Source organism: Clostridium lentum, assembly GCF_014287815.1.
In the GTDB taxonomy this organism is placed as follows: Bacteria; Bacillota; Clostridia; order Clostridiales; family Clostridiaceae; genus Clostridium; species Clostridium lentum.
Window position 1 is genome coordinate 1 of the sequence record NZ_JACOOQ010000012.1, and the last position, 57,671, is coordinate 57,671.

45 protein-coding genes, 7 tRNA genes, 2 rRNA genes and 1 other annotated feature (1 of these 55 running past the window's edge) are annotated in these 57,671 nt (G+C 28.9%); of the genes, 45 read left to right on the plus strand and 9 right to left on the minus strand.

The annotated features are described in order from the left end of the window. From H8R92_RS07945 to H8R92_RS08010, 14 genes are all read left to right on the plus strand, one after another. Nucleotides 1–81, plus strand: a 23S ribosomal RNA gene (locus H8R92_RS07945); the annotation flags it as partial. 125 nt (nt 82–206) lie between these two features. Next, nucleotides 207–323 (plus strand): 5S ribosomal RNA (gene rrf / locus H8R92_RS07950). Nucleotides 324–331: 8 nt separating this feature from the next. Continuing rightward, nucleotides 332–408 (plus strand) — tRNA-Ile (locus H8R92_RS07955). 3 nt (nt 409–411) lie between these two features. Next, nucleotides 412–487: transfer RNA gene (locus H8R92_RS07960), tRNA-Ala, on the plus strand. 106 nt (nt 488–593) lie between these two features. Then, on the plus strand, nt 594–1,097 hold the full coding sequence (locus H8R92_RS07965) for an HDIG domain-containing metalloprotein (RefSeq protein ID WP_022211223.1): 504 nt from the start codon (nt 594–596) through the stop codon (nt 1,095–1,097). Nucleotides 1,098–1,112: 15 nt separating this feature from the next. Beyond that, nucleotides 1,113–1,622 carry a transcription repressor NadR gene (locus tag H8R92_RS07970; protein WP_022211224.1) on the plus strand — a complete coding sequence of 170 codons (510 nt, stop codon included), beginning with the start codon at nt 1,113–1,115 and terminating at the stop codon, nt 1,620–1,622. An 18-nt stretch (nt 1,623–1,640) separates the two neighbouring features. Beyond that, nucleotides 1,641–3,053: an NAD(P)/FAD-dependent oxidoreductase gene (locus tag H8R92_RS07975; RefSeq protein WP_022211225.1), complete on the plus strand. Its 1,413-nt coding sequence runs from the start codon at nt 1,641–1,643 to the stop codon at nt 3,051–3,053. Nucleotides 3,054–3,064: 11 nt separating this feature from the next. Next, the gene (locus tag H8R92_RS07980; protein ID WP_022211226.1) at nt 3,065–3,298 is read left to right on the plus strand and encodes a DUF1667 domain-containing protein; all 234 of its coding nucleotides are present in this window, start codon (nt 3,065–3,067) and stop codon (nt 3,296–3,298) included. Between the two features lie 69 nt (nt 3,299–3,367). Beyond that, nucleotides 3,368–3,566 (plus strand) — a binding site (T-box leader). 57 nt (nt 3,567–3,623) lie between these two features. Beyond that, nucleotides 3,624–4,901: a serine--tRNA ligase gene (serS, locus tag H8R92_RS07985; RefSeq protein ID WP_022211227.1), complete on the plus strand. Its 1,278-nt coding sequence runs from the start codon at nt 3,624–3,626 to the stop codon at nt 4,899–4,901. A 355-nt stretch (nt 4,902–5,256) separates the two neighbouring features. Further along, a complete protein-coding gene (locus H8R92_RS07990) occupies nt 5,257–6,099 on the plus strand; it encodes a Rossmann-like and DUF2520 domain-containing protein (protein ID WP_186835154.1) in 843 nt (280 codons plus the stop codon). 2 nt (nt 6,100–6,101) lie between these two features. Then, nucleotides 6,102–6,929, plus strand: a complete 828-nt coding sequence (gene panB, locus H8R92_RS07995; protein WP_022211229.1) for a 3-methyl-2-oxobutanoate hydroxymethyltransferase — start codon at nt 6,102–6,104, stop codon at nt 6,927–6,929. 14 nt (nt 6,930–6,943) lie between these two features. Beyond that, on the plus strand, nt 6,944–7,789 hold the full coding sequence (gene panC / locus H8R92_RS08000) for a pantoate--beta-alanine ligase (RefSeq protein ID WP_186835155.1): 846 nt from the start codon (nt 6,944–6,946) through the stop codon (nt 7,787–7,789). Nucleotides 7,790–7,806: 17 nt separating this feature from the next. Continuing rightward, nucleotides 7,807–8,193, plus strand: a complete 387-nt coding sequence (gene panD / locus H8R92_RS08005; RefSeq protein WP_022211231.1) for an aspartate 1-decarboxylase — start codon at nt 7,807–7,809, stop codon at nt 8,191–8,193. A 156-nt stretch (nt 8,194–8,349) separates the two neighbouring features. Further along, nucleotides 8,350–8,440 (plus strand) — tRNA-Ser (locus tag H8R92_RS08010). Nucleotides 8,441–8,638: 198 nt separating this feature from the next. Here the strand turns inward: H8R92_RS08010 and H8R92_RS08015 are convergent. Then, entirely contained in the window at nt 8,639–9,586 is a 948-nt protein-coding gene (locus H8R92_RS08015) for a methyl-accepting chemotaxis protein (protein ID WP_186835156.1), read from the minus strand. A gap of 235 nt (nt 9,587–9,821) precedes the next feature. On the opposite strand from H8R92_RS08015, the gene H8R92_RS08020 reads away from it, so the two are divergent. The 6 genes from H8R92_RS08020 to addA all read left to right on the plus strand — a co-directional run bounded on the left by H8R92_RS08020 (nt 9,822) and on the right by addA (nt 18,922). Then, nucleotides 9,822–9,912 (plus strand) — tRNA-Ser (locus H8R92_RS08020). A gap of 32 nt (nt 9,913–9,944) precedes the next feature. Then, nucleotides 9,945–10,035: transfer RNA gene (locus H8R92_RS08025), tRNA-Ser, on the plus strand. A 128-nt stretch (nt 10,036–10,163) separates the two neighbouring features. Next, on the plus strand, nt 10,164–11,102 hold the full coding sequence (locus H8R92_RS08030; protein WP_186835157.1) for an ROK family protein: 939 nt from the start codon (nt 10,164–10,166) through the stop codon (nt 11,100–11,102). A 124-nt stretch (nt 11,103–11,226) separates the two neighbouring features. Further along, nucleotides 11,227–11,751 carry a GNAT family N-acetyltransferase gene (locus H8R92_RS08035; protein ID WP_022211234.1) on the plus strand — a complete coding sequence of 175 codons (525 nt, stop codon included), beginning with the start codon at nt 11,227–11,229 and terminating at the stop codon, nt 11,749–11,751. Nucleotides 11,752–11,754: 3 nt separating this feature from the next. Beyond that, complete coding sequence (addB, locus tag H8R92_RS08040; RefSeq protein ID WP_186835158.1) at nt 11,755–15,192, plus strand: helicase-exonuclease AddAB subunit AddB; 3,438 nt, start codon at nt 11,755–11,757, stop codon at nt 15,190–15,192. Continuing rightward, on the plus strand, nt 15,179–18,922 hold the full coding sequence (gene addA / locus H8R92_RS08045) for a helicase-exonuclease AddAB subunit AddA (protein WP_186835159.1): 3,744 nt from the start codon (nt 15,179–15,181) through the stop codon (nt 18,920–18,922). The genes addB and addA overlap by 14 nt, the downstream gene beginning before the upstream one ends. A gap of 18 nt (nt 18,923–18,940) precedes the next feature. On the opposite strand, the gene H8R92_RS08050 is transcribed toward addA, so the two are convergent. Further along, nucleotides 18,941–20,290 carry a CCA tRNA nucleotidyltransferase gene (locus H8R92_RS08050; RefSeq protein ID WP_186835160.1) on the minus strand — a complete coding sequence of 450 codons (1,350 nt, stop codon included), beginning with the start codon at nt 20,288–20,290 and terminating at the stop codon, nt 18,941–18,943. An 87-nt stretch (nt 20,291–20,377) separates the two neighbouring features. Further along, a complete protein-coding gene (locus H8R92_RS08055; RefSeq protein ID WP_186835161.1) occupies nt 20,378–21,574 on the minus strand; it encodes a L,D-transpeptidase in 1,197 nt (398 codons plus the stop codon). Nucleotides 21,575–21,742: 168 nt separating this feature from the next. On the opposite strand from H8R92_RS08055, the gene H8R92_RS08060 reads away from it, so the two are divergent. The 3 genes from H8R92_RS08060 (at nt 21,743) to H8R92_RS08070 (ending at nt 23,927) form a co-directional block, all read left to right on the plus strand. Further along, entirely contained in the window at nt 21,743–22,426 is a 684-nt protein-coding gene (locus tag H8R92_RS08060; protein WP_243166636.1) for a sensor histidine kinase, read from the plus strand. A gap of 199 nt (nt 22,427–22,625) precedes the next feature. Next, nucleotides 22,626–22,700 (plus strand) — tRNA-Arg (locus H8R92_RS08065). 96 nt (nt 22,701–22,796) lie between these two features. Then, nucleotides 22,797–23,927, plus strand: a complete 1,131-nt coding sequence (locus H8R92_RS08070; RefSeq protein WP_186835162.1) for a Card1-like endonuclease domain-containing protein — start codon at nt 22,797–22,799, stop codon at nt 23,925–23,927. A gap of 92 nt (nt 23,928–24,019) precedes the next feature. On the opposite strand, the gene H8R92_RS08075 is transcribed toward H8R92_RS08070, so the two are convergent. The 3 genes from H8R92_RS08075 to trhA all read right to left on the minus strand — a co-directional run bounded on the left by H8R92_RS08075 (nt 24,020) and on the right by trhA (nt 27,393). Then, nucleotides 24,020–24,919 carry a phosphatidylserine decarboxylase gene (locus H8R92_RS08075; RefSeq protein WP_022211241.1) on the minus strand — a complete coding sequence of 300 codons (900 nt, stop codon included), beginning with the start codon at nt 24,917–24,919 and terminating at the stop codon, nt 24,020–24,022. 117 nt (nt 24,920–25,036) lie between these two features. Continuing rightward, a complete protein-coding gene (locus tag H8R92_RS08080; RefSeq protein WP_022211242.1) occupies nt 25,037–26,626 on the minus strand; it encodes an ABC-F family ATP-binding cassette domain-containing protein in 1,590 nt (529 codons plus the stop codon). 119 nt (nt 26,627–26,745) lie between these two features. Further along, nucleotides 26,746–27,393, minus strand: coding sequence for a PAQR family membrane homeostasis protein TrhA (gene trhA, locus H8R92_RS08085; RefSeq protein WP_186835163.1), 648 nt, complete (start codon nt 27,391–27,393; stop codon nt 26,746–26,748). A 214-nt stretch (nt 27,394–27,607) separates the two neighbouring features. Between trhA and H8R92_RS08090 the strand changes: the two genes are divergently transcribed. The 3 genes from H8R92_RS08090 (at nt 27,608) to H8R92_RS08100 (ending at nt 30,140) form a co-directional block, all read left to right on the plus strand. Next, entirely contained in the window at nt 27,608–28,186 is a 579-nt protein-coding gene (locus H8R92_RS08090) for a DUF1836 domain-containing protein (RefSeq protein WP_186835164.1), read from the plus strand. 14 nt (nt 28,187–28,200) lie between these two features. Further along, entirely contained in the window at nt 28,201–29,895 is a 1,695-nt protein-coding gene (locus H8R92_RS08095; RefSeq protein ID WP_186835165.1) for an ABC-ATPase domain-containing protein, read from the plus strand. Between the two features lie 170 nt (nt 29,896–30,065). Continuing rightward, a tRNA-Glu gene (locus H8R92_RS08100) sits at nt 30,066–30,140 on the plus strand. 36 nt (nt 30,141–30,176) lie between these two features. On the opposite strand, the gene H8R92_RS08105 is transcribed toward H8R92_RS08100, so the two are convergent. Continuing rightward, nucleotides 30,177–31,547, minus strand: a complete 1,371-nt coding sequence (locus H8R92_RS08105) for a YjiH family protein (protein ID WP_022211246.1) — start codon at nt 31,545–31,547, stop codon at nt 30,177–30,179. A 272-nt stretch (nt 31,548–31,819) separates the two neighbouring features. On the opposite strand from H8R92_RS08105, the gene proB reads away from it, so the two are divergent. The 13 genes from proB (at nt 31,820) to H8R92_RS08170 (ending at nt 48,404) form a co-directional block, all read left to right on the plus strand. Further along, nucleotides 31,820–32,626, plus strand: coding sequence for a glutamate 5-kinase (proB, locus tag H8R92_RS08110; RefSeq protein ID WP_186835166.1), 807 nt, complete (start codon nt 31,820–31,822; stop codon nt 32,624–32,626). Between the two features lie 11 nt (nt 32,627–32,637). After that, entirely contained in the window at nt 32,638–33,882 is a 1,245-nt protein-coding gene (locus H8R92_RS08115) for a glutamate-5-semialdehyde dehydrogenase (RefSeq protein ID WP_186835167.1), read from the plus strand. Nucleotides 33,883–34,124: 242 nt separating this feature from the next. Then, nucleotides 34,125–34,571: a GNAT family N-acetyltransferase gene (locus H8R92_RS08120; protein ID WP_186835168.1), complete on the plus strand. Its 447-nt coding sequence runs from the start codon at nt 34,125–34,127 to the stop codon at nt 34,569–34,571. A 153-nt stretch (nt 34,572–34,724) separates the two neighbouring features. Continuing rightward, complete coding sequence (locus tag H8R92_RS08125) at nt 34,725–35,294, plus strand: SanA/YdcF family protein (RefSeq protein WP_207722818.1); 570 nt, start codon at nt 34,725–34,727, stop codon at nt 35,292–35,294. 477 nt (nt 35,295–35,771) lie between these two features. Then, nucleotides 35,772–36,821: a glutamine-hydrolyzing carbamoyl-phosphate synthase small subunit gene (gene carA / locus H8R92_RS08130; protein WP_186835169.1), complete on the plus strand. Its 1,050-nt coding sequence runs from the start codon at nt 35,772–35,774 to the stop codon at nt 36,819–36,821. Between the two features lie 12 nt (nt 36,822–36,833). Further along, entirely contained in the window at nt 36,834–40,040 is a 3,207-nt protein-coding gene (carB, locus tag H8R92_RS08135) for a carbamoyl-phosphate synthase large subunit (protein ID WP_186835170.1), read from the plus strand. Nucleotides 40,041–40,314: 274 nt separating this feature from the next. Beyond that, nucleotides 40,315–41,088 carry a glutamate racemase gene (gene murI, locus H8R92_RS08140; RefSeq protein ID WP_022211253.1) on the plus strand — a complete coding sequence of 258 codons (774 nt, stop codon included), beginning with the start codon at nt 40,315–40,317 and terminating at the stop codon, nt 41,086–41,088. Nucleotides 41,089–41,226: 138 nt separating this feature from the next. Continuing rightward, on the plus strand, nt 41,227–41,499 hold the full coding sequence (locus tag H8R92_RS08145) for an STAS-like domain-containing protein (protein ID WP_022211254.1): 273 nt from the start codon (nt 41,227–41,229) through the stop codon (nt 41,497–41,499). 237 nt (nt 41,500–41,736) lie between these two features. Continuing rightward, complete coding sequence (locus H8R92_RS08150) at nt 41,737–42,261, plus strand: peptidylprolyl isomerase (RefSeq protein ID WP_022211255.1); 525 nt, start codon at nt 41,737–41,739, stop codon at nt 42,259–42,261. Nucleotides 42,262–42,339: 78 nt separating this feature from the next. Next, the gene (locus tag H8R92_RS08155) at nt 42,340–42,705 is read left to right on the plus strand and encodes a DUF3783 domain-containing protein (protein ID WP_022211256.1); all 366 of its coding nucleotides are present in this window, start codon (nt 42,340–42,342) and stop codon (nt 42,703–42,705) included. Between the two features lie 4 nt (nt 42,706–42,709). Continuing rightward, complete coding sequence (locus H8R92_RS08160) at nt 42,710–43,381, plus strand: helix-turn-helix domain-containing protein (protein ID WP_022211257.1); 672 nt, start codon at nt 42,710–42,712, stop codon at nt 43,379–43,381. Nucleotides 43,382–43,445: 64 nt separating this feature from the next. Further along, nucleotides 43,446–47,021, plus strand: coding sequence for a S8 family peptidase (locus H8R92_RS08165; protein WP_022211258.1), 3,576 nt, complete (start codon nt 43,446–43,448; stop codon nt 47,019–47,021). A 45-nt stretch (nt 47,022–47,066) separates the two neighbouring features. After that, nucleotides 47,067–48,404, plus strand: coding sequence for a peptidoglycan-binding domain-containing protein (locus tag H8R92_RS08170; protein WP_022211259.1), 1,338 nt, complete (start codon nt 47,067–47,069; stop codon nt 48,402–48,404). Nucleotides 48,405–48,443: 39 nt separating this feature from the next. Here the strand turns inward: H8R92_RS08170 and H8R92_RS08175 are convergent, their stop codons facing one another. Then, the gene (locus tag H8R92_RS08175) at nt 48,444–49,502 is read right to left on the minus strand and encodes a YkvI family membrane protein (protein WP_186835171.1); all 1,059 of its coding nucleotides are present in this window, start codon (nt 49,500–49,502) and stop codon (nt 48,444–48,446) included. A gap of 163 nt (nt 49,503–49,665) precedes the next feature. Here H8R92_RS08175 and H8R92_RS08180 point away from each other — a divergent pair, with 163 nt between their 5' ends. Both H8R92_RS08180 and mnmL read left to right on the plus strand, forming a co-directional pair. Then, on the plus strand, nt 49,666–50,751 hold the full coding sequence (locus tag H8R92_RS08180; RefSeq protein ID WP_186835172.1) for a hypothetical protein: 1,086 nt from the start codon (nt 49,666–49,668) through the stop codon (nt 50,749–50,751). 105 nt (nt 50,752–50,856) lie between these two features. Next, nucleotides 50,857–51,780: a tRNA modification radical SAM protein MnmL/YtqA gene (gene mnmL, locus H8R92_RS08185; RefSeq protein ID WP_022211262.1), complete on the plus strand. Its 924-nt coding sequence runs from the start codon at nt 50,857–50,859 to the stop codon at nt 51,778–51,780. Between the two features lie 138 nt (nt 51,781–51,918). Here the strand turns inward: mnmL and H8R92_RS08190 are convergent, their stop codons facing one another. After that, the gene (locus tag H8R92_RS08190; protein ID WP_186835173.1) at nt 51,919–53,094 is read right to left on the minus strand and encodes a class I SAM-dependent rRNA methyltransferase; all 1,176 of its coding nucleotides are present in this window, start codon (nt 53,092–53,094) and stop codon (nt 51,919–51,921) included. A gap of 347 nt (nt 53,095–53,441) precedes the next feature. Here H8R92_RS08190 and H8R92_RS08195 point away from each other — a divergent pair, with 347 nt between their 5' ends. The 4 genes from H8R92_RS08195 to H8R92_RS08210 form a co-directional block, all read left to right on the plus strand. Continuing rightward, nucleotides 53,442–55,151, plus strand: a complete 1,710-nt coding sequence (locus H8R92_RS08195) for a peptide ABC transporter substrate-binding protein (protein WP_186835174.1) — start codon at nt 53,442–53,444, stop codon at nt 55,149–55,151. A 74-nt stretch (nt 55,152–55,225) separates the two neighbouring features. Beyond that, nucleotides 55,226–56,179, plus strand: a complete 954-nt coding sequence (locus H8R92_RS08200; protein ID WP_186835175.1) for an ABC transporter permease — start codon at nt 55,226–55,228, stop codon at nt 56,177–56,179. 12 nt (nt 56,180–56,191) lie between these two features. Continuing rightward, entirely contained in the window at nt 56,192–57,109 is a 918-nt protein-coding gene (locus H8R92_RS08205) for an ABC transporter permease (RefSeq protein ID WP_186835176.1), read from the plus strand. Between the two features lie 12 nt (nt 57,110–57,121). After that, nucleotides 57,122–57,671, plus strand: partial view of an ABC transporter ATP-binding protein gene (locus H8R92_RS08210; protein ID WP_022211267.1) — the 5' portion only. Its footprint extends 497 nt past the window's final position; 550 of the gene's 1,047 nt are visible here — the first part of the coding sequence; it begins with the start codon at nt 57,122–57,124; its stop codon lies off the right edge, out of view.

Genomic DNA, 57,671 nt, shown 5'->3' on the forward strand with positions numbered 1-57,671 from the left:
AACACGAGGTTGATAGGTCAGAGGTGTAAGTGTGGTAACATATTTAGCTGACTGATACTAATAGGTCGAGGGCTTGACCAATAAAAATAGATTATCATTTATATGCAATTTTCAGAGAACAAGCTTCTTTGAAAAAGAAAACTCGCTCTGAAGAGTCGAGGAGTACAAGATTCTTAGCCAAATCGAAGATTTGGAGAATCATAGCATCTGGTGATGATGGCGTAGAGGAAACACTCCTTCCCATTCCGAACAGGAAAGTTAAGCTCTACAGCGTCGATGGTACTGCACGGGGAACTGTGTGGAAGAGTAGAACGTTGCCAGGTTCCAACTAGGATCTTTAGCTCAGTTGGTTAGAGCAACCGGCTCATAACCGGTAGGTCCGGGGTTCGAGTCCCTGAAGGTCCACCATACGGGGGTATAGCTCAGTTGGGAGAGCACCTGCCTTGCACGCAGGGGGTCAAGAGTTCGAATCTCTTTATCTCCACCATAAAAGTTACGATTTATATCGTAACTTTTTTTGTTATATAAATATTTATTTAGTAAATATTTAATGTTATTATTAAATTAAAAGCAAACATAAAGAGGAAATATATATGTTATATAGAGTTAAACAATTTTTATGGGCAATAGGGTCTAACTTTAAGGAAATAGATTATAAATATGTAGATAAATTTTTAGACTCTAAAGAAAAAGAATTATTTAATAAATTAAAACATAATGAGAAGCATCATAGTATAAGGGTATGTAAAGATGCAATAAATATATCAAAAGAAAAAAATATTAAAATAGATGATAAAATAATTGGGAAGATTTCATTACTTCATGATATAGGTAAAGGAGAACATAGTTTAAATATATTTGAAAAATCTATATTAGTTATTTTAAATAAGATAACTAATGGAAAGTTACGAAGATTAGATAATATAAAAAATATAGATATCTATTATAATCATGGAGAAAAGGGAGCAACATTATTAAAAGAATATAATAAATATGATAAGGAATTTTTAGAAGCAATAGAATTTCATCATAATGATAAATTTTCTGGTAATAATAAATTGCTAGATATAATAAGAGAAAGTGATAATAAGAACTAGTTTTGAGGTGGAGCAATGACAGCTAACGAAAGAAGAGAGGAAATAATAAGGAATCTAGTTAAAGAAAAGAAAGCTATAAAAGGCTCTGAATTAGCAATATATTTTAATGTTACGAGGCAAGTAATAGTAAAAGATATAGCAATCTTAAGGGCAGCAGGTAAAAATATTATAGCAACGCCTGATGGATATATGATAAATGATAATTTAGATAATAGAATAAAGTCAGTTATAGCAGTAAATCATACTGAAGATGAAATGGAAAATGAATTAGAGATAATTGTAAAGTATGGTGGAATAATAGAAGATGTAATTGTTGAACATCCTTTATATGGAGAAATAAGAGGTATATTAAAAATAAAGAATCTTAATGATTTAAATAAATTTACAGGCTATTTTGAAAAAATAGATGCAAAACCACTATCAGCATTAACTAATGGAGTTCACCTTCATACCATATCAGCAGATTCAGAAGAAAATATGGAACTTATAAAGAGTGAATTAAGTGAAAAGGGATTTATTTTATAGAATAGGGGAAATTAAAATATGGATTATGATGTTTTAGTATTAGGAGGAGGAATCATAGGTTGTGCTGCAGCATATGAATTATCCAAATATAATTTAAATATAGCAGTAATAGAAAAGGAATATGATATAGCAGATGATATATCTTTTGTTAATACTGCTATAGTTTATGATGGATCAGAGACATCTAATAATGTTATGTCAGGCCTAGAGTATATTGGAAACACTTTATTAGAGAATTTATGTAGTAGATTTAATGTTCCTTTTAAAAGAATTGGAGCATTGAGAGTAGTAAATGATGATAATGGCGTACTTAAGCTAAAAGAAATGTATGATAGAGCTGTTAAGAGAGGTATTGATGATATATGCCTAATTAATGGTGATGAAGTTAAAAAGATAGAGCCTAATATAAATACTGATATAAAAAAAGGACTATACTCAAAAAATGTTGCAATTGTAGCACCATATGATTTGGCTATTGCTTATGCAGAAGTAGCATCAGAAAATGGTGTTAACTTTAGATTAGAAGAAGAAGTTTTAAATATAGAAAAAATAAATAAGGGATTTAGAGTAGCTACCAATAGAAATAAATTCACTTGTAAAGTAGTTATAAATACTATTGCAGATGAAATATATATAAATGAAAAAGGTGTTGTCAAAGAAAAGATTTCTGAAGCGGAAGAAGATAGCTTTAAGAATATGTCATATATATTAGTTGATGATAAATATAAAAATAAATTAAATAATGTTGTAACACAGACCTTTGATAAGGATACTTTTGTTGTTTCTACACCAGTTATTAATGGAGGTTCTTTAATTGGTGTAAAAAGTAGTGAAAAAACTAGTTTAGAAGATAATCTAAGCTATGTTGGAGTAATGCTGAAGGACTTAAATAAGAGTATTATAAATAATTTATTTAGAGAGAGCTATGATAAGGATTCAATAGTTGTAGATGATAGTGAGATAGATAAAGGATATATAAGTATAATAGGAACTCATTATGGTAAGATAACATTAGCACCAGCTTTAGCAAAGATGATATGTGATACTCTTACTAATAATTTAAATTGTACATTAAAGAAAAATTTCATTGATAAAAGAAGAGATTTTTATAGATTAAGACAAATGAATAGAGAAGAATTAAATGAAGCTATTAAGGTTGATGGAAGATATGGAAAGATAATATGCAACTGCAACAATGTAAGTGAAGGTGAAATTGTGGATTGTATCAGAAGACCTTTGGGTGCTAGAACTGTAAAAGGTGTAAAAAGAAGAACTGGTGCAGGTTTTGGTAATTGTCATGGTTCATATTGCAATGAAAAGATAATAAGCATATTAGCAAGAGAATTAGATAAAAAGATAACTGATATAGTAGATGATTCAAAAAATTCAAAAATAATATATAGTAGAATAAAAGAGTTTAAAGATATATAGAAGGGGAAAGTATGGATAATAAAGAGATATTCACTTCAGTAGTCAGAGTAAAAGGTAGTGAAAGATATAAGGTTATTCCGGTGAAAAGTAGTGCAGAAGTAGAAAAAAGCAAATGGATACAGTTATCAAAAGTCATCAGTAGGCTTTATGTAAGTGTTCCTATTAAAAAGGGAAGTATAATATGTAAAAATATATTGAATACAGGCTTAGATATAATTTGTACAAAAGATATTTTATCAAAATAAAGTTAATATATGGAAATATATTGACAGAACATATATTATTATAATATATTAAAGATAATAATATATTAAATTAAACCGTTGAAAAGGCTAGTAATAAAATAAGTAATTTCAGAGAGTTAGTGGTTGGTGAGAACTAATATGATTATTTTATGAATCCACCTTGGAGGGACTGTGATGAGCAGTACGGCATTGTCGTTAAAATATATGAGTGGATAATAAGTTACTTATTATCAATTAGGGTGGTAACACGGAGTCTTTCGTCCCTTTATAGGGAGTAGAAGGCTCTTTTTTTATTAAAAAATTTATTATAAATATGGAGGATATTATGCTAGATTTAAAATTTGTAAGAGAAAATCCAGAGATAGTTAAAGAAAACATTAAAAATAAGTTTCAAGATCAAAAGCTTCCTTTAGTTGATGAAGTAATCGCATTAGATGTTGAAAATAGAAAAGCACAACAAGAAGCTGATGCTTTAAGATCAAACAGAAAGACACTTTCAAAACAAATTGGAGCATTAATGGCTCAAGGAAAAAGAGAAGAGGCTGAAGAATTAAAGAATAAAGTTAATGCTCAAGCTACTGCTCTTGCAGAATTAGAAATTAAAGAAACTGAACTTCAAGAAAAAATAAGAAAAATTATGTTAGTTCTTCCTAACATCATAGATCCAAGTGTTCCAATAGGAAAAGATGATAGTGAAAATGTAGAAGTTGAAAAGTTTGGTGAACCAGTAGTTCCAGAATTTGAAATACCTTATCACACAGAAATAATGGAAAAATTAAATGGTATAGATTTAGATAGTGCTAGAAAAGTAGCTGGTAATGGATTTTATTATTTAATGGGAGATATTGCTAGATTACAATCAGGAATACTTTCTTATGCAAGAGATTTCATGATTGATAGAGGATTTACATATTGTATACCTCCATTTATGATTCGTAGCGAAGTTGTTACAGGTGTTATGAGCTTTGCTGAAATGGAATCAATGATGTATAAAATAGAAGGTGAAGATTTATATTTAATAGGAACTAGTGAACATTCTATGATTGGTAAGTTCATTGATACTATAATAAAAGAAGAAAATCTTCCTCAAACTTTAACTAGTTATTCACCATGTTTCAGAAAAGAAAAGGGTGCTCATGGAATTGAAGAAAGAGGAGTTTATAGAATTCATCAATTTGAAAAACAAGAAATGATAGTTGTTTGTAAGCCAGAAGAAAGTAAAGAATGGTTTGATAAGTTATGGAAGAATACAGTAGATTTATTCCGTTCATTAGATATCCCAGTTAGAACATTAGAATGTTGTTCAGGAGATTTAGCAGATCTTAAGGTTAAATCTATAGACGTAGAAGCATGGTCTCCAAGACAAAAGAAATACTTTGAAGTTGGAAGTTGTTCTAATTTAGGTGATGCACAAGCTAGAAGATTGAAGATTCGTGTAAATGGAGAAAAAGGAAAGTACTTTGCACATACTTTAAATAACACAGTTGTTGCTCCACCAAGAATGTTAATTTCATTTTTAGAAAATAACTTAAATGAAGATGGATCAATAAATATTCCAGAAGCATTAAGACCTTACATGGGTGGAAAAGAAGTAATAAGATAATAAAAGTAATATAAAGAGGGATGTAGCATTAAGAATAAATACTACAATATATTGTTTAATTTTTATTTTTTAAAACAATATATTGTGTATAAAAGCTTTAGTGCGACAGCCCCCTTTTTTATGCATAAAAGAAATTAAAGTTAGTTATACCAGTGGATTTTATATTTAATAAAATAGAAATTAAGTATCATACAATAAATATTGACAAATTTTAGAAATATGATAGATTTAATACGGGTGGTATTTTAATTAAACCGCACCTTATATATTTGAAAATTTAAAGATTAAAAGAAATAGCTCATATCAATTTTGAATGAGACTAATTACTATCATGCTCTTTTAGGGGGTGATAATTATGAAATTTGGATTTATTGGAGCAGGAAAGGTTGGCTTTTCCTTAGGAAAATATCTAAAAGAAAATAATATAGACTTAAATGGGTACTATAGTAAGAGCAAGCATTCAGCTAAAGAAGCTGCAATCTTTACAGGTACCAAAAAATATGACAACTTAGAAATGTTAATTGAAGATAGTGATGCTATATTTATTACAACACCTGATAGTGAAATACAAGGAGTTTGGAATAAAATTAATAGGTTATCAATCAAAGATAAATTGATATGTCATTGTAGTGGCTCTATTTCTTCAGAAATCTTTTCAAATATAAATAATCATGGTGCCTATGGTTATTCTATTCACCCAATGTTTGCTATTTCAGACAAATATAATTCTTACAAAAATTTATCTCAAGCATTTATTACAATTGAAGGACACAATAAACATATTGAATATTTTAAGCATCTTTTTTCTAGTTTAGGAAATGATGTAGCGATTATTTCAAAGGAAAATAAATCACTTTATCATGCTGCATCAGTAACAGTTAGCAATCTTATATTAGGGTTAATTAACAATGCACTTAATTATCTTGAAGATTGTGGATTTACAAAAGAAACAGCTATGAAAGCACTTTATCCATTAATAGAATTTAATTTAAAGAACATTAAGGAGAAAGGGGTTATTGATAGCTTAACAGGACCAGTAGAAAGAGGTGATTTAGTTACTGTTATTAATCATTTAAATGTTTTGAGAGAAGAGGATAAGGAATTATATAGATTATTATCAAGAAATATATTAAAAATAGCAAAAGTAAAAAACTTAAATAGGGATTATAAAAATTTAGAAGAATATTTGGGAGAATGATTATGAAAAATACAGTAGTTACTTTTAAAGAAGCTAAACAAAAAAATGAGAAACTTTCTATGCTTACGGCATATGATTATTCAACAGCAAAAATAATTGATGAAGCAGAGATAAATGGAATTTTAGTAGGGGATTCTTTAGGAATGGTTTGTTTAGGGTATGAAGATACCTTATCAGTTACAATGGAAGATATGATACATCATACTAGTGCAGTAACTAGAGGTGCTAAAAATACTTTAGTGATTGCAGATATGCCTTTTATGTCTTATCAGACATGCGTTTATGATGCTGTAGTTAATGCAGGAAGACTAATTAAAGAAGGACGAGCACAAGCAGTTAAATTAGAAGGTGGAATTGAAGTTTGTGACAAAATAGAAGCAATAGTAAAAGCATCAATACCTGTTATGGGGCATATTGGATTAACGCCACAATCAGTTAATGCATTTGGTGGATTTAAAGTTCAAGGAAAGGATGAAGAAGCAGCTAAAAAACTTATTGAGGAAGCTTTAGCAATAGAAAAGGCAGGAGCTTTTGCAGTTGTATTAGAATGTGTTCCAGCTAAATTAGCAGCAATAATAAGTGAAAAATTATCCATTCCAACAATAGGAATAGGAGCAGGAGTAAATTGTGATGGTCAAATCCTTGTTTATCAAGATATGTTAGGATTATTTAGCGATTTTACACCTAAGTTTGTTAAAAAATATGAAAATTTAGGTGAAAAAATGAATATAGCATTTAGAAAATATATTGAAGAGGTTAAAGATGGAGTTTTTCCAGCAGAAGAACATTCTTTTAAAATAAGTGATGAAGTAATTGAAAAGTTATATTAAAAGGGGAAGAAAAAATGAGAATTGTAGGAAAAATAAATGATGTAAGAAACCAAGTAAAGGAATGGAAGAAGCAAGGGTTAACAGTGGGCTTTGTTCCAACTATGGGATATTTACATGAAGGTCATGAAAGCCTTATAAAAAGGGCTTATGAAGAAAATGATAAAGTAGTTGTAAGTATATTTGTAAATCCTATGCAATTTGGACCAAAAGAAGATTTAGCAAGCTATCCAAGGGATTTAAAAAGAGATAGTGAAGTATGTGAAAAGGCTGGTGCTGATCTTATATTCCATCCTGAAAATGAGGAAATGTATTTTAATGATTTTTCTACATTTGTAGATATGAATGGATTAACAAAAGGGTTATGTGGTAAAAGCAGGCCTATACATTTTAGGGGAGTATGTACTGTTGTAACTAAGTTATTTAATATAGTTGCTTCAGATAGAGCATATTTTGGAGAAAAGGATGCACAACAATTAGCTGTAATTAAAAGGATGGTTAGAGATTTAAATATTGATATTGAAATAATAGGATGTCCTATTATAAGGGAAGAGGATGGTCTAGCTAAAAGTTCAAGAAATACTTATTTATCATTAGAGGAAAGAAAAGCAGCTACTATTTTAAATAAGTCATTAAAGTTAGCTAAGGAAAAAATTCAAAGTGGGGAAAGAAATGCAGTTAATATAATTGAAGTTATAGAAAATAATATTAAATCTGAAAAATTAGCTAAAATTGATTATATAGAAATAGTAGACAGTAATTCATTAGAAGAAGTTAAAGAAATAAGCAAATCTATATTAGTTGCAATAGCAGTATTTATAGGTAAAACAAGATTAATAGATAATTTCACATATGAATTATAGCAAGGGGAGAAAAAACAATGAAAGTGAATATGTTAAAGGGTAAGATACACAGAGCAACAGTAGTACAAGCTGAATTAAACTACGTGGGAAGTATTACAGTTGATAAGGATTTATTAGATGCAGCTGGAATATATGAGTATGAAAAGGTGCATATTGTAGATATAGATAATGGGGCTAGATTTGAGACATACACTATAGCAGGTGAAAGAGGAACAGGAATGATTTGTTTAAATGGAGCAGCTGCAAGATGTGTACAAGTTGGAGATAAAATAATATTAATGGCTTATTGTGATTTAGATACAGAAGAGGTAAAGAATCATAAACCAAAGGTTGTCTTTGTAAATGAAGAAAATAAAATTAGTAGAATTACTAATTATGAAAAACATGGACAACTTTCTGAATAATAAAATATTAAAATATCTTTAGACAATATGATGAATTTAGAATAATGTTTTTATTCTAAATTCATCATTTTTTATGTATAAAATTAATTAAAAAAATTTTTTTGAAAAAGTGTTGACATAATATATTACATGCTGATATAATAAAAAACGTTCCGAGGAGAGATGGTCGAGTTGGTTTAAGGCACCGGTCTTGAAAACCGGCGTGCGTGTGAGCGTACCGTGGGTTCGAATCCCACTCTCTCCGCCAAAGCAATTAACTGAAGTTAATTGCTTTTTTTAATGTATGAGAAGCTAGGGTCTATACATTAATGCTAGTAGTTATGTTAATTTTTTCAGTGTAAGCCTTTAGAATAGGAAAATTAATATAACATACTATTTATATTCAAATAATTACAAAAAAGATAAAAGTAGCTATTATAGCTGCTTTTATCTTTTAATATTATATTTATTTTAAAGAAGAGTTTACATCTTTAATAATTTTGTTTAATTGTTTCTCTAATATTTCTGATTTATTTATATTTGAAACTAAGCTTTCATTGATATTCTTTATTTTAGAGCTTACGGAAATACCTATTTCATTAGATTTATTTAAATTAATAGATTGCTCATTAAGTGTTGAAATAAGTCTATGTACATTAGAATCTGTTAATAGAATATTTTCTAGAGATTCATCTAAAGTTTTAGAAGCATTAATTGTTATATTAACACCTTTTTCAACTACATCATTGCTTGTTTCAGAATTTTTAAGAACAGCATCTGTTTCAGTTTTAATTCCACTAATTAAATTAGATATATCTGTAGTGTTTTGTTTAGTAATTTCAGCAAGCTTTCTTATTTCATCAGCAACAACAGCAAATCCTTTTCCATGTTCACCAGCTCTAGCAGCTTCAATGGCAGCATTTAAAGCAAGAAGGTTAGTTTGGTTGGCAATATTGTTAATTATATTAGTAATATTGCTTATTTCATTGTAACTATTCACCAATTCTTTAATACTTTTATATGTTTCTTCATTTTGCTTTTGAAGAGTTTCAATTATTGTTACGATATCAGAAATAGCATTTTTGCTATCCTTTGATTTATCAACAGCAATATTAGTACTTTCTAAAAGAGAAGTTGTATTAATATTGATAGTTTCAGCTAGGTTACTCATAGTATTACCTAATGATTCTATTTCATTAATTTGTTTATTAGCAGTATTTACTATATTTTGTAATGCTAAGTGTTCTCTATTAATTTCATTATGTTTATCAATAGTTTCAGATAATGATTTTGTTGTTGCTTTTATAACTTCAATAACAGTATCTGATTTTGAAGGAGTTTCTTTTATTTGAGCTTCCGTAGTAATTTTAACAGTATCTGTTGTAGGGGCTGTTTTTTTCCTTGAAAATAACATAATATACCTCCAGTAATATTTATTTAAATTATTATATTGAACGTCTTATATTAAATAATCGGAGAAAAATACATTAAAGTTTATAATTATAAGAAATTTAATTTTATTAATAGTAAATTAAGGAAGGAAAAAAGGGATAAAAGCTCAGTAAAAATCACATTTTAAAAAAAAGAAAAAAATTTAAAAAAAAGTGTTGACACTTATATGGAGTGGCTGATATAATAATCATTGTCGAGGAGAGATGGTCGAGTTGGTTTAAGGCACCGGTCTTGAAAACCGGCGTGCGTGTGAGCGTACCGTGGGTTCGAATCCCACTCTCTCCGCCACATAACTTTAAAATTAAAGTATGAAGGCACATGGAGAAATACTCAAGTGGCTGAAGAGGCGCCCCTGCTAAGGGCGTAGGTCGGGCAACTGGCGCCCGGGTTCAAATCCCGGTTTCTCCGCCATAAGACATCTAATATTATTTAGATGTCTTTTTTGTTGTTTAAGAATACGCAAGTTTATAATTGTAAATATTAACAGTAAATGTTATACTTTTCATGTGGTGCTATCAGGTGAAAAGGAGAGATTTATTATGTCAAAAAAATATGTTGTAGGTTTAGATTTAGGTGGAACTAAGATATACACAGCTTTAGTAGACTTAGATGGAACTATAATAAAAGAAAAAGTTGTAGAAACGTTAGCTTTTGAAGGCGAAGAAGCTGTTATTAATAGAATGATGGATACAATTGACTATGTAATAGAGGGAATTGATAAAGAATTAATAAAGGCTATAGGAATTGGTGCTCCAGGTGCTTTAGATTTAAAAGAAGGAATTGTAATGGAATCGCCAAATCTTCCATTTGAAAACTTCGAATTAGTAGGAAAAATAAGAGCAAAATATGATTTACCAACTTACTTAGATAACGATGCAAATGTTGCAACATTAGGAGAGTATAGATTTGGAGCTGGAAAAGGTACTGAAAATATGATTTATATGACTGTAAGTACTGGTATTGGTGGAGGTGCTATACTTAATGGTAAAATATTTAGAGGAAGTACAGGAAATGCTTTAGAAATCGGTCATACTACAATATCTCAAGAAAGAACAAGATGTGGATGTGGAAATTTAGGGTGTGCAGAAAGCTTAGCATCAGGAACTGCCATAGGAAAAAGAGCTAAAGAAGCTGTTAACTCAAATGCGGAAACATCATTAAAAAATTATGATGATGTAACATCAAAAGAAGTATTTATAGAAGCTGCTAAAGGTGATAGGGTAGCAAAGGAAATTTTAAATACGTCATTAACTTATTTAGGAATTACAGTAGCTAATGTTATTACAAGCTTTGATCCAGAAAAAGTTGTTATTGGTGGAGGCGTAATAAATGGTGGAGACATTGTTTTAGAAGCTATTAAAGAAGAAGTAGCTAAAAGATGTATGAAAGTATTTGTTGATTCATGCTCAATAGAAAAAGCCAAATTAGGTGGACAAGCAGGAGTTTTAGGAGCTGCAGCTTTAGCTATAATGGAATAGATATAATTATATAAAAAAATTGCTTTAAGACAATTAATAACTGTTTTAGAGCAATTTTTTTGTACATAATTATCATAACGAGTATTATTAAATGAGGAAAAGAGAGCTATGAGGGGATGTTAAAATGATATATGGTAAAGGGTTATATTTAAGGGAAGTAGTTAAGGAAGATATAGATAGAGCTTATGAATTATGTGTAAATGACGATGTATTAAAATATGATGGTGGATATACTTCCTTTGCATCGAAAGAATATATAAAGGAAAATTATAAATATTTTCAAATGAGATCAAAGAAGAATTATGCCATAGTAAATACTAAAGGAATTATGGTGGGAATAATATCATATAGAAAATCTAATTATGTTAGTGATGTATATTATATAGGCATATGCATAGGAAGAAAATATTGGAGAATGGGGTATGGCGAAAATAGCATTAAAGCCATGCTTAGATATCTCTTTAAAAATAAAAAAGCTCATAAGGTAGAATTAGAAGTAGTTGAGGATAATATAGCAGCAATTAATTGCTATAAGAAATGTGGATTTATTGAAGAGGGAAAAAGGAGACAGAAATATTATTTTAAAGGAATATATTTAGATACTGTTTTAATGGGCATATTGGAAGAAGAATATAAAAAAAAGGAGTAAGAAATGGGCATAAGATTTATTTTTGGTAGAGCTGGTTCAGGAAAAAGTGAATTTTGCTTAAAATCTATAGATAAAAAAATAAGGGAATGTGATAAGGATAATAAACTTATATTATTAGTACCAGATCAGTATACATTTCAAAGCGAAAAGAAGCTATTAGAGCATACAGGTGAAAAATCACTTCTTAGGGCAGAGGTATTAAGCTTTAAGAGAATGGCAAACAGAGTTTTTGATAGAGTTGGTGGACGTACAGAAAATATAATTGAAGATTCAGGAAAAAACATGCTTATTTATAAATTATTAAAGGAAAATATGGATGATTTGCATTACTTTAATAAGATAAGTAGAAAGCAAGGATTTGTAGGAGTGGTATCAAAGACAATAACAGAGTTTAAAAAGTACAATATTGCAGAGGAAATTTTAATAAATAAAAAAGAAGAATTAAATGAAGGTGAGTTAAAGGATAAAATCAAAGATTTGTCTTTTATTTATCATAAATTTAATGATAATTTACATAAGAATTATATAGATTCAGAAGATGTATTATCACTTTTAGCAGAAAAATTAAAAGAAAGCCAAATGTATAGAGACGCAGAAATATGGATTGATGAATTTACAACCTTTACTCCTCAGCAGATGGAAATAATAAAGATTTTGGCTAAGAGATGTAAGAGAGTCAATATAACTTTATGTAGTGAAGGTAAAAATGATGAAGAAACAGATATATTTGATGCCATTAAGAATACAGAATATAAGATTTTAAAGTTAATGGAGGAAAATAATATTCCTTATGAAAAACCTATTAATTTAAATAAAGACATTCCATATAGATTTAAACAAAGTGAGGAACTTGCTCATATAGAAAAACATTTATTTACTTATCCATTTAAAACATATAAGGGAAAAGTTAAGGATATAAGGTTATATAAAGCTAATAATAGCTATAGTGAAATGGAATGGGTTGCTCAGGATATAGTAAGGTTAGTAAGAGATAAAAATTATAGATATAAGGATATAGCTGTTGTATGTAGGGATATCGATAGTTATGATAAGATAACTAGCGTTATTTTTAATGAATATAACATTCCTGTATTTTTAGATAAAAAAAGAGAAATATTAAGTAATCCTTTAGTGGTGTTAATTTTATCAACTTTAGAAATATTAATATCTAATTGGTCATATGAAAGTGTATTTAAGTATGTTAAGAGTGGACTAATCAAATTAGATAGAGAATTTATTGATAAGTTAGAAAATCATATACTACTTAATGGTATAAGGGGTTATAGATGGACTAGTGAGTTATTAAAAGAAATTGAAGAGCCAAGTAAAGATGAAATAGAAATTGCCGAGATAATGGAGGAAATAAGAAAACCAATAATTAATTTATATAGAAAAGTTGGCAATGAAAATTCAGTAAAAGAATACTGTATAGCCATATACGAATTGCTTGTGGAAATAAATGCTCTAGAAACCATAGATGAATGGATTGATGAATTTGAAAAAATTGGTTTACAGGATAAGGTAAAGGAATATAGTCAGGTGCCTCAAATTGTTATGGATATATTAGATCAAGCAGTTGAAGTATTAGGTGATGAAGTAACAGATATAAAAACTTTTGCTAGAATTCTTAGCTCAGGTTTTGAAGAACATGAAGTAGGTGTAATACCTATGTCTTTAGATCAAGTAAATGTAGGAGATATTGCAAGAATAAAAGGACGTGAAGTAAAAGCATTATATATAGTAGGAGCTAATGATGGAGTACTACCGTCAGCTAATAAAAATGAAGGAATACTTTCTGATGAAGATAGAATTGAATTAAAAGAATTAGGTATAGAAATAGCTTCAGATACTAGAAGTAGAATTTTTGAAGAACAATTTATGGTGTATACTGCCTTAACTATTGCATCAGAATATCTTATGATAACTTATCCAATGGCAGATTTTGAAGGAAAATCGCTAAGACCTTCAATAATCATACCAAGAATGAAAAAGATATTTAGAAATCTACAGGAAGAAAGTGAAATATATAATATAAATATTAAAGAAGATAAGTTTAATAAGATAACTGCACCAATACCTACTTTTAATGAAATGGTAACTGCCATGAGACGTGAATTTGAAAAAGAGGAAATTGAGGATTACTGGGTGCAAGCATATAAATGGTTTGAAGAAAGTGAAGAATTTAAATTGAAATCGGATGTGATATTTAAGGGGCTTACTTATTCAAATTTATTGGAAAATATACCAAGGGATTTAATTAAAAAATTATATGCTGATGATAATGGACGATTTATGTTTAGTGTATCAAGATTAGAAAAATATGCACAATGTCCTTTTAGCTATTATATACAGTATGGACTTAAGGCAAAAGATAGAAAGATATATGAGTTTACAGCACCAGATTTAGGAGCATTTATGCATGATATATTAGATAAATTCACTAACAAAATAAAGAAAGAAAATATAGCTTGGATTGATTTAGATAAAAATAAATGTGCACAAATTGTTAATGAATTAGTGGATACTAAGCTTAAGAATGAAGAAAATTCTATATTAAATAGTAGTAAAAAGTATCAATATTTTGCTGGTAGATTTAAAAGAATAATAACTAAATCTGTGGTGGTAATATCTGAACAAATGAAAAAAGGAGAATTTGATATATTTAAAAGTGAATTTGATTTTGGTGACTTTAAAGATTCTGAACCTATAACATTAGAGTTACCATCAAAGGAGAAAGTATATCTTAAAGGAAGAGTAGATAGAATTGATAAGGCAGTAATTGATGGTGAAACCTATATTAGAATAGTTGATTATAAATCAGGTTCTAAAACTTTCGATTTAAATGAATTATATTATGGATTGCAGATACAGTTATTAGTTTATTTAGATGCCATACTTAAAAATTCACAACATATCTTACATGAACAATGTATGCCAGGAGCAATATTATACTTTAAAATTGATGACCCAATAATAAAGTCTAAGAAGGCCTTAGAAGATGATGAAATAAAAGATGAGGTATTAAAGAAATTAAAGATGAATGGGCTTTTATTAAAGGATGCAAAGTTAGTTAAGGCAATGGATAAAGATATGGAGACTTATTCACTTATAATACCTGCTGCCTTTAAAAAAGATGGTGATTTTTCTAGCACAAGTTCTGTAGTAACAGAAGAACAATTTGAGATATTAAGAAAATATGTTAATGATAAGATGGTTGAATTATGTGATGAAATGCTTAGTGGTCAGATAAAGATTGAGCCTACAAAGTCATTAAAGGTAACTTATTGTGATTATTGTGACTATTCATCAATATGTCAGTTTGATACATCCATAAGAGATAATAAATATAAAGTGCTCCTAAATAAAGATAAAGAAGAAATATGGGAGTGTATGAAAAATAGAGTTGAATATCAAAAGGAGGATAATAATGTCGGAAACTAAATGGACAGATGAGCAGCAGCAGGCAATAGATACAAGAAGATGTAACCTTTTAGTGGCAGCAGCTGCTGGTTCAGGAAAAACTGCAGTACTTGTTGAAAGAATAATAAAGATAATAACTAATGAAGAAAATCCAGTAGATATAGATAAATTATTAGTTGTTACATTTACTTCAGCTGCAGCTGCAGAAATGAGAGAAAGAATAGCAGCAGCTATATCAAAAGCTTTGGAGAAGAATCCAAATTCTAAGAATCTACAAAAGCAGCTTACTCTTTTAAGCAGGGCCAATATAACTACAATGCACTCATTTTGCTTAGATGTAATAAAAAATTATTTTTATACTATAGATTTAGATCCTTCCTTTAGAATTGCAGATGAAACAGAAATAACTCTGATGAAGAATGAAATAATTGAAGATATTTTTGAAGAACTTTATGAAGAAGATAATCAGTATTTTAAAGAATTAGTGGAAGCATATAGCAGTGCAAAAGATGATGAAAAGTTAAAAGATATTATTTTAAATCTTTATAAATTCTCCATGAGTGGACCATGGCCAGAAAGGTGGCTTATTGAAAAAGCAGAGGAATTTAATATAAATACCTTAGAAGAATTAGATAAGACAAAATGGGTGGAAATATTAAAGGATAATATAAGGGTAGAAGTTAAAGGATTTATCAATATGTATCATAAAGCCATTGAAATAATCAATGATACAGAAGGGCTAGAAGCATATTTAGATACTTTTAGAGGAGATTTAGAATGTTTAAAAAATGTCTATGAATCTTTAAATCATGGTTTAGCAGAGATATATGCAGCTTTAAATGGCGTAGTATTTACTAAATTAAAGACTGTAAGAAAAAGTGCTGTTGCTGATGAAAATGCTCAAGAAACTGTAAAATCCATCAGAGATGCTGTAAAGAAAAAGATAAAGTCATTAACAGAAGATAGTTTTACCATTACACCAGAAGAGAGTTTACAAGGAATAAAAGATGTATATCCTTATATGAAGGAATTATCAAGAATAACTTTAGATTGCTTAAATAAATTTAATGAAAAGAAAAGAGAAAAAAATCTATTAGATTTTAATGATTTAGAACATTTATGTTTAAAGATACTTATTGATAGAGATGAGAATAATAATATAATACCTTCATCTGTGGCAGAGCATTTTAAAGAATTTTTTGATGAAGTACTAGTAGATGAGTATCAAGATTCTAACAATGTACAAGAAACAATTATTGACCTTGTATCAAGAAAAAATGGTGATAATCCTAATGTGTTTATGGTTGGTGATGTAAAGCAAAGCATTTATAGATTTAGACAGGCAAAACCAGAACTATTTTTAGATAAATATAATAGATATCCTTTAGTTTCAGCAGGAAGAGAAAGAAAGATACAGCTTTATAAGAATTTTAGAAGTAGAGATGAAGTTTTAAGAGGTGTTAACTTTATATTTAAAATGGTAATGTCTAATGTTGTTGGAGAATTGGAATATACAGATGATGAGGCATTACATTTAGGTGCTGCTTTCCTGGAAAACAATGATGAAGATTCTGAAGTAGGCGGAAATATTGAACTTCATATGATTGATAAGTCTGGTAATGAAGCTGAAGAAGGGGTAGAGGAAGAACTACAAGAATCAGAAGAAGAGGAAGTAGTAGATGCTATTTCTTTAGAAGCTAAACTAGTAAGTAAGAGAATAAAAGAATTATTTGAAACTAAAGATGGTAAAAGGTTCAAGGTATTTGATAAGGAAACAAAAGCATATAGAGATGTTAAATATAAAGATATAGTGATTCTTTTAAGAGCAACAAAAAATTGGTCGGAAATATTTCTTGATGAGTTAGGCGCTGAAGGAATTCCTGTTTATGCTGATACAGGTAGTGGATATTTTGAATCAATAGAAATAAGGACAATTATGTCTTTATTAAAAATCATTGATAATCCATTACAAGATGTTCCTATGATAGCTGTGCTTAAATCGCCAATAATGGGCTTCACAGCAGAAGAACTTAGTGAAATAAGATTACTTAATAAGGAAAGATATTTTTATGAAATTATCAAAGATATTTATGATGATGAATATGAAGTAAGTGATACTTTAAAAGCAAAATGTAACAAGGTTATCAGTGATTTAGATAAGTGGAGAAATAAAACAATATATACACCAATAGATGAATTTATATGGTACTTATATATGGATACTGCTTATTATGGATATGTGGGAGCAATGCCTAATGGAACATTAAGACAGGCTAATTTAAAGATATTATTCCAGCGTGCTAAGCAATATGAAAGCACTAGTTTTAAGGGATTATTCAATTTTATAACTTTTATTAATAAGCTACGAAAATCTTCAGGTGATATGGGTAGTGCAAAGATTCTTGGGGAACATGAAGATGTTGTAAGAATTATGAGTATACACAAAAGCAAAGGGCTTGAATTCCCTATAGTATTTACTTGTGGAATGGGAAAACAATTTAATTTAATGGATTTAAATAGTTCAATATTGTTCCATGAAGAATTAGGATTTGGTCCTGACTTTGTTAATTTAAAAAATAGAAATTCATATAGCACTTTGGCTAAGGAAGCTATAAAGAAGAGGATAAGACTTGAAACATTATCAGAAGAAATGAGAATATTATATGTTGCTTTTACAAGAGCCAAGGAAAAGCTAATTATTACTGGTGCTACAAGAAACTTAGATAAATCTATAAAAAATTGGGTAAGTGCGGCATCCTTAGATGAAAATATAATATTGCCATCGGAAGTATTAAAAGGAAAGTCATATTTAGACTGGATTGCCATGGCAATTTGTAAACATAGGCATGGGGAAGAACTAAGGGAACAATGTGGTGCATATAGAGACCTTATTGTGAATGATTTTTCTAATTGGGATGTTTGCCTGTGGAGAAAAGGAGATATTCTTGGGGATAAAAATTTAGAGCCTGTGGATAAAATTGAAGAAAACACTTTAAATATAACAGCTACTAATATATCTGTGGATAAAGAAATAAAGAGAAGATTATCATATAAATATAAATACGAAGAAGGCTCAATACTTCCAAGCAACGTATCTGTATCAGATTTAAAACGTAAAGATTTTCAGTATGAAGATGAAGCAGAAACTTTAGAAGTATTTAGAGAGAGGGAAATAATTAAGCCTAAATTCTTGCAAGAAGAAAAAGGATTTACTGCAGCTGAAAAAGGAACTCTTATGCACTATGTTATGTTAAGATTAGATTTTGACAGAGTAGGTAGCGTATCTGAGATTAAAAAACAAATTGAAGAGCTTGTTTTAAATAAATCATTAACAGAAAAAGAAGCAAAAGTTATTAGATATACAAAGATATTTAGTTTCTTTAAAAGTGAGTTAGGAAAGAGAATATTAAAAGCTCATGAAGAAGGAAGAATGGTTCATCGAGAATTACCTTTCTTTACGGAAATAAGCAGTTTAAATATCAATCCAGAGCTTAATAAGGAAATCTATCAAAATGAAAAGATTAGATTACAAGGAATAATAGATGGATTCTTTAAGGAAGAGGATGGGATAGTATTATTTGATTATAAGACAGATTATCTTGAAGAAGGAAATGAAGAAGAAATTATAGAAAGATATAAGATTCAAATGAAATATTATAAAGAGGCCTTAGAAAAAATCACAGAAAGTAGAGTTAAAGAGATATATCTTTATTTATTTGCTTTAGACAAAGAAGTAGTATTGGAAATTTAAAATATAAGGAGCTTGTGGCTAAGCCATAAGCTCCTTATATTTTTTAGCAAGATTTATTAATTGATCTTTGCAGTTAAGATTTTTATCATCAAGCACAGCTTCTAAAAGCTTATGCAGAATTATGCCTACTTTCTTGCCAGGAAGAAGATTTAATTCAGCAATTAAAGTTTTTCCATCAATGGCTAAATCTTTTAAAGTTAATGGTTCATTATTATCTAAGATAAATTTTGTTCTGCTTTCCATAAAATCAACTTTCTTTAAGAAAGGAATAGGATCCCATAGTGCATTTATATCAGCTCTTTGTAAATCAAATAAAATGAAGATATTTTCCTTACCAACATTATTAATAAGTCTTTTAATTTCACCATCTGTAGGCATGTAAGAAACATTTAAAACAAGATGATGTTTGATAAGTGCAGATATACTTTCAATAGTTAAATTATCAAATTTAAGGCGCTTAAGTACATGTACCACCATTTTAGCTCCTTCTTCACTATGACCAGGAAAATAATAGTGACCATTAGGTAATGCTGTAATAGTATTAATTTTACCTATATCATGAAATAAAGCAGCTAATCTTAAATTAAGGTTAGTATATGTGTTATCCAAAACCTTTAAAGTGTGAGTAAATACATTCCTATTATGATTATTACAAAGTGGTGTGTAGCAAACAAGGTCATTTACTTCTGGGAGAATTATTGAAAGCATATTAGTTTCTCTCAGCATTTTTATTCCTTGAGAAGGGTTATCAGAAAGTAGAATTTTACATAATTCATCCTTGATTCGCTCACTACTTATATTCTTGATAAACTGAACATTATCTTTGATAGCATTGTAAGTTTTTGTGTCTATAGTAAAGCCTAATTGAGCACTAAATCTTATGGCTCTAAGCATTCGAAGAGCGTCTTCATTAAAACGTTTATGAGGGTCACCAACAGCTCTAATAACCTTATTTTGTAAGTCATCTATACCGTTAAAATAATCAACAAGACCTTCCTTATCATTATAGGCGAAGGCATTTATTGTAAAGTCACGTCTAGATAAGTCTTTTTTAATATCACTTACAAATTCAACTTTTTCAGGATGTCTATTGTCTATATAGTTTCCTTCTGTTCTATAGGTAGTAACTTCAAAATTTTCTTTATCAATTACAACAGTAACTGTGCCGTGTTTAATGCCAGTAGGAATTGTTTTAGAAAATAAATCTTCAGTTATTTTTGGTAAGGCAGATGTTGTAATATCAAAATCCTTTGGCTTTAATCCTAGTAAGGAATCACGAACACATCCTCCTACCATAAAGGCTTCATAATTATTATTATAATAAGTGTCAATTATATATTTAACATTTTTAGGTATATTAATATTCATATAAAACATCCTTTTAGATTTTAATAATAAATATTTTAACATATATTATAATATAATCACTATAGAGGCGTTGAGTAAAGTTTTAATTTAATTAATAATAACCTTAGTGTCATCATCAATAGTATCATAAATCCATTTGGCATCTTCTGTATTTAAGCGTATACATCCATGGGAAGAAGGAGTTCCTAGAGTATAATCAAGAATTTGATTTTGATTTTCATCATAAGGTAAAGAATGAAACAAATAATCGCCTAGAAATTGCACCCAGTACTTACCACCTTGACCATAATCTTTAGAATAAAACCATTCACCACGATTAGTTACAGTAAAAATCCCCATAGGAGTATCTTCGCCAGCAATTCCTGTTGAACAAATATATTTATTTACTAGTGACCAATTATTAGTATAGCCATTGTAGATAGAAACAGTTTGATTATTAATATCTACATGAATTAAATATGGTGTATTGCTGGAGATATTTAAAGTGTTAATATTGGTAGAATTTATGGTAGTTGAAATTAAATTAGTGGCTGCTTCATCATCTGAGTATGTTATTGCAGCAAGATAATCAGTACGTTTATCATCAATTTCAGATATTTTGATGTTAATTTTTTCATCATCAGCTGGCAATATTGAAGTATCATAGTTTGATAATAAATCTATAGCTTTGGAAAAGTATTCATTATCAGATAACTTTTCTGCTTCAGCAATGAGATTATTTCTATATTTATTCCTACACTTTTCAAGCATATTTTCAGCCTTGGCATGATAATATTCTTCACTTGTAGGTATTTTTTTTAATAGTTTTATGGCATAAGAAAAATTATTATTATCAAAAGCTTCATTAGCTAGTTCTAAAATAGAATTATAGCCATGAGAAGTTGATGGGCAATAATTTTCATCTAGAACAAGGATTAGTTTATCTAAAGATGAATTTAAAATATTATAAGAATTTATTTCGTTAAGGTAAACTAATGCTTGATACTTTGTAATAGAGTTAATTTTTAGATCTTTACAAAGAGTATCTATCACTGAAGTAAAGTATTTATTTAAGTCAGAGCTTTGGGAATTTTTCTTCAGAACATTGATAATTTTATTATCTGATAAAATTTCTTTGGCTGTTTTAAAATTACCAGAACTAAATTCAGTATAGAAATTATTCATAATATTAGAGTACGAAACATTTATATAGTAATTAAAAACAATTAATAGCATAGCTAAAATTATAAAATAAGTAAAAAATTTAAAAATATTAAATTTTTTAAAGTTTAACTTTTTAAACAAGGTTATCCCTCCTTAGTATATTCATATAATAATGTTTGACAAAAGAGTGAAATTATAAACATTAGATAAGTTTTTTATTTTACTAAAATATCATAAAGAAATTGTAACTGATTGAAAAATATGGTAATATTAAAATAATCAATAAAATATCTTGGGGGATGTAAGTAAATGGAGGATAATAATAGAAAGTTATCAAGTGATGAAAGTAGTTTGATGTCGATAAATGAACTATTGAAGAATAATGATCAATATTTATTAAATATCATTCATGATTTGAGAAGCCATTTAAATGTTATAACATCAGCTGCCCAGTTTATGGAACATAACTATAAAGATGATAAGAACCTTAAATGTATTGAGATAATAAAGAGAAATAGCTTTAAAATGTTAAAGTTAATAAATAATTTAATAGATTCTAACAAAATAAAAAATAATTACTATAAATTAAATAAGAAGAATATTGATATTGTTCCGATGATAGAAAATACTATAAGTTGTATAGAGAAATTTGCTTCGGAGAGAAATATAAACCTTATATTTGACACAAATGAAGAAGAATGTATTATGGCAATAGATCCAGAAGCAATAGATAGGGTTATAATGAATTTATTATCTAATGCAATAAAGTTTTCTAATGAAAATTCAAATATTTATATTAATTTAGTTGTAAAAGATAAAGAAATTGAATTATCTTTTAAAGATGAAGGCTGTGGTATTTCTAAAGAAGAAAAGGAAAGAATTTTTGATAGATTTTATCAAGGGAAAAATAATGACAATATAGAAGGGAGCGGAATTGGTTTAAATTTATGTATGCTTTTTGTTAAAGCTCATGATGGAAAGATATTTTTATAAAGTGAAATAAATAAGGGTTCTATATTTACGGTAATTTTACCAAGAAAGATAGAAGATCATATTGAAACAGTAAAAGAAGAAGGTAATTTAATTAATAAAAATCAAGCGGTAGAAATAGAATTTTCTGACACATATAAGTTTTAAAATATATTTTTATGTTGATATATTAATTAGTTTATGTTAATATTAATACTGTTAAGGAGCGTTAGTTAAACGGATATAACACGCCGCTACGGACGGCGCATTAAGGGTTCGATTCCTTTACGCTCTGCCAAACACCGATTTTTATAAATCGGTGTTTTTTTCTTTATTATATTTTTTTTGACAATGGTTAAATTAATAATATAAGTTTATATAAGGCGGTAATTATATGGCATTGTTGATAAATCAATTAGACGAACATAATGAAAGTGGTATTATTTATTTAATTAAAAATAAAATAGAGGAAGTATTGTTTTTATACGATACTGAACAGATAGATTTGATGAAAAGTATAAGGGAATATTATTCATCAAATTTTTCCGATATAAAATTATATGAAGAAATAGTTACTGAAGGTAATATAGATGGCTTGAGGAATATACTTAAAAAATATAAACAAGATGATATGGTTATTAACCTTACTGGTGGAAAGCGAATAAATTCATTAATATTATTGAGTTTATGTAAAGAAAGTAAAATTAAATGTTTTTATACAGATATAAGAAAAAAATTTATCTACAGTTTTAATGAACAGTTATTAAAGGTCAATGAAGAAATAGAAGATTTAAATTTACTATCAATAATAAAAGGTTTTGGTGGAAATATAGTAGATGATTCCTATGAATTATGTTTAAAGGATGATTTAATATATTTTTCAAAGCAAATTTATAATAATTTAGATTTGTGGAATAAACATAAACAAAAATTATATGATAAGTCAATTTTTCTACATGAAGAAAATAATCCTGAAATTATTAATATAGATTATAGTAGAATTGAAGATGAAGAGAGGAATCTTCTTGATTTAATACTTAATAAGATGAAGGAAATGAATGAAATAGCCTTTAGCAAGAATAATGATAAAGTAAAGGTGCGTTTTTTAAATAACTATATTAAGGGATTTATCTTTAAAAGTGGAACATGGTTAGAGATAGCTACTAATAATTTACTTAAGAATATTAAAGAAATAGATGAATGTAGGAATGGCGTTATTTTTTTATGGAATAATGGTAGAAAAACAGTAAGAAATGAATTGGATATAATAGCAGTAAAGGATTCAGTACCTATATGTATATCTTGTAAAGATAGTGATAAGTACAATGAAATGGCTTTAAATGAATTAAATGTTTATGCCAGTAAGATAGGCGGGGAAAATGCTTATAAGATTCTTGTTGCTACAAAAGAGCCAATAAAAGAACCAGTAAAGATGAGAGCAAAGGAAATGGGAATACACCTTGTTATATTTGATGGCAATGAAAAAAAATTTATCAACACAATAAAGAATATAATTAAAAATTGATAATTTAAAGGAGCAGATACTAAAAAGTACTGCTCCTAATTTTATAGTTAAACAGTGAATGTTTCTTTGTATTCACTTAGTTAAGTTGATTATTAATTAGTAGAAGGACATTTAACCCCAATTTTTTCTCCCATTTGTACCGCTGTTTCAAAGCCTAGGGAAGATTGTATAATGATATCTTCATCTATGTCTACAGTATTGGGTTTAAAGAAGAGAATAGTTGTTGATCCACCAAATTTAAAGTATCCTTTTTCATCACCTTTTGATACTTTTTTATTAGGACAGTAGCTTTGAATTATTGATCCAACGCATGTAGCACCAACCTCTACATGAATTATATCTCCAAAGTTTTCTGATTTAAAAATAGACCATTCTCTTTTATTTTGGCAGTAAAGTTTAGCAACTCTTTCTAAAGCTGTAGGATTTACAGAATAATAATTACCCTTTATAAAGTGATTTTCTAAAGGAACTCCATTATCAATAAAGTGAAAACGGTGATAATCAGTTGGACATAATCTCAAGACTAAACATGTTCCACCTTCATATTCTTTTGCTAGAGCATTATCTTCTAATAATTCAGCCAGGCTATAATGAATATTTTTTACTTGTACTAAGTTTTCCATAGATATATTAGTATAAGCTAGTAATCTTCCATCACCGGGAGAAATAAGTGTATTTGAATTTTTATCAAAAGGTCGTGCTTCTGGAAGTAGCTTTCTTATGAAGAAATCATTAAAACTTTTATAAGTATTTATACTATCAGCACATTTACTCATATCTATAGAAAATGAGTTGATAAATGATTTAATTTTTCTTTTACTAAATTTCGTATTACAATAAAAGCCATAAATTTTTGAAAAAAGCTTTCTTTTTATAAAGAGTTCTAATAAGCTTTTGCCTAAAGGAGATTCATATGTCCATTTAATATATTTTTCTCCAGCCACCTTTTCAATGTCATATTTTCCTGTTTTTCTGTTGTAAATTCGTATCATCACTTAATACCTCAATAAAAGATTTTTAGTATGTATATTATTCATATTATCACATTTTCATAAAAATATGATAAATAAAAAAGTGGCAAAAGCCACTTTAATAATAAAATATATAAATTATAAGCTGAATTTTTCTAAGAATTCATCATATGACATAGATCTATCGAATATTGAACCATTGTCATCAATTCTTATTATTCTATTAGCTATAGTTTGAACGAATTGGTGGTCATGAGAAGCAAATAAAATATTGCTGTTATAATCCTTTAATCCGTTATTTACAGCTGTGATTGATTCAAGGTCTAAGTGGTTAGTAGGACCATCTAAAACTAAGACATTAGCATTAGTAAGCATCATTTTAGAAAGCATACATCTAACCTTTTCTCCTCCTGATAATACGTTAGCTTGTTTTAAAGCTTCTTCTCCAGAGAATAACATTCTACCTAAGAATCCTCTTATATAACTTTCAGATTTTTCTTCAGAATATTGTCTTAACCAGTCAACTAGGTTTAAGTTACAATCATTGAAGTATTCAGAGTTATCCATTGGGAAGTAAGCAGATGTTATTGTAATTCCCCATTTGTATGAACCTGCATCTGGTTCCATTTCGCCATTGATTATTTTAAATAAAGTAGTTATGGCAATTTCGTTACCAACGAAAGCTATCTTGTCTTCTTTATTAACTCTGAAGCTTACATTATCTAATACTTTAACACCATCGATAGTCTTGCTTAATCCTTCAACTGTTAAGATATCATTTCCAACTTCTCTTTCAGGTTTAAATCCAACGAATGGATATCTTCTGCTTGATGGTTGAATATCATCTAAAGTGATTTTATCTAATAATTTCTTACGAGATGTGGCTTGCTTAGATTTAGAAGCATTAGCACTGAATCTAGCAATGAAGTCTTGTAATTCTTTAATTTTTTCTTCTTTTTTCTTGTTTTGATCTTTAGCCATTTGAGCAGCTAATTGGCTTGATTCATACCAGAAGTCGTAGTTACCAACATATAATTTTATTTTTCCAAAGTCAACATCAGCCATGTGAGTACAAACTTCATTTAAGAAGTGTCTATCATGTGATACTACTATAACTGTACCTTCAAAGTCACCTAAGAAGTTTTGAAGCCATCTAATTGATTTAATATCTAAGTGGTTAGTAGGTTCGTCTAGGATTAATATTCCAGGATTTCCAAATAAAGCTTGAGCAAGTAATACTTTTACCTTTTCTGCTCCTGTAAGTTCTGCAATTTTTTTATAGTGCATATCAGTTCCGATACCTAAACCTTGTAAAAGTGATGATGCTTCAGATTCAGCTTCCCATCCGTTTAACTCAGCAAATTCACCTTCAAGTTCAGATGCTTTAATACCATCTTCATCTGTGAAATCTGGCTTAGCATATAAAGCATCTTTTTCTTTCATTATGTCATATAATCTTTTATTACCCATTATAACAGTTTCTAAAACTTCGAAATCATCATATTGGTAATGATCTTGTTTTAAGACTGACATTCTAGTATTTGGAGCAATTACAACTTCACCAGTGTTTGGTTCAACTTCTCCAGCTAATATTTTTAAAAATGTACTCTTACCAGCACCATTGGCACCTATAACACCATAACAGTTACCAGGAGTAAATTTTATATTTACATCTTCAAATAATTTACGAGAACCATATCTTAAACTAACGTTTAATACATTTATCACTAAATCTACCTCATTTCATTTATTATTCTTTCGATATTATAACATAAATTAATATTAAATAAATGAAAATATGCAATATTAGGATAGTAAATTAGTGAGAAAACTGTAAAAAAACATTGCTATATTACATAGCAAAATACTGAAATAAAGTGACTTAAGCTTCCTAATATAATAAATATGTGAAAAATTTCATGAAATTCAAATTTACCGATTTTTAATTTAGCAGGCTTTGCACCATAGATTATTCCACCAATTGTATATAGTACGCCACCAAGTACTAGCCAAAATATGCTCATAACAGGAAGATTAGCACATAGCGGTTTTAGCATAAAAATTGAGGCCCAGCCCATTCCTATATACATAGAAGTTTGTAACCATCTTGGACAATTAAACCAACAAAGCTTAAATACTATACCAATTATTGCAATAGTAAACATAATTAAAAGCATAGGCAATCCAATTGAATTTCTTAAAGAAATTAAACAAAATGGAGCATAAGATCCAGCAATTAAAACGAAAATCATTGAATGATCTAATTTTTGGAAAAAATTAATAACTTTTTCACTAGACATTATTCCATGATATGTTCCAGAAACTGTATAAAGTAATATTAAACAGATACCGAATATTGTAACAGAAATTATAGAAGTAAAGTTTGGATCAGTTAATACAACTTTTGATAGCATAGCGATTAATGCAATAAAAGATAGTATTGCTCCAGCTAAATGAGTAATAGAATTTATAGGTTCTCTAAGTTTATTTATCATCAAAAGCACCTCACAATCAATATAGTTTTTTAAACTACTTATTATTATATTAATATTATGAGATGTATATAGATATATGTCAAAAGTCATTAATCTCGAAATTTTGGGATATTTTATTGAAAAATAAGATTAACATTGAAATTTTAATAAAATACTATTAATATTAAATTATATTAACTGTATGATATAGTTTTAGAAACTATATGGAGGTATTATGGAAGTTAAAGATATTTTTAATGAAATGAATTTTGATAATAGAATTGAACTGGAAGAAATGCCAGAGCTTGATTTATATATGGATCAAGTTATACAACTTTTTGAAAATAAACTTTCTTCGTTAAAGAGGAATGATGAAGAAAAGATATTAACTAAAACAATGATTAATAATTATGCTAAGGGTAAACTATTATTACCTATTAAAAATAAAAAATATACTAAAGAACATCTTATTATGATGGCTTTTATTTATAATTTAAAAGGTGCATTATCTATAAATGATATTAAGATTAGCCTTGATGAAGTTATAGCAAATTATAGTGAAGAAAAATCTAATGATTTAAGAGAGTTATATAATGACTACTTATATGAAAGTAAAGAGGATGAAGAAATTTTTAAAAGTAGTATTAAAGAAAAAATAGAAGAATTGGATAATAGAGTTTGTACATCAGAGAATTTATCAAATGATTATAAAAAGAATTTTCTTCTTTTATGTTCATTAGTAAATATGAGTAATATGTATAGAAGAGCCAGTGAAAAATTAATAGATGAGTTTTTTACAAAAAATAATGAATAAAAGGAGAAAGAGAAATGAAGAGTTCTGTGGAGCTTAAAAATGAACTTTTTAAGATTGATAGTAAAGGGTATAAGGCATATAAAGTATTAGAAGGAAAATATGATTTTAAAAAATATGTTTTATCCATAGATCATGTTCAGGGAGATCCATTTGCTTCACCATCAAGAGTAAGGATTATTATTGATAATAAAATTGCTCAAATTCCTGAAGAGTTATTTGATAATAAGAATAAGGAAGTTGCTGTATGTGATTTTTTAACTAGATTATTTAGCAAAAATATCAAAAATCAGAGTGAGAAAATATTTGGTTCTGGAAAAAGTGGTTTAATTGAAATAAGTAGATGTCCACAAGAAATATTAGAAAGAACAGCAATTATAAGAAATAAAAATTTTTTTGAAGCAAGATTTTATGTAGGATTTCCAGCTAGAGGAAGAAGCGTGTTAGCAAGAGAGTTAGAAAAGATAATATTTAATATAATTCCTAACATAGTGGAAAATACATTTATTTATAAAAATATTAATAAATTAAATTTAATTAATAGAGTTAAATTAATAGAAGATCAGTTTTATATAAGAAAAAATCTTAAGGAAAAAGGGTTGGTAGCTTTTGTGGCCAATGAATCAATATTACCTAGAGAAAGTGGTGTTTCTGCAAGGCCATTAAGAAATGGTAAGAAATTTATTTCACCACAAGTTTTAGAAGTGGAATTTGATACGCCAAATAGAGGGAAGATAAAAGGGATGGGAATACCAAAAGGAATAACTCTTATTATAGGAGGGGGATACCATGGAAAATCAACTTTATTAAGGGCATTAGAATTAGGTATATATAATCATATAGAAGGTGATGGCAGAGAGTTTGTAATTACAGATGAAAGTGCATTGAAAGTAAGAGCTGAAGATGGTAGGGCAATAACATCAACGGATATTTCTTTATTTATTAATAATTTGCCTAATGGAAAAGATACCATTAAATTTAATACGGAAAATGCCAGTGGAAGTACTTCTCAAGCCGCTAATATTATTGAAGCAATAGAAAGTAAGTCTAAAGTTCTTTTAATAGATGAAGATACATCAGCTACTAACTTTATGATTAGAGATGATATAATGCAGCAGCTGGTGGTTAAGGAAAAGGAGCCAATAACTCCATTCATAGATGTGGCAAAAAGTTTATATAAACAATTAGGAATTTCAACTATTTTGGTAGCAGGAAGTTGTGGTGATTTCTTTGATATAGCAGATTTAGTGATACAGATGGATAGTTATGAACCATATGAAGTGACAGCTAAGGCAAAAGAATTAAGCAGAGGAAAAGTAAGCTTAAGAGATGATTTAGATATAAGTATTGATTTTGGAAGAGTTTTAGATAAGGGCTCTATTTCTGAAGGACCTAAAGGTATTAAGATTAAAACCTTAGGAAAAGATGGGTTATCTATTAATAAAGAGAATATTGATTTAAAGTCAGTGGAGCAAATTGTTGATGGTGAACAAATAAATACTATTGGTATGGCAATTAAATTTATAGAAGATAAATATTCTGGCAAAGATTTAACCATTGAAAAAATAGCAGATGAAATAGAAAAGGATATTACTAAAAATTTAATAGGTATAGATAACATAAAAGGTGGAAATGGAAGTTTGGCTATGCCGAGAAAACAAGAAATACTTTGTGCAATAAACAGACTTAGAACTTTAAAAATTAAAAAATAATTTTTAAAGATAAACTTATATAATTATAAATTAAGAATGATGAGTTATGAATTTTAATTCACCTCATTAATTCTTAATTTTTTATTTATATGTAAATTTATAGAAAAATTAATAAAAAATGTAGAATAAATTTTTAAAGTATGGTAATATTAGTTATATAAAGAAATAATGGCCTGTTGGTCAAGCGGTGAAGACGGCACCCTCTCACGGTGCAATCAGGGGTTCGATTCCCCTACGGGTCACCACATAAAAAAAGCAGTACGGAGATACTGCTTTTTTTATTAAAATAGTAAATTTGCTATTAATACTATCACTGGTAGTGTAACTAAAGTTCTTTCCAAAAATATTAGTATTAAGTCTTTTAAATTTACAGGTATTTTTGACCCTAGTAAAAGTCCACCTACTTCAGACATATATACAAGTTGTGTTACTGATACACAAGCAACTATAAATTTTGTCATTTCATTAGTTATTGTATTAGCAGCTAAAACAGATGGTAATAACATATCTGCAAAGCCAACAATTAATGTTTGAGATGCAGCTGTAGCTTCAGGAACCTGAAGAAGTTTTAAAATAGGTATAAAAGGTGTACCTAATACCTGGAATATAGTTGTATACTCAGCTATTATTAAAGCAAGTGTAGCAAGACACATAACCACAGGTAAAACTCCAAGCCACATATCTAATACATTCTTAAATCCTTCGGTAAAGAATTTTTTTATATCATAAGCGTTAACAGCTTTTTCTAATGCATTTTTATATCCCCATGAAAAAGAGTTATATCCTTCAGGAATTACCTCTAAATTTTCCTTAATATTGTCATTATAATACGTATCACTTTTTCTTGATAAAGGTGGTATTCTTGGAACAATTATAGCAGCAACAATTCCAGCAAAAGAAACTGTTAAATAAAATGGAATAAACATATGAGAAAGTCCAACTTGACTTATAACTATTAAACTAAATGTAATTGATACAGCAGAAAAAGTAGTACTTATTGTAGCAGCTTCTCTTTTTGTATAAAATCCATCTTCGTATTGCTTACTAGTAAGCAATATTCCAAGTGTACCGTCACCAAGCCATGAAGTGATACAATCAATTGATGAACGTCCAGGTAATTTGAATATTGGTCTCATAACTTTTGTTAATAATGCACCAAAGAATTCTAAAAGTCCAAAATTTAAAAGTAATGGTAATAGTAAACCTGCAAATAAGAAAATAGAAAATAAAACTGTTAATAGATCGTTTAACACAAAGGCACCAGTTGAATCTCCAATAATAAATTCAGAACCTATACCAAAAAGAGTTAATAAACTAAATATTGCACCAAATATTCTTGCTAAAAGCCATAAAGGTCCAACATTAAATAATGTTTTTAAAAAGCTATTTTCTAAAATGAATTTTGGCTTGAATATTTTAGTAATTATACTAATTACAGCAGAAATTACTAAAATAAAAGTTATTATATAAATTAATGATGAACCTAAAAAGTTTACTAAAGCATTTGAAAAAATAGCTACTGGAATAGTTATTTGGTCATTATACTTAATAGGAATCATAAAAAGAATTATTCCTAATAAAGAAGGTAGTATAAATTTTAAATTGTTTTTTATATTAGAATTTGAATTATATTTTATATTTGAACCTTCCATTTCTTCCTCCTTTACATATATTAAAAATTTATAAATATACACTAGTATTCATTCTATATGCAAAAATATTAAAAATCAAGAGTGAATATGTGCAAAAAAGTTAAATATTTAATTATAGTTTGGATAAATTTAAGGATAAATATAGCTTTGTAATTAAAAATATAGAAAAATAGAATAAAAGTAATTATAATTAAATAAAAAATACTTTATTATTTTATTTCGATAGAACATAAACATAAAAGGATAAGAAAAACTATGTAGGAGCTGGGATAGTGGATTATAGACAAAATATTAAAAACCATAAGAGGATAGTAGTCAAAGTAGGGACTTCAACATTAACATATAGCAATGGCAATATAAATTTATCAAGAATAGAAAATTTAACTAGAGTATTATCAGATTTAATGAATAGCGGTAAAGAAGTAGTTCTTGTTACTTCAGGAGCTGTTGGCGTAGGGGTAAATAAGCTTAAACTTAAAGAAAGACCAAAAACAATAAAGGAAAAACAGGCAGCTGCAGCTGTTGGTCAAAGTGAGCTTATGCATATATATAGTAAGTTGTTCGGGGAATATAGCCATATAGTAGGGCAAGTATTGTTGACAAGAGATGTAGTTGAAGATGACCATGTAAGAAAAAATGTTGTTAATACTTTTGAGACATTAATTGAAAATAAAATAATTCCAATAGTAAATGAAAATGATACAGTAGCTATAGATGAAATTGAAAATATAGTTAGGTTTGGTGATAATGATAATTTATCAGCAATTGTTGCAGGATTAGTATCAGCAGATTTATTAATAATATTATCAGATATAGATGGATTCTATGATTCTGATCCAAGAAAAAATCCAGATTCAAAGATGATTAAGGAAGTAATTGAAATTACTAGAGAATTAGAAGAATGTGCTGGAGGAGCAGGAACAAGTTTTGGAACAGGAGGAATGGCCACAAAATTAACAGCTGCTAAAACAGCTACAAATTTTGGGGTTGATATGATATTAGCTAATGGAGATGATCCAAAAATTCTTTTTGATATAGTTAATGGAGAGGAAATAGGAACGTTATTTATTAAAAAGTAGGGGAGGTAAATATGAGTAGTTTAATTAGTTTAGGGAAGAAAGCTAAAGAAGCAAGTTATATTTTAGGTAATCTTTCTTCTAAAGATAAAAATGATGCATTATATGCTATGGCAGATTTTCTTATTGAAAATTCTAAAGTAATAATTGAAGCCAATAAGAAGGATCTAGAAACATCAAGAATAAAAGGAACTAGTGAAAGTATGCTTGATAGATTGGCTTTAAATGAAGCAAGAATTGAAGGTATGGCTAATGGTCTTAGACAGGTAGCGGCACTTGAAGATCCTGTAGGCGAAGTTTTAGGAATGTGGACTAGACCCAACGGATTACAAATAGGTAAGAAGAGAGTTCCTATGGGTGTTATAGGAATTATATATGAGGCAAGACCAAATGTTACTAGTGATGCAGCTGGACTTTGCTTTAAATCAGGAAATGCTGTGATTTTAAGAGGTGGAAGTGAAGCAATAAATTCTAATAAAGCTATTGCAGAAGCGTTAAGAGAAGGATTAAAGTCTGTAGGATTAGTGGAAGATGCAGTACAATTAGTAGAAGATACATCTAGAGAAGTTGCCACAGAAATGATGAAACTAAATGATTATATAGATGTATTAATACCTAGAGGTGGATCAGGTCTTATAAAAGCTGTAGTTAATAATGCAACAGTACCTGTTATTGAAACTGGAACAGGAAATTGCCATATATATGTAGATGAAGATTGTGATTTTGAAATGGCAAAAAATATTATAATTAATGCTAAAACTTCAAGACCATCAGTATGTAATGCAGCAGAAAAGTTATTAATTAATGAAAAGATAGCAGGAAAGTTTATGCCAATTATCTTTGAAGCATTAAGGGAAAATGGTGTTGAAATAAGAGGCGATGAATCACTAAAAGCCTTAGATGATAGTGTTATTTTAGCATCTGAAGAAGAGTGGTATAATGAATATTTAGATTATACTATTGGTGTAAAAATAATTAAAGATATAGATGAAGCTATTAATCATATAAATAAATTTGGTTCAGGGCATTCAGAAGCTATAGTTACTAAGAGTTATGAAGCCTCTCAAATATTCCTTCAAAAAGTTAATGCAGCAGCTGTATATGTTAATGCATCAACAAGATTTACTGATGGAGAGGAATTTGGATTTGGAGCAGAAATAGGAATAAGCACCCAAAAGCTTCATGCAAGAGGGCCAATGGGACTTAAAGAACTTACAACTATTAAGTATATTATTTTTGGTAATGGACAAATAAGATAATAAGAAATAGGCATTTTTTATATGCCTATTTCTTATTTTGATATATTTCAAAAATTTTTAAAGTTTATTAATTCTTAAAGTGAAAAAAATCCTAGTGTTATTAAGTTAGGGGGATAAATAACTCTAGGTTAGGAGTAATAATAAATTTTAACTACTTTATAATATTATAATAACTTATTAATATGTCAATTTAGTGTCATATTAATAAATAAATTAAAAAAATTAACATTAGGAGAAATTTTATGGAATTTAAGATTTGTAAATTTAATGAGCTTACAGTTATGGAGATGTATGAAATAGCTAGATCAAGGTTTGAAGTATTTGCAATGGAACAAAAAATAATTCAAGAACCTGAATTAGATGGAATAGATAATGAATGTTATCAGGTTTTCTATATGGATAATAATAGAGTTGTAGCATATTGTAGAATAGTGCCTGCAGGAGTTGCCTATAATAATATATCTTTAGGAAGAGTATTAGTGCTAAATGATTATAGAAGGAAAGGCTTAGCACTAATAATGATAAAAGAGGCTCTTAAATTTATAAAAGAAGAGTTGCAGGAAGATACTGTAGTATTATCAGGTCAAGTTTATGCAAAAGGATTATATGAAAGTGTTGGATTTAAGATAATATCAGATGTATATGATGAAGTTGGTATCCCTCATGTGAAAATGAAAATTGAATTATAGTGGGCTTAGTATTGACTAAACTCTTTTTTCTATATAAATATACAAGAAAAATTTACAAGCAATAAAAAATAAGTACAAAAGTAAAAAAGATATCATACTATGGTACAAAGAAAAAAGAGGTGAGAATAAGTGGTTTATTTAATCGCATTTTGTTTGTTTTTAATATTAACTATATTAACTATATTTGGTATATATGAATACTATGAAAGAAAATATATAGTAAATTTAAAAGAGCTTCCAAAGTCTTATGATGTAATTATTGTGCTTGGTGCTGGTATAAGGCCTGATGGTACTCCTTGTGATATATTAAAAGATAGGTTATTTACAGCTGCAAAGGTATATAATGAATGTATATGTAGGAAAGTTCTTTTAACCGGTGAACATAAAGATGAAGATTATAGTGAGATATTTTCTATGAAGAACTGGATAATGCAATATAATATTCCAGAAAAAGATATAATTCTTGATGGATATGGATATTGTACTTACGATAGCATTTTTAGGGCAAAATATAAATTAAAAATTAATAAAGCTATAATAGCAACTAATAGATATCATTTGCCAAGAGCAATTTATATTGCTAGGAAGATTGGGATTGAAGCATATGGTATTGCTTCAGACTTAAGGCAATATGATAGAATGAAAAAATATATAAAAAGAGAAAAATTAGCACAAATTAAAGATTTCTTTTTAGTTAACTTTTCACTGAATAAGGGAAAATAGTTGCAGGGGGAGTAAATATTGAGTAATTACGTATTAATAACTGGTGGAAGTGATGGCATTGGTTTAGAGCTAGCAAAATTATTTTAAAAACTAACAAAATTTAAAATAAAATTTGAATATTTAATCTTGACAATAAGTGGAAAAAAATATAGAATAGTATAAAAGAATAATAAAAATAGTTAAAAAGTACACTTTAAATTGGTTCAGAGAGGCCAGAAAGGAGTATGTAGGTATGTTATACGCAAAACACTATAACTATAGTTACATCGTTGAATTATTAAATAAGTTTTCTAACCACGGTTTTAAATATTTAAAGGATAATAAGGAGATAATTTTACATTAAATTATCTCTCTATTATCCTTTTCTTTTTAAGGATTTTTGTAAGTGAGAAACAAGCAAAAGGCATTTAAGATTGAGAAGTTTATAGGTGTATTTTAAAAAAAGTTTATACATAAAGCTAAAGGGAGGACTAAATAATGAAAGCAAGGCTTATACTTGAAAATGGAATGATTTTTGAAGGCAATGCATTTGGGTATTTAAAAGAAAGTGTTGGAGAAGTTGTATTTACTACAGGAATGACAGGATATCAAGAAATTCTAACAGATCCGTCATACTATGGTCAGATTGTAATAATGACATATCCTCTTATAGGAAACTACGGAATAAACTTAGAAGATTCAGAATCTAATATGCCAAAGGTAAAAGGATTTGTTGTAAGAGAAAACTGTCATTTTCCAAATAATTTTAGATGTGAGATGCAATTAGATGATTATTTAAAACAAAATAAGATAATAGGTCTAGAGGGAATAGATACAAGGGCTTTAACAAAAATATTAAGAAATAATGGAACTATGAAAGGTATTATTTCTTTAGAAAGTGAATCATTAGATGCAGTGAAAGAAAAAATGGAAGGCTTTTCAAATAAAGAAGCAGTTAAAATAGTAACTACTAAAAAGCAATATACCATTGAAGGTTCAGGCAAACATGTAGCGATAATTGATTTTGGTATAAAGGAAAATATAATAAGAAACTTTAAAAAGAGAGGCTGTAAAATCACAGTATTCCCAATGAATATAACTGCAGAGGAAGTTTTAGCAGTAAATCCTGATTTAATATTTTTATCAAATGGTCCTGGAGATCCAGAAGATTTAACAGAAGTAATAGAAAACATTAAGAAGTTAGTAGGGGTAAAACCAATAGTAGGTATTTGTCTAGGACATCAATTATTAGCATTAACACTTGGTGGACATACTACTAAATTAAAATTCGGACATAGAGGATGCAACCATCCAGTTAAAGATTTAGAAAGAAATATGGTTCATATTACATCACAAAATCATGGATATGTGGTAAATGAATTACCAGAAGATGTGGTAGCAACACATATAAATATAAATGATGGAACAATAGAAGGTATGAAACATACTAAATTACCAATATATTCAGTTCAATTCCATCCAGAGGCAGCAGCAGGGCCAGAGGATAGCGAATATATTTTTGACAGATTTATGGAATATGCACTTTAGGAGGGTTTTAAGATGCCATTAAATAGAAGTATTAAAAAAGTTTTAGTTATAGGATCAGGTCCAATTATTATAGGCCAAGCAGCAGAGTTTGATTATTCAGGAACTCAGGCATGTCAAGCATTAAAAGAAGAAGGTATAGAAGTTGTTTTAGTAAACTCTAACCCAGCTACTATAATGACAGACAAGGAAGTTGCAGACAAAATTTATATAGAGCCATTAACATTAGAGTTTGTGGAAAAAGTAATTGCCAAAGAAAGACCAGATAGCTTACTTGCAGGAATGGGTGGACAAACAGGGTTAAATCTTGCTGTAGACTTACATGATGCAGGAATATTAGATAAATATAATGTAAAAGTAATAGGAACATCCATAGAATCTATAAAAGAAGGTGAAGACAGAGAACTATTCAGAAATATGATGAATAGAATTAATGAACCTGTTATCACTTCAGAAATAGTAACAGATATGGAAGTAGGAATAGCTTTTGCAAATAAGATAGGATATCCAGTTATAGTAAGACCAGCATATACTCTTGGAGGTACTGGTGGTGGTATAGCTGAAAATGAAGATGAATTAAAGGTTATCTTAGCTTCAGGTTTACAATTAAGTACAATAGGACAAGTTTTATTAGAAAAATCAGTTAAGGGATGGAAAGAAGTAGAATATGAAGTGATGAGAGATTCTTACGGAAACTGCATAACTGTATGTAACATGGAAAATATCGATCCAGTAGGTATTCATACAGGTGACAGTATAGTAGTGGCACCATCTCAAACTTTATCAGATAAAGAATATCAAATGCTTAGAACAGCAGCTATTAATATTATAAATGCTGTAGGAATAGAAGGTGGATGTAATGTACAGTTTGCCTTAAATCCAAATTCATTTGAATATGCAGTAATAGAAATTAATCCAAGAGTTTCAAGATCATCAGCACTAGCTTCCAAAGCAACAGGATATCCAATAGCAAAGTTAGCAGCTAAGATAGCTTTAGGTTATGGTTTAGATGAAATAAAAAATGCAGTAACGCAAAAGACTTATGCATGTTTTGAACCTACTTTAGATTATGTAGTGGTGAAGATTCCTAAATGGCCATTTGATAAATTCTTTACAGCAGATAGAGAGCTTGGAACAAAGATGATGGCAACTGGAGAAGTAATGGCTATTGGTGCTAACTTAGAAGCTGCTTTATTAAAAGGTATAAGAAGTTTAGAAATAGGAAAATACTCTTTAGACCATCCAAAGTTTAAGGAAATGAGCATTCAAGAATTAAAAGAAGCAGTAATGAAGCCAGATGATGAAAGATTATTTGCTTTAACAGAAATGATAAGAAGAGATTATAGAATAGAAAGTATTGCTAAGATAACAGGTATCGATATGTTCTTCTTAGAAAAATTCAAATGGATAGTTCAGGAAGAAACAAGATTAAAATTATCTTCTATAGATAAATTAGATAAGGAATGGCTATTAAAGCTTAAGAAAAAAGGATTTTCAGATAAAGCAATAGCAGATATGCTTAGAGTTACACCAGATGATATTTATAGATTAAGAAATATATGGAACATAAAGCCAGCATATAAAATGGTTGATACATGTGGTGGAGAATTTGAAGCATTATCACCTTACTATTATTCAACTTATGAACAATATGATGAAGTTGAAGTTTCAGATAAGAAGAAGGTAATTGTAATTGGTTCAGGACCAATAAGAATAGGTCAAGGCATTGAGTTTGATTATGCATCAGTACATTGTGTAATGGCTCTTAAGAAAATGGGCATTGAAACTATAATTGTAAATAACAATCCAGAAACAGTAAGTACAGACTTTAATATTTCAGATAAGTTATACTTTGAGCCATTAACTGAAGAAGATGTATTAAATATAATTGAAAAAGAAAATCCAGATGGAGTAATACTTCAATTTGGTGGGCAAACAGCCATAAAGTTAGCTAACTTCTTAAAGGAAAAGGGTATTAAGACTTTAGGAACTACAGCTGATCAAATTGATATGGCTGAAGATAGAGAGAAGTTTGAAGAATTACTTGAAAAGTTTGATATAGCAAGACCTAAGGGAAGAGGTGTATGGACTTTAGAAGAAGGTATTGAAGAGGCAAGAAGACTTGGATTCCCAGTACTTGTTAGACCTTCATATGTATTAGGTGGGCAAGGCATGGAAATAACTTATGATGAAGAAGAATTAATATATTACTTAAAAAATGCCTTTATAAAGGATAAGAAAAATCCAATTTTAATTGATAAATATTTAATGGGTAGAGAGATAGAAGTAGATGCTATATCTGATGGAGAAAATATCTTAATTCCAGGTATCATGGAACATTTAGAAAGAGCAGGAGTTCACTCAGGAGATTCTGTAACCATGTATCCAAGTCAAAATATCAGTGATAAGATTAAGGCGGATGTTTTAGATTATACTAAGAAGCTTGCTTTAGCAATTGGTATAAGAGGTATGATTAATATTCAGTTTATAGAGTTTGATGGGAAACTATATGTTATAGAAGTTAATCCAAGAGCTTCAAGAACAGTACCATATATAAGTAAGGTTAGTGGAGTGCCAATTGTTGATATAGCAACAAAGGTAATGCTAGGAGAAAAATTAGTTGATTTAGGATATGGAATAGATATATATCCAGAACCAGAACTAGTGTCAGTAAAAGTGCCAGTATTTTCAACTCAAAAACTTCCTAAGGTTGAAGTATCTTTAGGACCTGAAATGAAATCTACAGGAGAAGTTTTAGGTGTTGGTAGAAATGTTAAGGAAGCATTATATAAAGGTTTTGTAGCAGCTAATATGTATCCTTCTAATGAAAAAGGAAAAATACTAGCCACAATTAATAAGCATGATAAAGTTGAATTCTTACCAATAGCAAAGGAATTAGCAAAGGCAGGGTATAAATTTATTGCTACAGAAGGAACTTGCAAATTATTAAGAGAAGCTGGTATAGAAGTAGAACAAGTAAGAAAACTTAATGAAGAATCACCAAACATCCTTGATATAATTAAAAATAAAGAAGTAGATTTGGTAGTTAATACACCTACTAAAGGAAATGACTCTAAGAGAGATGGTTTCTTAATAAGAAGAGCAGCTGTTGAAAGAAATATAGGAGTAATTACGGCACTGGATACTTTAAGAGCTATAGCAGATGTAAAAGTTGAAGAAATTGAAAATAACAATTTAGAAGTTTTTAACATGGCAGAGTAGAAAAAAAGTGGGCATTAAAGCCCAAAAAAAGAATCAGTTCGCATTAGATTTAAGCGAACTGATTTTTTTTATAAACTTTATTTATATTAAACAAAAATTTGTTCAAAATTTAATCTGTGGATAATGTGGATAACATTTCACAAACTGTGGATAACTAAAGAGAAAAATACTTAAAGCATATATTTTTACTAATAAGATAATATAAGATATACTATATATATGTAAAGTAAAAATAATCTTTAATAGAGAAGATATAAATTGGAGTGAGATTATTATGGATAAAAAATATGAAGCTATAGGAGTGTTGGATTCTGGGCTTGGTGGTTTAAGTGTTTTAAGAGAAGCAATAAAAATAATGCCTAATGAGAATTTTATATATTATGGTGATTCAAAAAATGCTCCATATGGAGTAAAAAGTTCAGAGCAAGTAAAAAAGCTAACCTTTGATGTTGTAGAATATTTATTATGTAGAGGTGTTAAAGGTATAATGGTTGCATGTAATACAGCAACTAGTGCAGCTGTAGCAGAGCTTAGAATTAAGTATACAGATATTCCAATAGTAGGTATAGAACCAGCTTTGAAACCAGCAGCTAATAGTAGTAAAGAAGGCAAGATATTAGTTATGGCAACACCAATGACTTTAAAAGAAGTTAAATTTCATAAACTTTTAGATAGATATAGAGATATGAGAGAAATAGAGCCTGTACCATGTGGAGGTTTGATGGAATATGTGGAGCAGGGAATTTTAGAAGGTGAAGAACTTGATGCTTATTTAAGAGAAAAACTAGAGCCATTTATGGATACTAAAATAAGCTCTATAGTATTAGGATGCACACATTATCCATTTGTAAGAAGTGCCATAGCAAAAGTGGTAGGACAAGATATAGATATAATTGATGGAAGCTTAGGTACATCTAGAGAGTTGATGAGAAGATTAAAGGAAAGGGATTTATTAAATGATAGCATGGAAAAAGGAACTATCGAAATGATAAATTCATCTAATAAAAAAGAATTAATAGATTTATGTTGGAAGCTCATAGAAATGTAAAAGAATCGTTTTATTAATGATTCTTTTTTGTTTTTAAAAAAAGTTTGTTAAAAGCTTGACAAATAGATAGAAGAAGAATAAGATATAAGTATAGAAAGAATTTTCAGAAAATTTTAAAATATTGAGGGGATGTTACATATGAAAAAGAATGTCAAAGTAAGAGAAATATTAGGAAAAGAGTGTAATATAGAGGATGCAATATTATTAAGAGAAATAATAAGAAATAATTTAGAAGATGGAATCCAACTAGATTTTGAAGGGGTTAATAGAGTAGCAACAACTTTTCTTAACTGCTTATTAAATGATTTGATTACAAAGTATGGTAGAAAATATGTTTTTCAACAAGTTGATGTTAAAAATTTATCAAATGTTAGGGATTTTTCAAGAGTAGTGTTAGGAACTACCTTTTAATGAAGATAAAAATACATACAATAAGAAGGTATATAGAAGCATTTAGTATAAGTATTATAAGAGAAAAGAATGGATATATAAGATAAGGTTAATTATAGGAATTAACTTTATCTTATTTTTTTGTGGAAATAATACAAAAGATTAAAATATTTTTATAAAATAAGCAATTAACCTTGAATTACTATGGATAAATATGATAATAATAAACTATAAATAAATGAAAGAGAGGAACTTTTTATGAAGAATCCAATAGTTACAATAGAAATGGAAAATGGAGGAGTTATCAAAGCAGAATTATATCCTGAAATAGCTCCCAATACAGTTAGAAATTTTATAGATTTAATTGATAGAGGATTTTATGATGGAATTATGTTCCATAGAGTAATACCAGGATTTATGATTCAAGGAGGATGCCCAGAAGGCACAGGAATGGGAGGCCCAGGGTATAGAATTAAAGGTGAATTCTCAAGAAATGGATTTAAAAATGAATTAAAACATAAAAGAGGAGTTCTTTCAATGGCAAGAACTATGATTCCAGATTCAGCAGGAAGTCAATTCTTTATAATGGTAGCAGATGCACCACATTTAGATGATCAATATGCTTCATTTGGTAAAGTGATAGAAGGAATGGAAGTGGCTGATAAGATAGTTTCAACTAAAACTGATTATAATGATAAACCATATGAAGATCAAGTAATGAAGAAAGTTACAGTAGATACTTTTGGTGAAAAATATGATGCACCAACAATAATTGAAGATTAATAAATAATCAGGAATGATGAGTTAGCTTAATTCATCATTCTTAAATTATAATTTTATATTTAATAAATAGGAGAAAAGATGTTAAAGAATAATAAGTGTATATTAGTTTATAATCTTAAAGATGAAGAATTACAAAAGCTTAAAAGGCTTCCTTTTAAAGTAATTGAAATTACAAAAGAAATGGCTAGTATGACCGTTAAAGATATAATTGAAGGATTAGAAGTAGAAACAGAAACAACAAATGAAAATAGTCCAGAAGAAAAAATGATTTTATTTAATAATTTTGCACAAAGAGAAATGAAAAATATGATTTCTACAACAAGAAAGATAGTTAATGGAGGAATATTAGCAATGGTAACACCAATATCAATTAATTGGACTGTAAACTATCTAGTGAACCATCTTGTTTTAGAAAGAGAAACTATGTCTAAGGGTAGGAGATAAGAATATGAGTAGAGTAGGGGAAAAGATTAAAGAGGCAAGATTAAAATCTGGTATGACTCAAAAGGTTTTAGCTAAAAAGCTAGGTGTAGCAGAAAAATATATAAACGAAGTTGAAATGGGAAAAAAGGTAGTACAGGAATCTTTTATTGATAGAGCTGCTAAAATATTAAAGGCTGATTTAAATGATATAAGTATGGTAGTTACAGATGAAGCTTTAATGGAAGAAAGAAAAAATGAAGCTGTTAGTAAAAAGCCCAATAAAATTGAAGTAAATGAATTTTGGAATGATGCTTTTTCTTCAGTTTTAAAGAGCGTACCTGTCTATGGATATGGTTTAAATGTAGCAAAAGGAAGAAAAGAGTTGCCAGTGCATTCTAATAAAATAGAAGGTTTCCCACAAGATAAAGTTTTATATATAGAAATTGAAGATAGTGAAATGTCTGGTTTTAGAATGATGCCGGGAGATTTGGCTTTTGCTCATTTAGTAAAGGAAATAAGTAATAATGGATTCTTCTTAGTTGAGTACAAGAATAAGAGAAAAATAAGACAGATTAAGAATCTTGGAAATTCAAAAGTTCTTCTAGTAAGTAATGGAGGAGCTCTTATGACTGAAACTGCAGAAATAAAAGAGATAGAAGTCTTAGCTAAACTAGAAAGAATAGAAATAAAATTATAAGAAGTGCCGAAAGGCACTTTTTTTTGTTATAAAGACATATATTGTTATAAACCAATATAATGAGGTGTTAGATATAGAAACTAATTTAGGATTATTAAAAGAACTTCCAAAGGAAGTCCTTAGTAAATTAAATATTTCTAGTAGCTATCTTTTAGGTGAAACTGAAAAAGAAATAGAGGTTGTGATTATTTCAGGAGATAATCCTGATAATATTTCAAAAATTGTAGATAATTTAGGTGGGAAATACTTAAATTTAGGATATAACTTTGGAATTGTGACAATACCTTTTGATAAAATAATTAATTTAGCACTGATTCCTACAATACAATACATTGAATTTCCTAAAAATTTATACACAACAGATTTTGAAAGTAATAGAGCTAGTTGTATAACACAGATATCAAAGGCTAATGGACTAAATGGAAAAGGAACTATTGTAGGGTTTCTTGATACAGGAATTGATTATACTCATCCAGCTTTTATAAATGCAGATGGTACTAGTCGAATAGAGTATATATATGATTTAAGTTTAGGTGGAGTAGTATATAGTAAAGCACAAATAAATGAAGCTTTAAAGACTGAAAATCCTTATGATATTGTACAGTCTAGAGATGATGTAGGTCATGGTACTCATGTTACAGGAATTGCTTGTGCAGGTGGAAATATTCCATCTAGATATTATGGAGTTGCACCTGAAAGTTCAATAATAATGGTAAAGGTAGCTAGAGGATTATTTACTTTAAGTACTGATATAATGAAGGGCATAAAATTTCTTATAGATAAAAATAAAGAGCTTAATATGCCATTGGCAATTAATATAAGTTTAAGCACAAATGATGGAGCACATAATGGTAGTAGCCTTCTAGAACAATACATTTCAACAGTTTCAACTTTAGAGCGAGTAACCATTGTTATTGCAGCAGGAAATGAAGGTGAAGCAGCGCATCATATATCAGGAAATTTAGAAGAAGTAAATGAAATACTTTTTAATGTTTCATCTGATGAAACTACAGTTGTAATAAATTTATATAAGTCATTATTACCTTCATTGAGTATAAAGCTAATTTCTCCAAGTGGAGGTAGTACTGGAGAAATAACAATAAAAGAAGGATTTCAAGAAGGTGCAATTGGTAATTCAAGATATTCTATATATTTAACAGGACCTAAGCCATTTGATATAAGTGGTGAGATTGGAATTATAATAAGTGGAATTAATGAATATATAACACCAGGTGAATGGAAAATAAATTTAAGAAAATTGGATAATTATGATGGAACTTTTGATATGTGGTTACCTATTTCAGAAGGGTTAAATATTAACACTAAATTTGTAAATCCAGTTGTTTATAATACTTTAGGAATTCCTGCTACAGTAAGAAATGTAATATCTGTTGGTAGTTACAATTACTTAATAGACACCATATCACCATTTACAGGAAGAGGAAAAAAATTTGAAGGTCAATATATAAAGCCAGATATAGTTGCACCAGGAGAAGGAATTTATTCAGCTATTCCTAATAGAAGTTTTGATAAAAAAACAGGTACATCTATGGCTACACCACAAGTTACAGGAGCTGCTGCACTTATGATGCAATGGGGTATAGTAAATGGAAATGATTATTACTTATATGGAGAAAGATTAAAGTATTTTTTAATATTAGGTGCTAAAAAAAATAGAAAAGATATAATATATCCAAGTCCATCATGGGGATATGGTGAACTTTGCTTAAGAGATAGTTTTAATATATTAGCACAAACATTAGGCATAGGATTTAGAGATATTGATATTGAAAATAGACAAAATAGTAATTTTGATTTAGAGCTGTCAAATATAGGTGTTAAATATGATACAACTAGTGAAGATAATGTATTTCTTTTAGTAGAAGTTACAGGAAAAACCAATCTTGATGATATATTAAAAATACTGAATATTTCAGGTGTTATGGTATCCTCAAATTTTGCTATTATAATAACACCAGCTAATAAAGTTAATGAAATAAGTAATATAGTTTTAAGGATAGTTAATATTGAAGTTTCAACAATATTAACATTAAATGCTATATCTCCGTTGGAAGCTAGTGGCGCACCAGTATTTAATAATAATCCTTATTTAAGGCTTAATGGAAGAGGTGTATTAGTAGGAATAATAGATACAGGAATAGATTATCTTAATAAAGAATTTCAAAGAGAAGATGATACAACAAGAATAGTAAGAATATGGGATCAAACTATACAAGGAAATAAGGAGATATATAGCTTGAAATATGGAACAGAATATACTGAAGATCAAATAAATCAAGCTATAAGATTACAAGCTTCAGGAGGAGATCCATATAGTATAGTTCCGTCTAAAGATGATATAGGACATGGAACAAGAATGGCTGGAATTATTGGAGGAAGAGGAATAAACCCAGATTTAAAGGGAGCTGCTTCAGATTGTCAATTTATTATTGTTAAATTATCTAGAGCAACTAAAGTAGAACTTGATGTAGCTGTCATTGATAAAACAGATGTGCCTTCATATAGTCCATGGAGTGCATTATTAGCATTAAGATATATAATTGCTGTTGCCAGAGAATTAAAGCGTCCAGTAGTTGTTTTTGAACCTCTTGGAAGTAATATGGGTTCACATACAGGAAATGGGATTGTTGAACAATCTATAAATAACTATTCAACACAATCAGGAACTGTTGTTGTTGTTCCTACAGGAAATCAAGGAAATACAGATACTCATACTGAAGGGATAATAGAAAGTTCTGGTGATATAAAAGATATAGAAATAAGAGTTGGTGAAAAGCAAAAGAATTTACCAATAGAAATATGGGTAAATAAGCCTAATAGGGTGAAGCTTTCTATAATTTCACCTTCAGGAGAGATGATAGATAATTTAGATTCTAAAAATGCGAATAATGAAAGAATTAAATTTTTATATGAAGGAACTGAAATGATAGTTAATTTTACTTCCCCTGAATTATCAACTGGAGATTCTCATATTTTTATAAGAGCTTATAATTTAAAAGCAGGAATTTGGAAGTTTAGATTAACTGGTCAATATATAGTTGAAGGAAAATATTATGCTTGGATACCACAAAGAGAACTTTTAGATAGTGAAACTAAGTTTTTAAATTCAGTTGGTTATACTACACTTACATTATCTAGTACATCTAATAGAGCAATTTCAGTGGCATATTACAATCAAGAGGATAATTCAGTTGTAACTGAATCAGGAAGGGGTTATACAAGAGATAAAATGATAAAACCAGATATAGCAGCAGGAGGATTTAATGCGATAGTTACTAATCCAGGTGGTGGAACTGCTGTAATTAGTGGAGCTTCTGTTGCAGGAGCTGTAGTTGCAGGTTGTTGTGCTCTTATTCTTCAATGGGCAGTTACTGACAAAAACTATCCTGATATATATGCAGAACAAATAAAGGCATATATCATAAGTGGGGCTAAAGGAAGGCCAGGAGATGTTTATCCTAATAAGGAGTGGGGATATGGAATGTTTGATATGAAGGGAATATTTGATAGGATTAAAGATACGTATAATCCTAGAAAAAGTGAAGATTATGAAGAATATAGAGTTAATAACTTATTCATAAGGATTCCAAAATCTAGATATAATAGAACTATTAATTAAAAAAAGCATATTAATATAATGGATTAATATATTAAGGAGTAATATATGGCAGAGCAAGGTGGATTAAAGATTCAATGTTTTGTAGAAGATAGTTATGTGCCTGTAGATAAAGTAACAGCAACTTTAACACCAGCAGAAGGACAAGTGGGTGAAAGTCAGTCAATAGATCTTACTACTAATTCGTCTGGGGAGTCTCAAATAATATCATTAGAAGCTCCGCCTCTTGAATATTCACAGCAGCCAATAGGAAAAATTCCCTACAGTCTGTATGATTTAAGAGTAGAAAGAGAAGGATTTCAAAGCATAGTAGTTAATGGGATTCAGATATTTCCAACACAGATAGCAATACAACAATGCTTTCTAATAGAATCCTCAAGAAAATTTGGTTCAAGGGCAGATATAATAAATATTCAACCTAATACATTAAATGGAAATTATCCTGCTAAAATTCCTGAAGAGGTAGATAAACCTTTGCCAGCTCCCACCAGTGGAGTTGTTTTACCTAAACCTGTTATACCAGAATATATTACAGTACATCAAGGCTCACCTAACAATACATCAGCTTCAAATGTTACAGTGCTCTATAAAGATTACATTAAGAACGTTGCTTCATGTGAAATATATTCTACATGGTCAGAGTCGACAATTAGAGCAAATGTTTATGCAATAATTTCATTTACCCTAAATAGAATTTATACAGAATGGTATCGTGGAAAAGGGAAAAATTATCAAATAACTAATTCAACAGCATATGATCATGCCTTTAATTATGGCAGAAATATTTATGACAATATAGGTGCCATAGTAGATGATATTTTTTCTACTTATATAAGGAGGTATGGCAGGAAGCAACCACTTTTAACACAATATTGTGATGGGAAAAATGTTCAGTGTCCAGAATGGATGACTCAATGGGGAAGTAAATATCTTGGTGATAAAGGAAAGACTCCATATGAAATACTAACTCATTTTTATGGTACAGATATTGAGCTTGTTACAGCAGAACAAGTTGCTGGTAGTCCTGCATCATACCCAGGATATGACCTTATTGTAGGTTCAACAGGTGACGAAGTTAGTACAATTCAAGAACAACTTAATAGAATAGCAAGAAATTATCCACTAATACCTAAGGTAGCTGTAGATGGAGTTTATGGAAGTACAACGCAGGAAGCTGTAAAAGTATTTCAACAGGTATTTAATCTTCCACAGACAGGTGTGGTAGATTATGCAACTTGGTATAGGATATCTGATATTTATGTAGGGGTTTCTAAAATAGCAGAACTTAAGGATGCAAGAAAAGGAACTAAGAAAATATTCAGACCACCAGTTTCAATTGATATGATAAATGACCCTAATGTACCAACCTTTGAGTACTTCGATTAGAAAGGTTCTGGGAATAGTAAATTAGAGAGAAGCTTAGCTTTAGCCAAGCTTTTCTTTATTTTTGTAGAAAAAGTAAATGCATTGGGTAATAAAAATTAGGCTAAGTATACCAAACATAGGATAAAGGGTGGTAATAAGATTAGAAAACCCTATTTGTGATATTGGAAGGGCAAAAGCTAAGACAATAAATATTCCTTTTTTAAAAGGTAGCTTAAAGGTTTGTTCTAAAGTCTTGCTAATGGAATAAACATCTGATACTTCTGTAGAAAACATTTCAAGCCAGATTATAATTAATAGCAGTGCTTGAATTATGTTACTAAACCTTTGGGCACATAAAAGAAGTGGTATTTCATATTTATATATATAAGGCTGATTCATTAATAATAAAATATTAATTATGGTAGATAAAACAGTTAGGCCAATGGCACCAAGAGCGATGCCAGATACCATAATTTTAGATTTACGTGTTTCATTGCTTAAAGGCACTAATACACCACAACAGCAAAGAGTGTTATATCCAGCATAAAGTATGGTGGATATTAAAACTCCTTTTTTAGGAGGAGTAAATTGAGAAATATAATTTATGCTGAGATTATCACCACAAAATATAATATATAATATGAATATTAAAGTAATAGTAGTAAGTAAGGCAGGAACGATAAATGAATTTACTTCAATAAGTCCATTGGTTCCTCTAAGAAGAAAGAAAGAAGCTAAAGCAATCATTATTAGAGTTCCGATTATTTTAGGAATACCAAAAAATTGATTAATAAGTGCTCCGCTTCCGGCTAAAATAATAGAGGCACTGGAAATTAAGTAAACGGTAGTAATGGCACCAGTAAATTTTCCAAGAATATTGGGGCTTATTACTTTAATTACATCACTATAGGAGTTGAGTTCGTATCTGATGCTTATTTTTGATATAATGGTGCCAATAATTATATAAAAAATTCCACAAAAAATAATGCCAATAAAGCTTATTAAACCATAGGAAGTAAAAAATTCTGTAATTTCTTTGCCAGAAGCAAGTCCGGCACCAACAATTGTCCCAATAAAAACAAAAGCAATTTGAAAAATTTTATATATGTCTTTTTTCAATCATATCACTCCAGCTATTAAAGTATTATTTAATTTTCCCTCAATTAAGTATATAAAGATTACAGTATATTTATTCTTTATTTAATTTTTATGAATAAGCTATATTTTTATATGAAAAAATATAATTAAGCTAAACCATAATATTTTGAGGGAGGAATTATCAGTGAAGAATAAAAGATTTATTAGTTTATGTGTGGTATTATTCAGCTTATTTAATTTTACGTCTTGTAAAAAAACAGAAAAGGAAGAAGTCAAAGTAGACTTATTTGATAGCAAAAAAGCATTAAATATAAGTAAAGAATATTTATTTAATATTAAAAATGGAAATATTGATGGTGCTAATAAGTTATGTACTGAAGAGTTATTAAAGGATAATGTAAATATTGGTGAAGGAATATCACAAATTACTTCGTTTGATAAAGAAAAGTCCATTGAAGGAAATAACTTTGCATACTATATTTACAATATAATAAGAACTTCCTCTACAGAACCTAAAAGTGATTTGGAAAGTTTAACCATTAAAGTTGAAAAGATTAAAGATCAATATTTAATAAATGGAGTTAAGTCTCAATCTAAGAAGGAGCTTTTTGTAGATGGAAAATATTTAAGAATATTAGAAGAGGAAGGAAGCAATAGTAACTTGGTGGTATCTTTAAATAGCATTCCTAAAGATACTTATGTAAGTGAGAATGATATAATGCTTTATAAAGCAAAGGTTCCTAATGAAGCTTTTGGCAAAGTAGGATTGAGTTTTACAGGAAAAAAAGTTGCTATATCTACAAAAGGACAAGAACAGACATATATATGTGTAGCTAATATTGAGGATAGTATAACAACATTTATGGGAGATAATTCAGCTACTAGTGGAGGTAATGGAGATAGCACTATGTCCCAGCTAGAAGAATTATTTGAAAAGCCAATAGCTAAGAAAATAGTATCACTAGATTTATTAAAAGATTGTAATATCAATAATTTTATTTTTTCAAAGAAGGAAGATTCTTTGGCTGTTGTTTATAGTAATGGTAATGGTGTGAGAAGGGTCAACATATATAATGCCAATGAGGGAAATATCATAAGCAAAGCAATAAATGAAGAATTCAACGAAGCAGAATATAATATTGATGAAATTGGTTTTAATGCAGAAGAATTTATTTTTAATGTAAGTAAAGCAAAATCAGAGGGATATACTAATGAAAAAGAAGGTAAATATTCTTTTGATGTTGAAAGTTATGAGATTAAGAAATTGTAATATCCTAAGAAGTAATTTATAATTATTAAACAAGGAAATGAATAAAGGAAACTTTATCATTTCCTTTTACTTATAACTTTTAGACTAGATGAAAGGTTGATATATATGAAAGAATGGAATGGAAAGAGATATCACAGCTTAAATTATTTTTTAAGAAATAAATATGGTGAAAAAATTTATAAGATTCCTTTAGATGGAGGATTTACATGTCCAAATAGAGATGGAAAGGTAGCTAAAGGAGGATGTACTTTTTGTAGTTCACACGGTTCTGGAGATTTTGCAGGAAGTAGAATTTTAACTATAACAGAGCAATTTGATGATAGAAAAAAAGTCATGGAGAAGAAATGGAATAAGGGAAAGTACATAGCTTATTTCCAAGCGTACACTAATACATATGCACCAATAGAAGAGTTAAGGGAAAAATATAGTCAAGCTATAGCAGAAGAAAATGTTGTTGCTTTATCCATAGCAACAAGACCAGATTGTTTAGGTGATGATGTACTTGAGCTATTAGAAGAAATGAGTAAGAAGGTTTACTTATGGGTAGAATTAGGGCTACAAACTATTAATGATGAAACTGCAGAAAATTTTAATAGAGGATATAAATTTGAAGTTTTTAAAGAAGGTATAAAGAAATTACAGGATAGAGGGATAGAAGTTGTTGTTCACTCTATATTTGGACTTCCTGGAGAAACAAAAGAAGATATGCTTAAGACAATAGATTACATAGCTCATAGTGGGGCACAAGGAATCAAATTCCACTTACTACATTTAATGAAGTATACAAAGATGGCTGAGCAATATTATAATGGAGAATTTGAGTTATTAAGTGAAGAAGATTATATAGACCTTATTTGTGAGGGAATATCTATGATTCCAGAGGATATGGTTGTACATAGACTTACAGGAGATGCTCCAAGAGCAACGCTTATTGGACCAATGTGGAGTCTTAAGAAATGGGAAGTGTTAAATGCTATTGATAAAGCACTTGTAGATAGAGATATATGGCAAGGGAAAAACTTTAAATAATTAATAATTGAAAATTGATAATTTAATAAATTATGTTGTCTACAGCACAAGTACAGATGAAGTTGAAAATTTACAAAAAGAGATATCCAATTTAATTTCAAATTAATTGGATATCTTTTTTTGGAGTTAATCACTTATTTAGACTACTTGGAAGATAAAGAATTTTAAGTAGTAAGATTCATCTGAGTTCCAAAGGATTGGATGGTCACAGCTTTGAGTTCTAACTTCTATTTGTCTTAAAGTTCTTCGTGCATCATGAGCAGCTTCTAATACTGTTTTCTTTAATTGTTCTTCACTCATGTAATGAGAACATGAACAAGTTGCAAAATATCCACCAGGTTTAACCATTTTTAAACCTCTAAGATTTATTTCTTTATATCCTCTGATGGCAGCATTAACAGTTTCTCTTGATTTAGTGAAAGCAGGAGGATCTAATATTACAACGTCATATTGTTTACCTTCTCTTGACCATGTACCAAGGACATCAAATGCATTATGACATTCAAATTTTACAATATCTTGTAAATTGTTAAGTTCAGCATTTCTAGTTGCACAATCAACAGCATGTTGAGAAACATCGATTCCAAGTACTGATTTTGCACCAGCTATACCAGCATTTAAAGCAAAAGACCCTGTATGAGTAAAGCAGTCTAAAACGTCTCTTCCTTTACAAATCTTATGTATAGCAGCTCTATTTTCTTTTTGGTCTAAGAAGAATCCAGTTTTTTGTCCGTTTTCAATATCAACTATGTACTTAACACCATTTTCAATTATTTCAACATCTGTGTTGAAAGGTTCAGTTAAGAAGCCTTTTCTTTGCTCTAAGCCTTCGATTTCTCTAGTCTTTATATCACTTCTTTCATATACACCTTTAGCATTATATTCTTCAACAAGTATTTTAACTATTAAATCCCTATATTGATCCATTCCTAAAGTTGATATTTGAATGACGTAGTAATCATTAAACTTATCTATTGTAAGTCCAGGTAGAAAGTCAGCTTCACCAAAGATAAATCTACAAGAAGATGTATCTATTACAGTTTGTCTATAATCCCATGCAGCAGCAAATCTTCTTTTAAAGAATTCCTCATCAATTTCTTCGTTTATATCTCTAGTCATTATTCTAATTGTTATCTTACTTTGATCATTTATGTATCCTTTTCCAATGAAATAATTCTTGTGATTATACACTTCAACAATATCTCCATTTTCATAATCACCATCATATTCATTTATTTCATCAATATATATCCAAGGACGACCATTTTCAGCTTTTTTATTTTTCCCTTGGTGCAAGTAAAATTTACTAGACATTATATAAAAACTCCTTTCAAGACAATTCTCAGCCATATGGGTTATGGGAGAATGTGTATGTATTTTAAATAAATAAAAGTAACTAAATTATAGCATAAAGAAAAGTAAAGGTAATGAATATTATGAAAATAAAGAATTTTGAAAAAATAATAGCGTTGTATAAATATTTAGTAAATTATTAACATATAAAGAAAAATATTGACAAGTTAATAAAGCGGATATAAAATATTACCAAATAAGTTAAAAATAAATATAAATAGGTAAAAATAGAAAAAGATAATATATTGTATTATTAAAGTGCATATATAACTTTTTACTATATATTTAAATTAATGGGGGGTATATTTATGAACAAAAAGAGAATTTTATCATTACTTTTAGCTAGTTCATTAGTAGTAACAGCTTTTGTTGGATGTGGAAGTAGTGAAGACGAAAGTAAAAATAATGGAGGTACAAGCTCTTCTGATAGCCAGCAAGTATTAAATACTTTATATATGCAAGCGGCTACATTAGATGTTAATGATTGTTCTGATGCAGAAACAACTACATTACTAGGAGCTTTACAAGAAGGTCTTGTAAGAATTTATAACGATGGAAATGGAGATGAAATTAAACCAGCAGGGGCTGAAAGTTGGGATACTTCAGAAGATGGATTAACTTGGACATTCCATTTAAGAGATAATAAATGGTCAGATGGAGAGCCGGTAGTAGCTCAACATTATGTTGATTCAGTTTTAAGATTATTAAATCCTGATAATGCATTCCAATATGCTTTCTTTGCTTATGACATAGTTGGTGCAGAAGATTATAACTTAAATGGTGGTTCAGCTGATAATGTTGGAATAAAGGCTATTGATGATAGTACGTTAGAAATAAAATTAAAAGAAGCAGTTCCATACTTTTTATCTAAGTTACAATATACTGTATTTAAGCCAGTTAGATTAGATATAATTGAAAAATTAGGTGATAATTACTCAAGTGATTATAAAAATAATGTTTATTGTGGACCATTTAAATTAACGGAATGGGATAATATGAATAAAGAAGTACTTGTTAAGAATGATAGCTATTGGGATGCTGATAATGTTAAGTTAGAACAAATTAATGCAACATATATTAAAGAAATGGCTACAAGAGCTCAATTATTTGAGTCAAAAGAACTAGATAATATGGGGCTTAAATTAATTGAATATATTGATAAATACGATTCATTAGCAGATGAAGGCGATTGTCAATTAATAACAGGTAATGCACCTTCAGTATTTTATTTAGCATTTAACCAAGATAGTGAAAATGGAAATGGAATGTTAAAGAGTGCTAAGGTTAGAAAAGCAATTGGTTTAGCTTTAGATAGAGATGAGTATGTAGGAGAAATTAAAGGTAGATATAATGCAGCAGCAGGATATGTTCCTCTAGATGTTGATTTTGATGGAGATTTCTATAGAGAGCAAGTAGATGAACCATTAACAGATGACATTACTAAATATAATAATAATAGTGATGAGCTTAAAGCATTATTAAAAGAAGGTCTTGCTGAATTAGGACTTCAAACTGATGATTTAAGTCAATATACATTAACTTACCTATCACAAAGTGATTCTGAAGATGGTACTATTGAAAATGAATGGATACAACAACAAATTGAAACTAAGCTTGGAATAAATATTGATATTAAAGTTCAAAATGAATGGGCATTATTCATAGATATGTATAATAATCAAGAGTTTGATTTTGTGTTAACTGGTTGGTCAGCAGACTATGATGATCCAATGACATTCCTTGATATGTGGGTAACTGATGGTTCTAATAACCATACAGGATATGGAAGTGAAGAATATGATAATTTAGTAACTTCATTAGCAGGTGAAAATGATAATACTAAGAGATTAGAAACTTATTCAAAATTGGAAAATATTTTAGTTGATGAAGATGCAGTTATATCACCAATATTCTACTATGACACATATTCAGTAGTTCAAAACAATATTAAAAATCTACAATACCCAGAGTTTGGACCAAAAATAGAATTTAGATGGGCTTCAATTGAAGATAAATAAAAATTAAAAAATAGAATTTAATGCATATCAGCTGAGCTGATATGCATTAATAAAATAAAGAGGTGTGAAAATTAATGACAAGATATATATTAAGAAGGTTTTGTGAGATGGTTTTAACACTTTTTCTTGTAGCTTCAGGAACATTTTTTCTATTATCAGCTGTTCCAGGTAATGCATTAAGTCAAAAGATCAATAAGCTGCCAGCTGCTACACAAGAAAGGGTTTTGGCAAAGTATGGTTATGATAAGCCTGTATTAGAAAGGTATGTAGTAACGCTTAAAAATTATATAGTAAATAGAGATTTTGGAGAATCTATTGTACAAGCAGGAGATACAGTTTCAGGAATTATTTCAAGTAAGCTTCCTGTTTCAGCAAGGCTTGGATTACAACAAATAGTAATAGGTGTGACACTAGGAATTCTTTTAGGAACAATAGCAGCAATGAAGCGTAATACAATAATTGATTACATAATTTTAGTTGGGTCAATGTTATTAAAATCAGTTCCTGTAATAGTTTTAGCTTTATTACTACAAAAATATCTAACTAAGGGAGCTGTTTTTGATTTCCCAATAGTAGGATGGGCTAGCGGTAAAGAATTATGGTTTGGTGGATGGAAATATACTATACTACCAACAATAGCTGGTGCAGGTATTTATCTAGCATATTATTGTAGGCTTACAAAAACAAGTATGCTTGATTGTATAAATCAAGAATATACACTTACAGCTAGATCTAAAGGTTTATCAGAAGTGAGTATAGTACGTAAGCATGTGCTTAGAAATTCATTTATTCCAATAGTTACAGTATTACCAGTTACTGTTTCAGGGATAATGGAAGGTGCATTTTTCATTGAAAATGTATTTGCTATTCCTGGAATAGGTAAATACTTCATAAGTGCAGTAAATCAAAGAGATGTACCAATAGTAATGGGATTAACTATATTTTCAGCAACAATTTATATAATAGCTATTTTTATAACAGATATATTATATACATTGGTTGATCCACGTATAAATCTAGCAAAGTAGGGGGACAAACTAATGGAAAAGGTAAAAGATAAGAGATTTGAATTAGTAGATTTGTCTAAATTAAATAGTGAAGAAGTTGTGAGACCTAATATAAGCTATTGGAAGGATGCTTGGAGAAGATTAAAAAAGAATCCAGTAGCAATGGTAGCTTTAGTAGTATTAGTGCTAGTGACAATTATTGCTATCATAGGACCTCATATTAAAAATTTAGATTATTTAACAATTGTTACATCAGCAAAAAACAAAGGACCAAGTTCAGAGTTTTGGTTTGGAACTGATAACTTAGGTAGAGATTTATTCACAAGAGTATGTATAGGTACTAGAAAGTCACTTCTTATAGCATTATTTGCTACATTAATTGATGTGGTAATTGGATGTTTATATGGAGGAATAATGGCTTATACTGGTGGTTATGTTGATGAAATTATGATGAGGGTAGTAGAAGTTTTAAACAGTATTCCTTATTTAATTGTTACATTAATAATAATAGTTGTTTTAGGAAATGGATATTTACCACTGATGATTGCCTTATGTATAACTGGATGGACAGGAACTGCCAGAATGGTAAGAGGTAAGATACTTCAATTAAGAGAAAGTGAATATGTATTAGCAGCAGAAGCTTTAGGAGCATCTACAATGAGAATAATAATTAAACATTTATTACCTAACACAATTGGTCTTATTATTCTTGATGTTGCACAAACAATACCATCAGTAATTGTTGCGGAAACATCGCTTGCATTCTTAGGATTAGGATTAACAACACCAAGATTTAGTTTAGGTTCATTATTATCATCTGGACAAGCAAGCATGTCTTTCTATCCATATCAATTATTATTCCCAACTATAGTATTAGTACTTTTAATATTATCATTTAATATATTGGGGGATGGGCTTAGAGATGCTTTAGATCCAAAACTTAGACAATAGGAGGAAGAAACTATGAACAATACAAATAATGAAAAGAAGAACACTCCAATGTTAGAGGTTGAAGATTTAAAGGTATCTTATCATACTTATGCAGGAGAAGTACAATCAGTTAGAGGAGTTTATTTTTCTGTAGATAAAGGTGAAGTTTTAGCTATTGTTGGAGAATCAGGTTGTGGTAAAAGTGTTACTTCAAGAGCCATAATGAGACTTGTTGAAGCACCACAAGGTGAAATTAAAAAATGTAGTAAAATACTTTTTAATGGTGAAAATATTTTAAATTATGATAAGAAAAAGATTAGAGAGTTTAGAGGTGGAGATTGTGCAATGATATTCCAAGATGCACTTACTTCTCTAAATCCAACAATGAAAATTGGTAAGCAAATAATGGAGAACTTAATTATTCATAGACATATGAATAAAAAGGCTGCAAAAGAAGAAGCAATAAAAATATTAAAACTTGTAGGAATTCCTAATGCTGAAAAAAGAATTAATCAATATCCACATGAATTTTCAGGTGGTATGAGGCAAAGAGCTATGATTGCTATAGCAGTTGCTTGTGAGC

What these genes read in the sequence shown, in the direction of transcription:
- H8R92_RS07965 (WP_022211223.1), top strand. Translation starts at nt 594, where the DNA reads ATGTTATATAGAGTTAAACAATTTTTATGGGCAATAGGGTCTAACTTT.
- H8R92_RS07970 (WP_022211224.1), top strand. Translation starts at nt 1,113, where the DNA reads ATGACAGCTAACGAAAGAAGAGAGGAAATAATAAGGAATCTAGTTAAA.
- H8R92_RS07975 (WP_022211225.1), top strand. Translation starts at nt 1,641, where the DNA reads ATGGATTATGATGTTTTAGTATTAGGAGGAGGAATCATAGGTTGTGCT.
- H8R92_RS07980 (WP_022211226.1), top strand. Translation starts at nt 3,065, where the DNA reads ATGGATAATAAAGAGATATTCACTTCAGTAGTCAGAGTAAAAGGTAGT.
- serS (WP_022211227.1), top strand. Translation starts at nt 3,624, where the DNA reads ATGCTAGATTTAAAATTTGTAAGAGAAAATCCAGAGATAGTTAAAGAA.
- H8R92_RS07990 (WP_186835154.1), top strand. Translation starts at nt 5,257, where the DNA reads ATGAAATTTGGATTTATTGGAGCAGGAAAGGTTGGCTTTTCCTTAGGA.
- panB (WP_022211229.1), top strand. Translation starts at nt 6,102, where the DNA reads ATGAAAAATACAGTAGTTACTTTTAAAGAAGCTAAACAAAAAAATGAG.
- panC (WP_186835155.1), top strand. Translation starts at nt 6,944, where the DNA reads ATGAGAATTGTAGGAAAAATAAATGATGTAAGAAACCAAGTAAAGGAA.
- panD (WP_022211231.1), top strand. Translation starts at nt 7,807, where the DNA reads ATGAAAGTGAATATGTTAAAGGGTAAGATACACAGAGCAACAGTAGTA.
- H8R92_RS08015 (WP_186835156.1), bottom strand. Translation starts at nt 9,586, where the DNA reads ATGTTATTTTCAAGGAAAAAAACAGCCCCTACAACAGATACTGTTAAA.
- H8R92_RS08030 (WP_186835157.1), top strand. Translation starts at nt 10,164, where the DNA reads ATGTCAAAAAAATATGTTGTAGGTTTAGATTTAGGTGGAACTAAGATA.
- H8R92_RS08035 (WP_022211234.1), top strand. Translation starts at nt 11,227, where the DNA reads ATGATATATGGTAAAGGGTTATATTTAAGGGAAGTAGTTAAGGAAGAT.
- addB (WP_186835158.1), top strand. Translation starts at nt 11,755, where the DNA reads ATGGGCATAAGATTTATTTTTGGTAGAGCTGGTTCAGGAAAAAGTGAA.
- addA (WP_186835159.1), top strand. Translation starts at nt 15,179, where the DNA reads ATGTCGGAAACTAAATGGACAGATGAGCAGCAGCAGGCAATAGATACA.
- H8R92_RS08050 (WP_186835160.1), bottom strand. Translation starts at nt 20,290, where the DNA reads ATGAATATTAATATACCTAAAAATGTTAAATATATAATTGACACTTAT.
- H8R92_RS08060 (WP_243166636.1), top strand. Translation starts at nt 21,743, where the DNA reads ATGGAGGATAATAATAGAAAGTTATCAAGTGATGAAAGTAGTTTGATG.
- H8R92_RS08070 (WP_186835162.1), top strand. Translation starts at nt 22,797, where the DNA reads ATGGCATTGTTGATAAATCAATTAGACGAACATAATGAAAGTGGTATT.
- H8R92_RS08075 (WP_022211241.1), bottom strand. Translation starts at nt 24,919, where the DNA reads ATGATACGAATTTACAACAGAAAAACAGGAAAATATGACATTGAAAAG.
- trhA (WP_186835163.1), bottom strand. Translation starts at nt 27,393, where the DNA reads ATGATAAATAAACTTAGAGAACCTATAAATTCTATTACTCATTTAGCT.
- H8R92_RS08090 (WP_186835164.1), top strand. Translation starts at nt 27,608, where the DNA reads ATGGAAGTTAAAGATATTTTTAATGAAATGAATTTTGATAATAGAATT.
- H8R92_RS08095 (WP_186835165.1), top strand. Translation starts at nt 28,201, where the DNA reads ATGAAGAGTTCTGTGGAGCTTAAAAATGAACTTTTTAAGATTGATAGT.
- H8R92_RS08105 (WP_022211246.1), bottom strand. Translation starts at nt 31,547, where the DNA reads ATGGAAGGTTCAAATATAAAATATAATTCAAATTCTAATATAAAAAAC.
- H8R92_RS08115 (WP_186835167.1), top strand. Translation starts at nt 32,638, where the DNA reads ATGAGTAGTTTAATTAGTTTAGGGAAGAAAGCTAAAGAAGCAAGTTAT.
- H8R92_RS08120 (WP_186835168.1), top strand. Translation starts at nt 34,125, where the DNA reads ATGGAATTTAAGATTTGTAAATTTAATGAGCTTACAGTTATGGAGATG.
- carA (WP_186835169.1), top strand. Translation starts at nt 35,772, where the DNA reads ATGAAAGCAAGGCTTATACTTGAAAATGGAATGATTTTTGAAGGCAAT.
- carB (WP_186835170.1), top strand. Translation starts at nt 36,834, where the DNA reads ATGCCATTAAATAGAAGTATTAAAAAAGTTTTAGTTATAGGATCAGGT.
- murI (WP_022211253.1), top strand. Translation starts at nt 40,315, where the DNA reads ATGGATAAAAAATATGAAGCTATAGGAGTGTTGGATTCTGGGCTTGGT.
- H8R92_RS08145 (WP_022211254.1), top strand. Translation starts at nt 41,227, where the DNA reads ATGAAAAAGAATGTCAAAGTAAGAGAAATATTAGGAAAAGAGTGTAAT.
- H8R92_RS08150 (WP_022211255.1), top strand. Translation starts at nt 41,737, where the DNA reads ATGAAGAATCCAATAGTTACAATAGAAATGGAAAATGGAGGAGTTATC.
- H8R92_RS08155 (WP_022211256.1), top strand. Translation starts at nt 42,340, where the DNA reads ATGTTAAAGAATAATAAGTGTATATTAGTTTATAATCTTAAAGATGAA.
- H8R92_RS08160 (WP_022211257.1), top strand. Translation starts at nt 42,710, where the DNA reads ATGAGTAGAGTAGGGGAAAAGATTAAAGAGGCAAGATTAAAATCTGGT.
- H8R92_RS08170 (WP_022211259.1), top strand. Translation starts at nt 47,067, where the DNA reads ATGGCAGAGCAAGGTGGATTAAAGATTCAATGTTTTGTAGAAGATAGT.
- mnmL (WP_022211262.1), top strand. Translation starts at nt 50,857, where the DNA reads ATGAAAGAATGGAATGGAAAGAGATATCACAGCTTAAATTATTTTTTA.
- H8R92_RS08190 (WP_186835173.1), bottom strand. Translation starts at nt 53,094, where the DNA reads ATGTCTAGTAAATTTTACTTGCACCAAGGGAAAAATAAAAAAGCTGAA.
- H8R92_RS08195 (WP_186835174.1), top strand. Translation starts at nt 53,442, where the DNA reads ATGAACAAAAAGAGAATTTTATCATTACTTTTAGCTAGTTCATTAGTA.
- H8R92_RS08200 (WP_186835175.1), top strand. Translation starts at nt 55,226, where the DNA reads ATGACAAGATATATATTAAGAAGGTTTTGTGAGATGGTTTTAACACTT.
- H8R92_RS08205 (WP_186835176.1), top strand. Translation starts at nt 56,192, where the DNA reads ATGGAAAAGGTAAAAGATAAGAGATTTGAATTAGTAGATTTGTCTAAA.